Origin of the sequence: Chryseobacterium oranimense, assembly GCF_900129755.1 — a bacterium.
GTDB classification, from domain to species: Bacteria; Bacteroidota; Bacteroidia; order Flavobacteriales; family Weeksellaceae; genus Chryseobacterium; species Chryseobacterium oranimense.
Map to the genome: position 1 here is coordinate 346,029 of NZ_FQWT01000004.1, position 57,671 is coordinate 403,699.

Below are 57,671 nucleotides of genomic sequence, written 5' to 3' on the forward strand. Positions count from 1 at the left end.
AAAACCATTTAACGATTCCGATGTCAAAATTAATCCGCAGCTTTAATATTGCCAATTCCGTTGCTTTTGTAGTAGGCGAGGCAAAAAGACAGATTGGCTTAAAGGTTAAATAAGAGTAAAATTTTGCAGATCGTAAATTGGGCAGTGATTTAATCATTATGGTAGGGTTTGCCCTGTAAAATCTGGTCGGCACGGTATAGCTGCTCCACAATAAATAAACGGATCATCTGATGGGTAAATGTCATTTTTGAAAGGGACATTTTCTCATTGGCCCGACTGTAAATCTCTTCAGAAAAGCCATATGCTCCTCCGATAAGAATGTGAACTTTTTTTATTGAGGAATTCATCCAGTTGTCAATTTTCTGAGCAAATTCGCGGCTGGTAAACTGTTTTCCTTTTTCGTCCAGAATAACCACCAGGTCATTTTTATCGATATAATTGAGGAATAGCTTGGATTCTTCCTTTTTCAGAAGCTCCGGAGAAAGGTTTTTGGCATTTTTCACGTCAGGAATTTCGGTAATTTCAAAATTCCAGTGCTTGGGAAGCCGGGTAAGGTAATAGCTGATTAAAGAAGTAATCTCCTTATCATCTGTTTTACCGATACAAAGTAAGCTGATTCTCATGTATAGAGGATTTCAAAAGGCAAAGATACCATTTTATGCCGAAAAACTGCTGAAGGCTGAAAATGTTAAAAATAGAAAAACCAGTAATTTCTGGTATTTTCAATGTTTCCGGTATTTAATTTTAAAATCCTTTTCTTGTTCATCATTTCTGTTTCTCTGCATAAGCGAATCCGTTGAACTATTAAAAAATTGCTATTTATTCGGTCCCGTAGTATTGAAATAAGGAAAAGGAAAATGTTTATATTTGTATAAAGACTTATTAAAAACAGTCCGTATTGCTCTGCTTGAAGAGGCAAACAGGATCAATTATTAAGTAAAAATACACCAAATAGATGAATATAAAAGTTCCCAGATTTATCCTGAAGATTCAAGAATTTTTTGACAGCATACATATTCCTGTTTTAGGAATATCGCTCTGGCAGATGTTTCAGATCTATATTTCCGGGATTTTTAAAGGTAAAATAGGAAGAAAGGCTGCTGCCATTTCCTGGAGCTTTACCATAAGTTTGTTTCCTTTCCTTCTTTTCCTACTTTCCGTTTTGCCTTACATGCCTCATTATGATAAGCTGCAGTTTTATATTTTTGAAGTACTGATGCACAACGTATTCCCCTCCAATATGGAAGGCGATGTAAGAGGATATATTGAAACCAATATTATTCCCAACATGAAAGGAATCAGTAATCTGACTATCGTTCTGGCGCTTGTTTTTGCTACCAACGGAACCTTCTCGCTTATCAATGGATTCAATGAAAATTCAGATGAAAAATTGACTGATGTAAAAGAGTTCATTCTTTCTTTTTTTATAACAATAGGCTTTATTACCATCGTCTTTCTGGCACTTTTCGGAGTGTATTATGTGGAGGTTGTAATGAAACTCTTTACACCGGCGTATGATATCTCCTGGCTGGTGAATAACCTTTCCAAAATTATTGGGTTTGTATCCTTTCCACTTTTCTATTTCATTCTTTTAACGCTTTTTTACTGGCTGGGAACGGTAAAGATTGCCCGGTTCAGGCAGGCGGTTCCCGGAGCTATTTTAACGACGGTTCTGTTTGTCCTGACCACTTATATCTTTGCAATCTATGTAAAAGACATCGCAAGATATAACGTTCTGTATGGATCCATCGGAAGTATGATCCTATTAATGGTGTGGGTGAATGTGAATGTATACCTTCTGCTGTTCGGTAACGAGCTTAATATGGCTCTCAGAAAACTGAGGATCGAAAAACTGCTTTCTGATGAAATCAAGAAAGAAGCAGTTCATTATCATGCACCGGTCACAGAACCTAATCTGGAAAGTGATGAAGAACACAAAAGAAAGCTTGATGAGAAGAAATAATTAGTTTTCTACTTCGTTTACATCTTTTTTAGAGCTCATGCTTAAAATCACAAATCCTAAAACGGCAGCCAGGAAAGAAGCAATCAGAATGGCAAACTTAGCTTCATCCTGAATGGAAATACTCTCTTTAAAGGAAAGAAGGGCAATAAAAATAGACATTGTGAAGCCTATTCCTGCTAATAATCCAACACCCACCATTTGCAGCCATGTACTGTTTTGAGGAAGAGTGCTGAGTTTTAGCCGGATAGCAAGAAAAGAAAACAGATTGATCCCTATTAGTTTTCCTAAAACCAGTCCGCAGATAATTCCCAGACCTAATGTACTTGTTACACCTGCTACCATTTCACTGGTAAAAGCAATATTGGTATTCGTTAAAGCAAATATGGGCATAATCAGAAAGCTCACAGGAAAATGAAGCTTATGCTCCAGTTTTTCAAGAGGGGAGATCTCTACATCAGATACATTTGTTGGAATGGAAAATGCCAGCAGAACGCCTGCTATTGTAGCATGAATCCCCGAATGATGCAGAAAATACCATAAAAACAGACCAGGAATAATATAGAAAATAATACGGGTAACCTTCAGGAAGTTCAAAAGAAACAGCAGGGCAGCAGTTCCAAATGAGAGCAGGAGATACGTCCAGTGAATCTGTTCGGTATAAAAAACAGCAATTACCAGAATGGCTCCTAAATCATCCACGATTGCCAGTGCCGCCAGAAATATTTTGATGGAATTAGGGATCTTTTTTCCCAGCATTGAAATAATGGCGAGTGAGAAAGCAATATCTGTAGCCATAGGAATTCCCCAGCCGTTGCCATATTCCGTTCCGCTATTGAAAAGAGTATAAATTACCGCAGGAACCAACATTCCGCCCACGGCTGCAAATATGGGAAGAGAAGCGTTTTTGAAAGAGGACAGTTCGCCTTCTATCATTTCCCTTTTGATTTCCAGCCCGACCAAAAGAAAAAAAACGGCCATGAGACCGTCGTTGATCCAGATGCTGACAGGGTAGGTAAGGTGAAAGAGGTCAGTTCCCACTTCCTGGTCTAAAAGATGCTGAAAACTTTCGCCCGCAGATGAATTGGCAATTAGTAATGAAACCATCACACAGAGAATAAGAATAATCCCTGATGCCTGATTGCTGCTGAAAAATTTTTTAAAATAGAGAGATAAATTCATATTTAGGATTGCAGTCGTCTCACTCTTGAAACGCCGTCAATATCTTTAAGTTTTTTAAATGTTTCTTCCAGCTGGCCTTTGTTCTTAACTTCAAGGTTGATATTGCCCATAAAGACGCCGTCATTGGATTCTATAGACATACTTTTCATATCCATTCCCATGCTTCCGCTGATTACCGTGGTAATGTCGTTAATCATTCCCATTCTGTCAAGCCCTTCGATTTCGATCTTAACTCTGTTCTTAAAGCTTTCCGCATTCACCCACTTGGCCGGGATTACACGGTAATCGTACTGTGCTCTCAGGTTGATTGCGTTAGGACAATTGTCGCTGTGGACCTTGATACCGTCTGAAATAGTAATAAACCCGAAAATTTTATCACCGGGTATTACCGTACAACATTTGGCATAACTGTAGTTCAGCTTTTCCTCGTCTTTCCCGAAAACGATCATATCCAGATTCTGTTCTTTCGGTTCTTCAAAATGTACGTTTTTCGTCGGGGATTTTCTGAACCTTGAAAGTAAATTATTAAATACGTTTTTACTTTCAATATATTTTCTCAGGCTGCTGACATCCAGTTCGTTGCTCTGGAATTTAAGGAAAAGCTCCTGTGAAGATTTAAGGTTAAAGAATTTTTGAAGTTTGTTGATCTCCTCATCGTTAAAGCTGATCTTCGCATGGCGAAGTTTTCTCTGAAGAATCTCCTTTCCATCTTCTACCAGTTGGTTTTTCTGGGAATTCAGGTAGCTTTTGATCTTGGACTTGGCTTTGGACGTTACTACGAATTCCAGCCAGTCAGATTTAGGCTTCTGATTCTGGGAAGATAAAATGTCAACCTGGTCGCCATTCTGGAGAACATAAGAAATAGGAACCAGTTTCCCGTTGATTTTTGCTCCCAAACATTTCATTCCAAGATCGGAATGGACGGCAAAAGCAAAATCCAGAGCCGTAGCATTGGTTGGAAGAATCTTGATTTCTCCTTTGGGAGTAAAGACAAATACTTCCTTGGAATATAAATTCAGTTTAATATTATCTAAAAGCTCAGAAGTGGAAAGGTTCTGCTGCTGCTCAAGAATATCACGGATTTCAGTAACCCATCTTTCAAAATTCCGGTCATCCGAACTCTGTTTGTAGCCTTCTTTGTATTTATAGTGGGCTGCAACTCCTTTTTCTGCGATTTCGTCCATTCTTTCGGAACGGATCTGTACCTCAATCCATTTTTTGTCCGGTCCCAGTACAGTCAAATGGAGACTTTCGTACCCTGTAGAACGCGGCTGTGTGATCCAGTCCCTCATTCTTGAAGGATTACTGTGATAAACATCCGTCACAATGGAATAGATTTTCCAGGCCAGGAATTTTTCGTTCTTTGCATCGGATTTATAAATAATCCTGATGGCATAGTTGTCGAATACTTCTTCAAAAGAAACCCCTTGTTTCAGCATTTTCCTGTAAATGGAAGAAATTGCTTTCGCACGGCCCTTGATCGTGAAGTTCAAACCTTCCTCTTTTAATCTTTCCGAAACTTCTTTCTTAAACTCTTCGATATATCTTTCCCGGCTTTCTTTTGCCAGTTCCAATTTTTCCGTGATTTCATTATAGACTTCCGGGTTATTGTATTTCAGTGAAAGATCCTCAAGCTCGGACTTGATATTGTAAAGACCCAGACGGTGGGCCATAGGGGCATAGATATAGACGGTCTCGGAAGCAATCTTTTTCTGCTTGTCCGGGGCCATACTTTCCAGGGTCCGCATATTGTGAAGGCGGTCTGCGATTTTAATCAGGATCACCCTGAAATCTTCAGACAGTGTCAGTAACAGCTTCCTGTAATTTTCAGACTGTACGGAAATGTTCTGGTGATTCATGATGGAGATCTTGGTAAGCCCGTTTACAATATTGGCTATTTTTTCTCCAAAAATCTTTTTGATATCCTCATAAGTATAGTCCGAATCCTCTATAACATCGTGCAGCAGGGCACAGGCAATAGAAGTTGCCCCCAAACCGATTTCCGTTGCCACAATTTTTGCAACGGCAATAGGGTGATAGATATAGGGTTCACCGGATTTTCTCCTTTGATCCTTATGGGCATCCAATGCAATATCGAATGCTTTCCGGATGAGTTTGTTATTTTCCTCGTCCAGAGTTCTGTATGTATTCGAAATCAGATCCTTATATCGGGCAAGGATCTCTTTATTCTCCTGTTCTAAATCGTAACTCATTTGTGCTAATGCCTATATTTAAACGAAAATACGAAATTTTTTAAACTTTTCAACCAAAAAAAATCCGCAGAACGCTCTGCGGATTTCCGGTTATTAGATTTTATGTTTTCTGTCAGAATTTTACTTCTGAATCCATGCCACTGCTTGATGCCTTTATTTTCACATCGGGGCTGTTATGGATTTCGGCTCTGTTTCTGGCATCGATAAATCGTTTGATATTATCATAATTGGCATCCCCAATACCCATATTCTCCAATAAGTAGGTTTTCAGTACTGAATTCTGGCTGAAAATATTCCGGACGCCATCAGTTTGGTTATTATCTTTTACCGCAACGCTCGCAAGGTATTGAGAGGTGTCAGAGCCGTTATGAAGGTATACTATATAATCTGAACTTTCAAATCCTGAATTTTCCAGATCGGCTTCAAGCTTTTTGTAATCGCTGTGATGTGCAAATAATCCAGCTAATATATTTGACATAAGCAATAGTTTTAAAATTGTACTTAAAGGTAGTAAATATTTTTTAATATTGTTAATAAAAATATAATAAATTTAATATTTTAATATGTTATCTATAATATAATGTTAAAATGTTTGAAAACATCTATTGAACATGTGTTTAATTTTGTTAATAAATAAATGATGATTAAAATAAAAAAACGGGTTAAAGCCCGTTCTGTAGTATTATTGGATGAATATAAATTTATATCCTTTCATTCTTGATCTCTTCCACAATTTCAGGATTTAATAATGTAGAAATATCTCCGAAATTGCTGAAATCTCCTTCCGCGATTTTTCTCAGAATCCTACGCATAATTTTTCCTGACCGCGTTTTTGGAAGGCCGGAAACAAACTGTATTTTATCGAGTTTGGCAATCGGTCCTATCTGATCCGAAATAAGCTGATTGATCTCCTTTTTAAGGTTTTCCTTGTCACGGCCTTCTCCGGTTTCTTTTAAGATCACAAACCCGTAGAGAGCGTTTCCTTTGATATCATGAGGGTAACCCACAATTGCAGATTCTGCAACGGCTGGATGTTCGTTGATGCTGTCTTCAATAGGGGCTGTTCCAAGATTGTGACCGGAAACAATAATCACATCGTCCACACGTCCTGTAATCCTGTAATATCCCACTTCATCCCTTAATGCACCGTCACCTGTAAAATATTTTCCCGGAAAGGCACTGAAATATGTTTCTTTATACCGCTGATGGTCTCCCCAGATGGTTCTTGCGATTCCCGGCCACGGAAAACGGATACAAAGGTTTCCTGTTACCTGATTTCCTGTAATTTCATTACGTTTATCATCCATCAGTACCGGTTGAATGCCAGGAAGCGGAAGAGTGGCATAGGTAGGCTTGGTTGGAGTAACGAAGGGTAGTGGAGAGATCATGATCCCTCCTGTTTCCGTCTGCCACCATGTATCTACGATAGGGCACTTTTTATTTCCTACATGATCGTTGAACCAATGCCAGGCTTCATCATTGATAGGCTCACCTACGGAACCGATCACTTTCAATGAGCTTAAGTCGTGTTTATCTACCCACTCCGTGCTTTCTTTCGCTAATGAACGGATGGCAGTAGGAGCGGTGTAAAACTGGGTGATTTTATGTTTTTCAATCACTTCCCAGAAACGGTCCGGTTCAGGATAAGTAGGAACTCCTTCGAAAATGACTGTAGTAGCACCGTTAAGAAGCGGTCCGTACAAAATATATGAATGCCCAGTGATCCATCCGATATCTGCAGTACACCAGTAAATATCATTTTCTTTATAGTTGAATACATTTTTAAAAGTATAGGCTGTATACACCATGTATCCGGCAGAAGTATGAAGCATTCCTTTCGGTTTTCCGGTAGATCCTGAGGTATACAGGATGAAAAGAGGGTCTTCGGCATCCATGATTACCGTAACGAAATCTGCGGAAGCTTTTTCATACAGGTCAGCCATCCAGTGATCTCTTCCTTCCTTCATTTTAATTTCGTTGTTTGTTCTTTTCACAACAAGGACAGATTCTACGCTTGGTGTTTTTTCCAGAGCTTCGTCTACAATGCTTTTCAGGTCAAGGACTTTGTTCCCTCTGTAGCTTCCGTCTGAAGTGATGATCATTTTGGCGTTACAGTCATTAACCCTTGAAGCCACAGCAGATGCGGAAAACCCGGCAAATATTACAGAATGTATGGCTCCCAATTTGGCACAGGCCAGCATCGTAACAGCAAGTTCAGGGATCATCGGAAGGTAAATGCAGACCCTGTCACCTTTTTCGATGCCCATTTCGCGAAGAACATTGGCGGTCTTATTGACCCTCTGATACAGTTCATTGTAGGAAATATGCTGTGCTTGTTCTTTTGGGTCGTTCGGCTCCCAGATGATGGCGGTTTTTTCTCCTCTTACGGCAAGATGCCTGTCGATGCAGTTTTTGGTGATATTTAATTTGGCATTTTTAAACCATGTGATTTTGGCTTCATTCATATCATACTTAACCACCTTGCTCCATCTCTGGTACCATACAAAATTTTGGTCGGCTATCTTATCCCAGAATTTTTTAGGATTTTTGATAGATTTTTTATACTCTTCAAAATAATGTGGTAAATCTTCAATTAAGTAATTTCTCATATCCCTTCGTTTTTTTGAAATTTGAATTTTATTAATATTAAATATATGTTTAATTTATGGCTTAAGCCCTATAATCATTGATTTTTTCCTGAATTTCTTCAATGATTTTTTCATCATCTATGGTGGACGGAACCTGGAAATCTTTTCCGTCAAGCAGTGTTCTTATTAATTTTCTCAATGTTTTTCCTGAACGTGTTTTTGGTAACCGTTTGACGACCATAGCGTTCTTTAAAAAAGCTACAGCTCCGATCTTTTCACGGACCATTCTGATGATGTCTTTTTCAACTTCCTCTTCGGTAATTGCAGAACCGTTCTTTAAAACAACCGTAGCAAAGGGGATCTGACCTTTCAGTTCGTCGTCAATTCCCACAACAGCACATTCTGCAACATCAGGATGGGAAGAAACAATCTCTTCCATTTCTGATGTGGAAAGGCGGTGCCCGGCTACATTAATCACATCATCCACTCTTCCTGTAATGAAGATATAACCGTCCTCGTCCTGAATGGCTCCGTCTCCCGAAAAATAATATCCGCTGTATTGTGAAAGATAGCTGCTCTGGAAGCGTTCATAGTCGTTCCAGATTCCCAGGAGGGCTCCCGGCGGAAGCGGAAGCTTGATGATCAGATATCCTTCCTGGTGGGCATCAAGTTCATACCCGTTTTCATCAAAAATTTTAATATCGTATCCCGGAATCGGTTTTCCGGCAGAAGCCCTTTTGATTTTATACTGATCATCATATGTCATTAATCCCAACATAGGCCATCCGGATTCCGTCTGCCACCAATGATCGATAGCGGGAACCCCAATATGCTCTGCAAACCAATCCAAGGTGGCTACATCACATCGTTCGCCGGCCAGAAACTGTTTTTTGAAATGGGACAGATCGTATTTTTTAACCAATTCCCCGTCCGGATCTTCTTTTTTGATTGCTCTGATGGCGGTAGGGGCTGTAAACATCACGGAAACTTTATATTCTGAAATAATCCGCCAGAATGTACCTGCATCAGGGGTCATAATGGGTTTTCCTTCAAAAATAATGGTGGTATTACGGTTGATTAAGGGTCCGTATACACTGAAGCTGTGGCCTACTGCCCAGCCGAAATCGGAAGCGGCCCAATAGGTTTCTCCGGGTTCAACGCCGTAAATATATTTCATGGAGAATTTTAAAGCCGTTGCGTAGCCTCCGGTATCACGGGTAATTCCTTTGGGTTTTCCTGTAGTTCCTGAAGTGTAAAGCAGGTACAACGGATGGGTGGATTCCACTGAAATACAGTCTGCAGGTTCTGATTGCTGGACCAGCTCTTCATAATCAATAAGCCCTTCGAACATTTCATGTTGGTTGTCGGCCAGTTTCCTGTTGTAAACGATAATGTTTTCGACTTTATCCTGTGTCAGCTCAATAGCTTTTTCAACGAGCGGCAGATAAGGGATTCTCCTTGCTATTTCTATTCCCGCTGTGGCTGTAATTAAGGCTTTTGGCTTACAGTCGTCTATTCTTACCACCAGCTCATGAGGGGCAAAGCCTCCGAAAACCACATTGTGAATCACCCCAATCCTTGCGCAGGCCAGCATTGCAAAGAGCGTCTGTGGAATCATCGGCATATAAATAACAGCGGTATCGCCTTTTTTTAAGCCCAGGGAAGTAAGTCCTCCTGCAAATTTTGAAATTTCCTCTTTTGCCTGATTAAAAGTGTACGTTTTTTTCTGGCTGGTGACGGGGGAATCATAAATAACGGCAGTTTTCTCCCCAAAACCATCCTCAATATGTTTGTCGATGCACAGGTAGCACATGTTGAGCTTTCCGTCGGAATACCATTGCGGATAATCGTTTTGATCTGTAGAAAGGATCTTTTGGGGAAATTCAAACCATTGGATTTCTTTAGCTTGTTCTTTCCAGAAGTTTTCTTTGTCTTCTATGCTTTGTTTAAAAAGTATATCGGTGTCCATATCAATTTTTGTGTTTCATGTTTTGTCATTGTAGGTGAAATGGTATCTTAAAGCTGAGTAAGTTTAATGCTCTTAAAAACTTAATAAAACCTTAATGGTTTACAAATTGAAAGATTAAGGTAATTCAGCATTTAAGATGATTAAAAGATTGCTTCGCTTCGCTCGCAATGACAGTGTGTTTATTTTTTTATTTAATATCAATATCAAATTATCCATAGCCTATTATCTGATATTTGATGTCTGAAATCTCGCATCTTGCATCTTGATTCTTGGTTCTTGATTCTTGATTCTTGATTCTTTCTCCCATTTACTCAAACATCTCTTCAATCTGCTGTTGCAGTTTCTTTATGGAATAGGGTTTAGTTACATAGGCATCAGCTCCCATTTCCAGTCCTTTTTCAATGTCTTTCGGGTTGTTTTTTGCACTCAGGAAAATAACTTTTGTCTCTTTCAGTTTATCATCTTTTTTGATGGCTTCCAGGGTGCTGTATCCGTCCAGGTTAGGCATCATGATATCCAGAAGGATTACATCTGGGATCATGGTTTTCAGAAAATCCAGGACTTCCGTTCCGTCTCTTGCGATATAAACGTCGTAGCCGTTTTTTTTAAAGCTGTATTCCAGCGACATTAATATTTTGTGTTCGTCATCGGCAATAATAATCTTTCTCATAGATGGTTATTGGTTTTGTTCAACTTCATTTCTGATCTCTTTTGTTATGTTGTAAGGAATGCTTATCGTAAAGGTTACGCCCAGCCCGCTGTTTTCTGCTTTTATTCTTCCGCTGTGTGCCTGTACTATCTTTTTGGAAATAGCCAGTCCGAGTCCGCTTCCTGTAGGTTTTAAAATATTCTGGTTTTTCGACTGATAAAATTTATCAAAAATCATATCAAGGTCCTCTTCCGGGATGTGTCTTCCTGTATTGAAAACCGTAATCACGAGGTAATCTTCTTTTTCAGCCAGTTTGGTTTGTATGGTTCCCTGGTCGTCCGTAAACTTTAAGGCGTTGCCAAGGATATTCTGGAAAAGCTGTATCATTCTGGCTTCATCGTATTCCAGTAAGGGTTGGTTCAGGAGGTTGACTTCACTTAAATGAATGTTTTTCTGCTGTATCAGGTGAAGTAGCGGATTTACAGCTTTTTTATAGGTTTCAAGAATATTGTTTTCTTTGATGTGTAAAGTGATCTCACCATGTTCCAGCTTATCGAGATAAAGAATATCGTTGATAATTTCGCTCAGTCTGTCAGATTCCGTGATGATATTGTTCAGAAACTCCTGTTTGATATCAAACGGAATATCGTCGTCATCTGCCAGAATTTCTCCCGCAGAGCGAATTGCTGTAATGGGAGTTCTTAATTCATGAGCTACGGAATCCAGGAAGTCATCTTTCTGGCGGTCTTTAATGATCAGATTTTGATTGGCTGTTCTCAGGTCATCAGATAGCTTTTGCAGCTCTTCAGATTGTTCTGTCAGCTTTTTATTAAGGGTAATATTCTCTTTTGATTCTTCCAGGATATTTAATACCTCTTTTAAAGATATTTTATCTTCTTTCGTTACCCCTTCGATAAGGATTTTGGCCGATGCTGTTCCTATTCTTCCTGCCAGAAGGTTTTCTGAGAATTTAATGAACCTTGAATCTGCTGTTTCAGTTTGAGAATCAATGTTATACTTTAAATTGAAGATTCTTAAAGCCTGCTCCGTTTTATTTCTACCTAAAAATCTTTCTAAAATATTCCTGATATCCGAAACATAAGCCGTTCCACGCCAGATAAAAGCGTTTTCATGGTTTTGTATGTGTTTATCGATATCTACATACAATTCTGCAAAATTTCTTTCCCGGTAATTTCCCTTAACGCTTACGGAAATAATGGTAAAAAATGCGGTATTCACTAAAATAGACCAGAAAAATATTTGTGAAATCCTGCTTAAAAAAGGGATGTTGAAAAATGCGAAAACGTCATACATATCACGGATCACCCCTTTGAATTCCTGATTGTACGAGAAATAATACTGTGGAATAATCAGGCCGAAATAACAGATCGCCAACCCGGCAAGAAGCCCGGCTACAGCCCCTTTGTAACTTCCTCTTCGCCAGAAAATGGCTCCGAAAAAAGATGGGGCTAACTGTGCAATCACAACAAAAGAGATCAGACCTACGGAATCGAGGGATGTTTTCAGGATAAAATATTTGTAGAATACGAAAGCCATGATGATCAGGGCAAAAATGCTGAATTTCCTGATGTTTGTGATGTTTCTTGTATTCTGCACCTCATTATCGGATTTGAATTTTCCCAATAAACCGTAAGGAATGATGAGGTTGTTGGAAAGCATGATGGATAAGGTAATGGCCGAAATGATAATCATGGAAATACATGAGCTTAATCCACCAAGAAATACAAAAACCGTAATTAAAGTATTGTCAAAATGCTGCGGAATCAGAATAGAGTAGAACTCAGGATTTACCTTCTCGCCTTCAAAAATAAGCCTTCCTCCCCAGGCGATAGGGAATATAAATATAGTGAAAATCAATAAATAAAGCGGAAAAAACCAGATTGCCGTTTTAATGTGTTTTTCCTGTCTGTTTTCGATAATTGCCGTATGAAACTGTCTCGGAAGAATACAAATTGCAGTGGCAGAGATCATGCACAGAACCATCCAGTTCATAGCGCCCTCAATACTGTTGAAAGTGTTTTTTTCTTTAAAGTCTTCAAAATGGCTTGCTTTCTCATAAATATCTGAGAAACCATCAAATACAAAATAAATGACAAATATTCCCAGGATAATGATAAAGAAAAGCTTCAGAAAACTTTCGAGGGCGATGGCGGAAATAATTCCAAGGCGTTTTTCCGAAGCATCCACATACCTTGTTCCGTAATAAGAGGAGAATAAAGCAATTAAAACAACCACAAACGTTGCATTGTCCGTCAGTATATTATTGGACATAGAAGTTTCGGTAACCAGATGGAAGGTTTCAGAAATTGCTTTGATCTGAAGCCCGATATAAGGAATGATGGCCAGCAGGCATACAATAGTGATTATCGCACTAAAGCTTCTGCTGTTCCCGTATCTTAAAGAAATAAAGTCGGCAAGGCTGCTTATTTTATTGATTCTGGAAATTCTTACGATCCTGGTATTGATGTAGATCCAGGCAGGAATAATCATGATGGGGCCAATGTAGATGGGCAGATAATTCAGTCCGCTTGTAGCGGCAACACCGATACTTCCGTAATAAGTCCACGCTGTGCAGTATACTGCCAGGGATAATGCATAAATGTAGGGATTGTTGATCCACAGCTTGCTTTTCTTCTTTTCTGCCAAATGGGCAACTAAGAATAGAAGAGCAAGATAGATTAAAACAACTACAAATAACGCCAGGCTACTCATCATACTTTTTTACAATTACAAAAGAAATAATGATAGAGATCATCCAGACCACAAACAGATAAATGAGGATCATCGGATAGCCGAAAACCTCTTTCTCACTATTGAAAAGCAGTGAAATAGGGATACTGAAGGCCAGCATTAGTCCGATGCTCAGAATAATCAGTTTTTGTTCGTGCCTTTTTTTCATAAATGATGATTGATAAATGATAATTGATGAGCGAAAGGTTACTCATCAATTATCATTTATCGTATATAAATTAAATTTTGTCGTCCGAATATTCCCCCTTTAGCGAATAGTATCCGAAAATGGCCATTCCGCCTGAGATAATAGGCATCAGCACAAATAATATGATGATCCCGAATACCAGATCCTCCTGCTTTCCGGAAGTAATTTTCGGAATTCCTAAAACTGTGATTCCGAAATATCCCACCACCAGGGCAACAGCGATCCAGAGTATACCTAATATTTTTTTTAGTCCGTTCATTTTAGTAGTTTTAAAATTAATAAAAAATTAAGTGATTCCGTGCTTAATCGTGGATATTATTGTTCTTATTTTTAAGATAAAACAATCCGATGATTAAACAGACCGCTGCAACACCGATAGGATACCAGAGCCCCTCAAGGTACCATGTAGGGTGTCCTGCGTCTTTGCCTACTGTCACCAGATAAGTGGCAACTGCCGGAAGAAGCCCTCCGAAGACCCCGTTTCCGATATGATAAGGCAGTGACATTGAGGTGTAACGGATTCTTACAGGGAACATTTCCACAAGGAAAGCTGCGATCGGGCCGTAAACCATCGTCACAAATATTACCTGAATGAATACTAAGAAAACAAGATACCATTTCGTGTTATCAGCCAGCTTTACAGTTTGTGAAACTTTAGGTTCTTCTGCTTTTCCGTCCTTCATTACGGGCCCTGACGGCGACCAATGGGTAATGCTGTCTTTCTTAATCAGAGTGCCGTCCGTATAAAGCGTTTCTTTATGGAAAGTTACTAAGCTGTCTGTAGCAATGTCTGCATGGATTTTTGCTGTTCTTTTTTCTGTAATTCCGTTGGTGGCAATGGTTTTGTTTTCAAGGTTGACACTTTTGAACATACTGTCATAGATGGGTCTGTACGCTAAAATTGCCACCAGCATTCCAGTCATCATAACTGCTTTTCGACCGATTTTATCTGAAAGCCATCCGAAAAACACAAAGAAAGGCGTTCCTAAAAAGAGAGCAGTGGCCATCAGGGAGTCAACCTGTGCGGATTCCACGTTCATTACCTTTTGAAGGAAGCTCATGGCATAGAATTGTCCGGTGTACCAGATAACTCCCTGTCCCATCGCAGCTCCGAATAAAGCTAAAAGAACGAATTTGAAGTTGTATTTATTTCCAAAACTTTCTTTCAAAGGATTTTTTGAAGTTTTTCCTTCACTTTTAGCCTTAGCAAAAAGAGGAGATTCTTTCATGTTTTTTCTGATAATGTAAGAAACTCCTACCATCAGGATTGAAATCCAGAACGGAACCCTCCATCCCCAGTTATCAAATTCTTCTGCCGAAAGAGTAGATTTGGTCACCAGGATCACAATTAATGAAATGAAAAGGCCTGCCGTTGCGGTTGTCTGGATCCATGAGGTCCAGTATCCCCGTCTGTGCGGCTGCGCGTATTCCGCAACATAGGTTGCTGCGCCTCCGTATTCGCCTCCAAGTGCCAATCCCTGTAATAATCTCAGGATTAAAACTAAAACCGGTGCTAAAAAGCCAATAGTTTTATAACTGGGAATACAGCCGATCAGGAAAGTAGAGAATCCCATGATCAGTAGCGTAACAAGGAATGTGTATTTTCTTCCGATAATATCGCCGAGCCTTCCGAAGAATAATGCCCCGAACGGTCTTACCACAAATCCGGCAGCGAAAGTAGCCAGGGTAGATAAAAATGCTGCGGTAGGATTATCTGCAGGGAAAAATTTGGTAGCCAAAACGATGGCTAAGCTTCCGAAAATATAAAAGTCGTACCATTCTATCAGAGTACCGAGTGATGAGGCTGTGATCACGCTCCAGATGGTGCGGTTCTTCTGCCGGTCGGTCATATTCTCGTAGTTTTCGTGGTGATTTTCGCTCATGTTGTTTGGTTTTGATGTTAATGGATTAAGATATTATTTTCATCCTGGTCTTAAAGATAAATATGGAACTGTACAATGAATTCCCCTTTTGAAGAAGGGCTTTCTGTAGGGCTGGTGTATACAGGTCTTGTGGAATACTGTGTGGTGATCTTTGCATGATGCCCGTCTATAAACCAGTTGGCACCTACGTCGAACTGGGAAGAAGGCTTATTGAATGCTTCAAAGTCTTTATAGGTATAGGCGGCAAAAGGCTGTATCCTGATTTTTGGTTTTTCTGCCTCGTTGGGAAGAAGCAAACCTGCCTGTGCATAAACGATATTACCCGTTCCGATCACGGGTTGTAAATTTCCGGGACCTGCAATGGCTTTATTTCCTGTAAAATTGGGATCGGATGCTGCAATATTCATGGTTCCCAGATTTCTTACATAGTTAGGACCGAAATTGTAGTTATAATATCCGGCATAAGCAGAAACGGCCATCTTGTGTTTTGCATTTCCCAGAGGAATATCTGCAAAAGCATCTACTGCTACAAGGGTAATGTCGTGTTTTTCAATATTGGAATTTACGGAAGTTCTTGTTCCGTCTGCCTGGTGGTAAAAACCTGCTCCTACATTGAAGACTTTTTTTGTTCCCAGATAAGAACCCACCTTGAAAGGAAGCGTATTCGATTCCTCATCAAGAAATTGGTATTCAACATAACCGGCTTTTGAGAAGCTTGGGTTTCCGTTATTGTCTACAGCTACTGCTCGTGCAGGATCTGTCACATTAACAGGAACAAGGTCTGTTGCAAAAGGCTTGTTTAAGCTGAAACGGTATTCGAGTTTGCCATATTTTCCTTTGGCAAACATTCCGAGTTGTCTCGCAAACTGGTCAGAATTGTCAATCAGAGGCCATGTGAAAATAGGGGAGTCAACAGTAAGGAAATTCAGGGTTGAAGCCATCGTCATACGGGAGAGGCCCATATAATAATGAAGTCCCGCCCCTAAAGATAAACTGAATTTTCCCGCTTCTCCAGGTAAAATAACTGCATACTCATTCCATGCATCATGGAAAAACAATTGTGGTTTCTTACCGTTTCCGTAACCTCCTGTGCCTGTGGAGCCTGTAGCCCCGCCGTTAATGAATGTCTGATTATTAATCCCAAAATGAACAAGGATCATATATCTTTTAGAAATCTGCGCATAAGCCAAAGCACGTAATCTTCTGTTTCCCAGACTCCAGGAGTTGTCGGTAGGTTCGTTGGCTACCATACTTCCCGGGTTCATTTGGGTATTTCTGAGCCAGAACTGGTCCCATAAAATAAATCTGATGAATTTATCCCCATCAGGATTCAGGTTTAATTTCAATCCGCCTCCGTAATCAGGAGATCCCTGTGAATATAAAGAACCGCTTATTAAGGCTAATCCAATAAATGAAAGTAATTTCTTCATAAATTATCAATTTTTGGCGTTGTTTTTTGTGAAAGCCAAATTGTAATTAATAATTTATTTACGAAAATTTAATATATATTAGTGGTAATGGTATAGTTATTTTATATGATGCTGATTAAATATAGGTTACGAGATTCGAGATTCGAGTTCCGGATTGTAGGGTTGAGGGTTTAGAATGGATGGGTTGTAGATTATTAGTTGCTGTGCTTAAGAAGTTCACTATTCATTTATGAAGCAAATTTATATTAATTTTTTTCACTTATTTCTTGAATCTTTCCCATTTAATCAGCATATATTTATCCGCAAACTGGGTAATAATAAGGCCGGAATTCTTAATATTGTCTTCCTGAGACATATATTCGATCAGTTCATTCTGTTTTAAAATTTTATAAACAGGATGAAACTCCGAATGAGGTGGTCTTGTAATGTTATATTTCTTGATCCAGGAGCTTATGGTTACATGCGAAACCCCGATAATTCTTTCTATTTCACGAAAACTTAGCCCTTCCAGATAGAGCTGGAGCGCCTTGGTTACATAGTAATCGTCGATCTGTTTTCCTATTTTTTTTACGGTAAAATAATAATTGCAGTCCTTGCAGAGAAAGCGTTGTTTCTCATTAATGATACCGCTTTTTACAATCTTAATTCCACTGCATTTAGGACATTTGTTTTCCATAGCTATATGTTTTTAGCAAATATATAATAATTTAGCAAAATTATATTTACTTGTAAAGATAAAATTACCTGTGTATTTTATTTAAACAAAAAAAATATCTTTTTAATTTGGTTTTTAAAGTTATTATGTTTTAAATTTGCCAAAAAATTCAGATAAATAAATGGAAATAGAAATTTCCTCAGACAAACATTTGATGTATGTGAGTGAAATACAGCAGGAAATGTATGATTCTGCACAGCGTAGAGGAACGGGGATCGCCAAACGTTCCATCGAATATTTAACGAAAAAAATTTCGGAAGGCAATGCTGTGGTTGCTACTGAAAATGGGGAATGGGTAGGATTCTGTTATATAGAAACCTGGTCGCATGGTCAGTTTGTGGCCAACTCGGGACTTATTGTATCCCCGGATTACAGGAACAGAGGGGTAGCTACCTTAATTAAAAATAAAGTTTTCCAGCTATCCAGGGAAAAATATCCGAATGCAAAAGTATTTGGTTTAACAACAGGGCTTGCCGTAATGAAGATCAACAGTGATCTTGGTTACAAGCCAGTAATTTACTCTGAACTCACTCAGGATGAAGAGTTCTGGAATGGCTGTAAGAACTGTGTGAATTATGAAATTTTAATGAAAAAGGAGCGTAAAAACTGTCTGTGTACAGCTATGCTTTTCGTTCCTGAAAATAATGATAAAGTGAACGGGACTGAAATTCAGCAGTCCGAAATTGATTACAATGGAGAAAAAGAAAGTCGTCTTAGCGTTTAGCGGAGGTTTGGATACCTCTTACTGTGCCAAATATCTTAGTGAAACACTGGGGTATGAAGTGTATGCAGTTACTGTAAATACCGGAGGTTTTTCTAAAGAAGAAGAAAAAGAACTGGAGAAAAAAGCCTTCAATCTTGGAGTGAAAGAATACAGGTGCGTGGATGCTCAGGAAGATTATTATAACTCTTGCGTAAAATATCTGATCTTCGGCAATGTACTGAAAAACAATACCTACCCATTATCTGTAAGTGCGGAACGTACAGTTCAGGCACAGGAAATTGCAAAATATGCCATTGAAACCGGTGCTGATGCCATTGCCCATGGAAGTACCGGAGCGGGTAATGACCAGGTCCGTTTCGATTTGATTTTTCAGGTAATGTGCCCGGAAAAAGAGATCATCACGCCAATCCGGGATATGAGCCTTTCCCGTGAAGAAGAAATTGAATTTTTGAAAAGCCACGGCTACGAAATGGAATTCCATAAAGCTCAGTATTCAGTCAATAAAGGGCTTTGGGGAACATCGGTAGGAGGAAAAGAAACACTGACATCAAGAAACTATCTTCCTGAAGAAGCTTTTCCGTCGCAGATTAAAGAAACTCAACCCTCAGAACTGGAAATTGAATTTAAAAACGGTGAAGTTGTAGCAGTAAACGGAGAATATTTTAAACATCCGGTTTATGCTATCCAGAAGATTGAAGAGCTGGCTTCTGCTTATGGAATCGGCCGTGATATCCATGTAGGAGATACCATTGTTGGAATTAAAGGAAGAGTAGGTTTTGAAGCGGCAGCAGCATCAGTGATTATCAAAGCGCATCATTTACTGGAAAAACATACCCTTTCCAAATATCAGCAGATGATGAAATCCCAGCTGTCCGATTGGTACGGAAACTGGCTTCATGAAGCACTCTTCTTAGATCCGGTGATGAGAAATATTGAATCTTTTTTAAATGATTCTCAGCAGACAGTCAGCGGAAAAGTATTTGTAACCCTTCATCCATACAGGTTTGTTTTAAACGGGATTGAATCCGCTCACGATCTCATGTCTGATAAATTCGGGAGTTATGGTGAAGCCAACAGGGCGTGGACAGGGGAAGATGTGAAAGGATATACAAAAATTGTGAGCAATTCTTTAAACATCTACCACCAGATCAATTCAAAATAAAGAGTTCTAAAAGAACAATTTAACCTGAGATGGGAGTGAAATTCCATCACCCAAAAAATTAAAAATGAAAAAAGTAGGAATTGTAGGCGCTAACGGCTACACAGGAAGCGAACTGGTCCGTGTGCTGGCTTTTCATCCCAATGTGACATTGAGTTTTTTATATAGCCGTTCCAATTCGGGGACAAAAATTTCAGATTTGTACCCGGATTTAACGGCGGTTTGCGAGCAGGTTTTAACGGATAAAGCCGAAGAGGTGGATATCCTTTTCCTTTGCCTTCCTCATAAAGAAAGCCAAAACTGGCTTACTCAAAATCCTGTGAAGGATGAAACTTTAGTGATTGATCTTGGTAATGATTTCCGCCTGGATGGAAATTTTGGAAACAGAAATTTTATCTACGGACTTCCTGAAATCAATAAAAAAAATCTGGCGGGAGCAAAAAGCATTGCCAATCCCGGATGTTTTGCAACAGCAATTCAGCTGGCATTGCTTCCATTGGCCGGAAAAGGTTTACTGGATGAGGTTTATACGACGGGGATCACAGGTTCAACGGGGGCAGGGCAGTCTTTACAGCCAACGACCCATTTTACCTGGAGGAACGATAATATTTCGGCCTATAAGACTCTGACGCATCAGCATGTGGATGAAATTTTACAGCAGCTGGTTTCATTCAACCATAAAGATGTCAGTCTAAATTTTGTTCCATGGAGAGGAGATTTTACAAGAGGAATTTTTACAAGTTCAACCATAAAAACGGATTTAATTTTTTCAAATATCCATCAGTTGTATCAGGATTTTTATGAAAATGAGCCTTTTGTAAAGGTAAGCGAGAATGCAATTGATTTAAAACAGGTTGTCAATACCAATCGCTGTGTGATTCATATAGAAAAGAATGGAAATGTAGTAGTCATTCACTCAGCGATTGACAATTTGTTGAAAGGAGCCTCCGGGCAGGCAGTGCAGAACATGAATATTGCGATGGGCTGGGAAGAAAACCTGGGACTGAATCTGAAACCGGTAGCATTTTAAAAGTGAATGATTAAAAAGTGAATCGTCAATAAGGCAATAGTGAATTTTATAATCTGAATTATTTTGACATAGGAAAATGGAGCGTTAAGAAAATTAATTCTGTGAACGTTAAGAAAATTCTATTGTTTGAAGCGCGAGACAATTATTGAATCGAAGAAGTCATACTGAAATCGCGCAAGTTTTAGAATTTTTAGAGAACAGAAATAATTTTTAGCGAAAGTTTCCAGGTCTTGAACTTTTGTTTCTTTTGTTTCAAGACAAAAGAAAAATAAAAAAATAAAAAAATGAATTTATTCAACGTATATCCATTATTCAACATAAATCCTGTGAAAGCACAGGGATCTTTCCTTTGGGATGATAAAGGAGAAAAATATCTTGATTTTTATGGCGGTCACGCAGTGATTTCCATTGGACATAATCATCCGTACTATCAAAATAAATTGAAAGATCAGTTAGAAAAAATTTCTTTCTACTCCAATTCTGTGCAGAATGAATTGCAGACAGAACTGGCTGAAAAATTAGGAAAAATATCAGGATACGAAGATTATAACCTTTTCCTGTGTAATTCCGGCGCTGAAGCCAATGAAAATGCATTGAAGCTGGCATCTTTTCACAACGGAAAAAATAAAGTGCTGTATTTCTCAGGATCATTTCACGGGAGAACTTCTGCGGCTGTTTCTGTAACGGACAATCCAAAAATTGTAGCTCCGGTAAACTTTTCTGAAAGATTTATTAAATCTGAGTGGAATAATATCCAGCAACTTGAAGAAATATTTGAAACGCTGGGAAGTGAAATTTCATCCGTCATCATCGAAGGAATTCAGGGAGTAGGCGGAATTATGATTCCTACGGCAGAATTTTTATCTAAGATTAAAGAACTGTGTGAAAAATATGACACTGCTTTAATTCTTGATGAAGTGCAGTCAGGGTATGGAAGAAGCGGATATTTCTTTGCCCATCAGGAATTCGGTATCGAGCCGGATATGATTACGATTGCCAAAGGGATGGGAAATGGTTTCCCGATTGGCGGTGTGCTGATCCATCCGAAGTTCCAGGCAAGCAATGGTTTGCTGGGAACCACTTTCGGAGGAAATCATTTGGCCTGTGCTGCGGCAATTGCTGTTCTGGATGTGATGAAAGAAGAAAATCTTACCGAAAATGCTCAGAAAATGGGTGATTATATTGAAGATGAAATTAAAGATTTTCCTCATATCAAAACCATCCGAAGGAAAGGGTTGATGATCGGGATTGAACTTGATCAGGATTGTGCAGAAGTGAGGAAAAACCTGTTGTACAATCATCACATTTTTACAGGAAACTCCAATGATAAGAATGTTTTAAGGATTCTTCCTGCCCTTAATATCGGAAAAGAAGAAACAGATCTTTTTATAGGGGCTTTAAAAACGGTATTGGAAAGTATTTAACAGCAAAAGTCACAAGAAATCTGAACACCTTAATAATCTTACACGAATTTAAGGTTCTCAAAAAAATAAACTTTTAAAACTTAAGTGTTCTGAAGTGTTAAAAAATAAAAAGTTGTGCCTTTTGTGGTTGAAATTCATCACAATTAATTAGAAAAAAATCATTAAATGAAAAAATTCACCTCTGTAAGCGATGTAGAAAACTTACAGGAAATCATAAAAAAAGCTTTACAAATTAAAGAAAACCCTCATTCCGAAACAGAAAAAGGAAAGGGAAAAACAATAGGTCTTGTGTTTTTGAATTCAAGTTTAAGAACACGCTTAAGCAGCCAGATCGCAGCACAGAATCTAGGTTTAAATGTTCTGACATTAAATGCAGCACAGGAAGCCTGGAATCTGGAATTTGCAGACGGAGCTGTAATGAATGGCGATACCGTTGAACATATTAAAGATGCCATCGAAGTATTGAATCAATACTGTGATATCATCGCGGTACGTTGCTTCGCAGGAATGAAATCTAAAGAAGACGATGTGAACGAAAGTATCCTGAACCAGTTTGAACAGCATGCAAAAGTACCTGTAATTTCTCTGGAATCAGCTACGCGCCATCCGCTGCAAAGTCTGGCAGACTGTATTACCATCACAGAAAACTGGAAAGAAGAGCGCAAACCAAAAGTAGTTCTGACATGGGCGCCACATATCAAGCCAATTGCCCAGGCTGTTGGAAATTCTTTTGCAGAGTGGATGCAGGAAATGGATGTGGATTTTGTAATCGCCAATCCCGAAGGGTATGATCTGGACAAAAACTTTACAAAAGACGTAAAAGTAATTCATAATCAGGATGAAGCGTTGAAAGATGCAGATTTTATTTATGTGAAAAACTGGTCTTCTTTTGATGATTATGCAAAAATGCCGGAAGTAAAAGAAAACTGGATGCTGACAACCCAAAAACTGGAAAATACCAATGCTGCAAAAGTAATGCATTGCCTTCCGGTGCGCCGTAATGTAGAATTGAGTGATGAAGTGATGGATGGCGACCATTCTATTATCTATCAGCAGGCCAAAAACCGGATTTTCTCTGCTCAGGCTGTATTCAGCGAAATTCTGGACGAAATCAATTCAAAATAATAACCTATGGAGAAGCTTTTTGTTGTTAAAATAGGAGGAGCTTTAATCGATGATGAGGAATTATTGAACAAGTTTCTGGAACAGTTTTCTGAAATCAATGAAAAGAAAATTCTTGTTCATGGTGGCGGAAAACTGGCTACTACGTTGGCTGACAAGCTGGGAATTGAACAGAAATTAATTAACGGAAGAAGGATTACGGATAAAGATACTCTCGATATTGTATCCATGGTGTATGCAGGAAGCATCAATAAAAATATAGTAGCTAAACTGCAGGCAAAAAACTGTAATGCTATTGGATTTTCCGGTGCTGACGGAAATATGATCCAGGCTAAGAAAAGAGTACACCCGGAAATAGATTTCGGATTTGTAGGTGATATTGACAAGCAGAGCATTAATGAAAAATTGCTTTCACAACTGATTGATCTTGATCTTGTACCGGTTTTTTCAGCAATAACCCATGACAAAAAAGGCAATCTTTTAAACACCAATGCAGATACTATTGCTTCTGTAATTGCACAATCCCTGTCAGATGTTTATGATGTGGAGTTGTTGTTCTGTTTTGATAAGGAAGGCGTTCTCGAAAATATTGAAGACCCGGGATCCGTTATAAAAAAGGTGTCAGAAGAAGAATTTTCTCTTTTAAAAGAAGCGGGAAAACTCCACAAAGGTATTCTTCCCAAGCTTGAAAATGCTCTCGGAGCAGTAAAAAATAATGTAAGCAAGGTATTCTTAATCAAAGAAACCCAATTGAAAAACCATATAGAAAACCATCATGGAGGAACTGAAATCTGTTTATAGTAAAGACGAACTACTGAATAACGCGGTTGAATTGCTTAAAAAACTGATTGCAATTCCTTCATTCAGCAAAGATGAATACAATACGTCTGTGGAAATTGAGAATTTTTTCAAGAAACATCATATTCCTACGAAACGGTTTAAAAATAACATCTGGGCAGTTAATAAGAACTTTGATGTATTTAAGCCGTCGGTTTTGCTAAATACCCATCATGATACCGTAAAACCCAATAAAGCTTACACATTGGACCCTTTTCTTCCGGTTGAAAAAGATGGAAAACTATACGGTTTGGGAAGTAATGATGCGGGAGCTTCACTGGTGGCTATGGCGCAGGTTTTTTTGCATTTTTATGAAAAAGAAAATTTAAACTACAATCTGATCATTGCCCTGACAGCCGAAGAAGAAATCTCAGGACTTGACGGCATTGAAGCTTTATTTCCACAGCTTCCCAATATAGAGCTCGCCATAGTGGGAGAACCTACACAAATGAATCTGGCGATCGCAGAAAAAGGACTTTTGGTGATAGATGGGGAAATGAAAGGAACTCCTTCCCATGCTGCCCATCCGAACGATGATAATTCCATTGTAAAATGTATGGAAGACCTGCAGAATATCCTGGCTTTTAAATTCCCTAAAGTTTCAGATTATCTGGAAGAAGTGAAAATTACCCTGTCTGGAATTCATGCCGGAGTTCAGCATAATGTGGTTCCGGAATCCTGCACTTTTACTCTGGATGTAAGGGTTACGGATGAATATTCAAATAAAGAAGCATTCGAAATTATTCAGAAGCAGATGAAATCTACACTGACGGCGAGGTCTTTAAGGTTGAATTCATCAAAAATAGAAATGGATCATCCGTTTGTGCAGGCAGGTTTGGAAATCGGAAGGACAACGTACGGTTCGCCAACATCGTCCGATCAGGCCATTATTCCCTGCACATCAGTAAAGATCGGCCCCGGCGACAGCAGGCGCTCTCATACCGCAGATGAATACATCTATATAAAAGAGATTGAAGAAGGAATTGAGATTTATATAAAGATCTTAGAAAAAGTTTTATAAAGAACTCGGATCTCAGAATCCAGACACCAGACTTTCAAAATTCTGATATAGGACCTCTGAAACCGATTAATCTAAAATAATGTTTTGACCATGCTCAGCAGATAATGAAGTTTGAATATTTTTAATAAAGATTTATGCAAAAAATTAAATTAAAAATGAAAGACTTTAATGTGGAGATGTTTTTTTATAGTTAATAATAAGGACTGCTGGGCTGGTTGAAACGAATCAATATTTAAAGAAAAGAATATGAAAAAAATATGGCAGAAGGATGACCTGGCCACCAATATATTAGTCAACAAATTTACAGTCGGGAAAGACCTTGACTTCGATGAACGTTTGGCAAAATACGATGTTAAAGGCTCCATGGCCCATTGTAAAATGCTGGCAGAAACGGGGATTATCTCCGTTGGAGAATCAGAACAGATGCTTTCCGTTTTGGCAGACATTTTAAATGACATAGACAGCGGAAACTTTGTGATCGACAAAGAAGCAGAAGATATCCATTCCCAGGTGGAAGCTATTTTAATTGAAAAATTAGGAGATACCGGGAAGAAAATTCATACCGCAAGATCCCGTAATGATCAGGTTTTACTGGATATTAAGCTTTATTTATTAGATGAAATTCGAGAAATTACAGCTTTAACTGATGAATTTTTCCAAATCCTGATTAAACTGGCAGATCAGCATAAAAACAAATTGCTTCCGGGTTACACTCATTTTCAGATAGCCATGCCGTCTTCCTTTGGATTGTGGCTTGGAGCCTATGCTGAAGCATTGCTGGATGATGTGGAACTGCTGTTTTCGGTGAAGAATATCATCAATAAAAACCCGCTTGGTTCAGCAGCAGGATACGGTTCTTCCTTTCCGATAGACCGTGAAAGCACGACCTATAACCTGGGCTTTCAGTCGATGAACTATAACTCTGTGTATGCCCAGATGACCCGCGGAAAATCTGAAAAAATGCTGTCCATGGCTATGGCCACTTTAGCAGGAACCCTTGGGAAATTCTCGTATGATGTCTGTTTATATTTAAGTCAGAACTTCGATTTTATAAGCTTTCCAAAGGAATTTACCACGGGAAGCAGCATCATGCCGCACAAAAAGAACCCGGATATTTTCGAGCTGGTACGCGCACGATGTAACAGAATCCAGGCTCTGCCGAATGAATTGATCCTATTGACAAATAATTTGCCTTCGGGTTATCACAGAGATGTACAGCTTACGAAGGAAATTCTTTTTCCGGCAATTGATTCATTGAAAGAATGTCTGGAGATTTTAAATTACACTCTTCCGAATATCCAGGTAAAAGACGGAATTCTGGAAGACGAAAAATATAAATACCTGTTCAGCGTAGAGAAAATCAATGAAGAAGTGAAAAAAGGAAGCTCATTCCGTGATGCTTACGTAAAAGTAGGGCAGGAGATTGAAAACAATGAATTTGAATTTGAGACCGGTAATCTTAATCACACCCATCAGGGGAGCATAGGAAACCTTTGTCTTGATAAAATAGAATATCAGTTTAATAAACTGAAAAACAAACTATTGGGTTGATAATTTTTAATCACTGGATTGATTAAAAATTTATCAGATGCTTCGGCCTCACTCCGTATGACAATATTGCAATGATGTTTAGTATTAGAAATGTCGTGCTGAGCGAAGTCGAAGCATCTTTTAATAAGGCTATGATTGGGAAAGGTAGCTTATCAAAATTCGCTTGCGAATCCTTAACTATCCTTAATCACTTAAAGAAATCTTAATGGTTTAATTAAGCTAATTATTCCAGATCAATTTTAAACTTAGTAGATTTCTTCACCTCGTGAAGGACAATAGAACTGTGATACTGGCCAATATTAGGTATGTTTGAGATCACATTCACCGCAAAGTCATTATAAGAGTTAATATCCTTTGCAATGATCTTCAGCATATAGTCATATTCTCCCGAAAGACTGATGATTTCCTGCACTTCATCATATTTCATAATGTTTTTCTCAAAGGTTTCCAGTACTTTCTGGGATTGTTCCTTAAGACGGACGTTACAATAGACGACAATATTCAGACCCAGTTTTTCACGGTTTAAAAGGCCAACATATTTCTCAATAATGCCCTGTTTCTCCAGCTGTTTGATACGTTCATAAGTAGGAGTAAACGTAAGACCTATCTTTTCTGAAATTTCTTTCACCGATAAAGTAGAGTCTTCCTGAATAATACTGAGAATCATTTTGTCCTTTAAATCCATAGAATAGGTTTGAGTTTTAACAAAAATATCAATTATAAATGAAAATAAGGAAAGAATAAGAGGTTTTTAATTTATTTAAAACTTTGGTTTTGTAGGTTCACGAAATTTTTGTATCTTTGCACCTAATGAATAAAAGAGTGTTTATATCATTAGATTTACCGGGCGAAAGCGCCCTTTACGATATTTATTATTATTAAGCGAAGATGTTGTCTTCGCTTTTTTTATGCTCAAAAATTAAGAATTATGTTTACGATTACAGAACTTAGCACCGAGAGAATCAACAGTATACTGACCGAAGCAATGGCTTTTGCCAACGGTAAAACTGCAAAAATTGAAGGAGAAGTTTTCTGCTCAAATCTTTTCTTTGAAGACAGTACAAGAACAAAGACAAGTTTTGATATTGCAGAAAGAAAACTGGGGCTGCAGGTAGTGCCGTTTGATGCTTCACACAGCTCTGTAAACAAAGGAGAAAGTCTTTATGACACCGTGAAAACCATTGAAAGCCTTGGGGTAAATCTGGTGGTGATCAGAGATAAAAAAGACAGGTATTTCGAAGAACTGAATAATATCAGTATTCCGGTGATCAACGGAGGAGACGGAACCGGAAACCATCCTTCCCAGTGTATGCTGGATCTGTTGACAATCTATCAGGAATTCGGGAAATTTGAAGGACTGAAAATAGGAATCGTAGGCGACGTAAAGCACAGCCGTGTTGCCAATTCCAATGCAGAAGCATTAAGAAGATTAGGAGCTAAAGTATATTTCTCCGGACCGGAAGACTGGTTTGATGAAGGAGCCCTAATTAACGGAACTTACTTACCGGTTGATCAGTTAATAACCGAAGTAGATGTTTTAATGCTGCTGAGAATCCAGCACGAAAGACATGATTCAAAAATGAGCTACTCCGCTTCCGAATACCATAAAAAATACGGTCTAACGAAAGAAAGAGAAAAAGCAATGAAAAGCGGAGCCATTATCATGCATCCTGCTCCTATCAACAGGGGAGTGGAGATTGATACTGACCTTGTAGAATGTGAACGTTCAAGAGTATTCAAACAAATGCAGAATGGTGTTTTCGCGAGAATGGCAATTCTGAAAAAAACTTTGGAAAAAGAAGGCTATACCTTCAAATAATAATAAGGTTCGGGATTCCGGTTTTGAGTTCCGGATCTTGAGCTGACAAAAAATTCCCCTCCTCTGGAGGGGTGGCAAAAATTCAAAGAATTTTTGACGGGGTGGTTAAAAATAAAATAAAAAGTAAAAGAAAATCTAAATAAATAAAATGAAGAAAAAATTAATACTGGAGTCCGGTGAAGTGTTTCATGGAGAAGGTTTCGGAGCAGAATTGGAAACTGCCGGAGAAGTAGTTTTCAATACCGGAATGACAGGGTATCAGGAATTGATCTCTGACCCGTCATACTGCGGTCAGATTGTTTGCATGACCTATCCGCTTATCGGAAATTATGGTATTAACCGTGATGATTATGAAAGCATTGAGCCGGCTATTAAAGGACTTATCGTAAAAGAACTTTGCGATCTTCCATCTAATTTCCGTACCCAGATGACTTTAGATGAATTATTTAAAAAGAAAAACCTTTCAGGGATTTCAGGAATCGATACCAGAAGACTAACCAGAATTCTGCGTAATTACGGAGTGGTAAAAGGAAAGATCGTAAATGCGGATGCTGACGAAAATGCAGTAACAGCAGAACTGAAATCTACAAATTTCCCTACCAACCAGGTAGAAACAGTTTCTACAAAGACTCCTTACGCCAACCCGGGAAGAGGTTTTAAAGTAGTATTAGTGGATTTCGGATCCAAATTGGGAATTATCAGAGAATTATCTCAAAGAAACTGCGATATCACAGTAGTTTCCCAGGATGTAACCGCGGAAGAAATCTTACTGATGGATCCTGATGGAGTTATGTTGTCAAACGGTCCTGGTGACCCTGAAGACAATCAGCATGCTCTTGAAATGATCCGTGGAATCTTAGGCAAAGTTCCGATTTTCGGAATCTGCTTAGGACATCAATTGATCGGACTGGCTTGCGGAGCAAAAACATTCAAGTTAAAATTCGGTCACAGAGGTGGAAATCACCCGGTATTGGATCTGGAGAAAAACAAAGTGGCCATCACTTCCCAAAATCACGGTTACGCAGTAGATCAGGAAAGTTTGAAAGGAACAGATTTAATTGAAACACACATCGCATTGAATGACAGAACAAACGAAGGTCTGAAACACAAAATTCATCCTTGTTTCTCCGTTCAATATCACCCGGAAGCAAGCCCGGGCCCTGAAGATGCGAATTACTTATTTGATGAGTTCATTGATTTGATGGAAGGATTTAAGAAATAGAACCAGGTATCAAGATACAAGAACCAGGACGCGAAGATTAAGATTAAAAGATTACAGATGCACAATTTTGAGAAATTACTTTTCTGGAAGAAATCTATTATACTGGCAAAAAATGTTTACATTATTTGTCAGGAGATTAGTGACGATGAAAAGTATGGCTTAATCTCTCAAATTAAAAGATCTGCAGTTTCTATTCCCTCGAATATTGCAGAAGGTTCTGGTAGAAATGGAAATAAAGAATTCAATCATTTTCTGGCAGTTTCCCTGGGATCAGCATTTGAATTGCAGACACAGCTGATTCTCGTTAGAGAACTAAATCTTTTACCTGAAGAAAAAATAATGACTTTACTAAATGAGGTTTCTGAAATTCAGAGAATGATTTATTCATTTAAAAATAATTTAAAATAAAAAGTCCGGAATCTTGGCTCTTGGCTCTAGAATCTTGACTCTACAATAAAAAGAAAAATGGCAAAACGTACAGATATAAAAACAATTTTAGTAATCGGTTCAGGACCCATCATCATCGGTCAGGCAGCTGAATTCGATTACGCAGGAACACAGGCTTGCCTGTCTTTGAGAGAAGAAGGTTACAAAGTGATTTTGATCAACTCAAACCCGGCAACCATTATGACGGATGTGGAAATCGCAGATAAATTATACATCGAGCCGATTTCACTTCAGTTTGTAAGCCACATCATCAGAAAAGAACGTCCGGATGCGCTTTTACCGACCCTTGGAGGTCAGACAGGTCTGAATATGGCGGTAGAACTGGAAAAATCGGGTATCCTTGAAGAATGCAAAGTAGAAGTATTGGGAACCAAGCTTTCTGCGATCAACAGAGCGGAAGACAGAGACCTTTTCCGTGAGCTGATGAGAGAGCTGAACGAGCCCGTTCCGGAATCCGATATTGTGAATACGGTAGAAGGAGCACTTCGTTTCGCGGATGAGATTGGTTATCCGGTAATTGTTCGTCCTGCCTTTACGATGGGAGGAACAGGGGGAGGTATTGCCTCTACCGAAGCGGAACTGAAGGAAATTGCAGAGTTAGGATTGAAATATAGCCCTGTTACACAGTGTCTTATCGAGAAATCCATTGCAGGATTCAAAGAAATTGAATATGAAGTAATGCGTGATGCAAACGACAACGCGATTGTGGTTTGTAACATGGAAAATATAGACCCGGTGGGAGTTCACACAGGGGATTCAATTGTAGTGGCGCCTTCTCAGACACTTTCAGATAGAGAGTATCAGTTGCTGAGAAATGCTTCGCTAAAAATCATCAGAGCTTTGGGAATTGAAGGAGGTTGTAACGTGCAGTTAGCACTGGACCCACATTCTTTCAACTACTACATCATCGAGGTGAACCCTAGAGTTTCCCGCTCATCAGCTTTAGCATCAAAAGCAACAGGTTACCCGATTGCAAAAATCGCGGCAAAAATTGCTGTAGGCTTAACACTTGATGAAATCATGAATCCGGTGACAGGGAAGACATATGCGTGTTTTGAACCTGCCCTTGACTATGTGGTAACAAAATTCCCGAGATTCCCATTCGATAAATTCGAAACGGCAGACAGAAGATTATCTACCCAGATGAAAGCGACAGGAGAAGTAATGGCCATCGGAAGAAACTTTGAAGAATCTTTACAGAAAGCTATCCGTTCTCTTGAAACGGGAATCAGGCATTTAGGGTTAAAAACAAAACAGGCTGAAGCCCTTACTGCCGAAGAAATCGAAAGAAGAATCAGAGTTTGTGATGATGAAAGACTCTTTATCATTGGAGATGCTTTAAGAAGAGGTTACGACTGGGAGCAGATCGTAGAATGGAGCAAAATTGATAAATTCTTCATCTGGAAACTGAAAAAGCTGGTAGATTTCGAAAAAGTAATCGCTGCCCATAAATTTGATAAAGAAACTTTAATACAGGCTAAAAAATTAGGCTTCGCAGATATGAATATCGCTCACCTTTGGGAAGTTTCTCAGCGTGAAGTGTTCAATTTCAGAAAAGAAAACGGAGTAATGCCGGTGTATAAAATGGTAGACACCTGTGCCGCTGAATTTGAAAGTGAAACCCCATATTTCTACGGAACTTACGAAGAAGAAAACGAAAGCGTTGTTTCCAATAAAGAAAAAATCATCGTTTTAGGTTCAGGGCCTATCAGAATCGGGCAGGGAGTGGAATTTGACTATGCCACGGTTCACTCAGTTTGGGCGATCAAAGAGATGGGATACGAGGCGATCATCATCAACAACAACCCGGAAACAGTTTCTACAGACTTCTCAATCTCAGATAAATTATACTTCGAACCACTTACGGAAGAAGATGTAATGAACATTATCGAGCTTGAAAAACCAAAAGGAGTAGTTGTTCAGTTCGGAGGGCAAACGGCAATCAATCTTGCGGATAAGTTGGCTTCTCACGGTGTACAGATCCTTGGAACTTCACTGGAAGATCTTGACAGAGCTGAAAACAGAGATAAATTCGAAAAAGCACTTCAGGAAATGGGAATTCCTCAGCCTTTAGGAAAAACTTCCACTTCAAAAGAAGAAGCAATAAAAATTGCCAACGAGATCGGTTATCCTGTTCTGGTACGTCCAAGCTACGTACTGGGAGGACGCGCGATGGAAATCGTATACGGTGAAGCTGAACTTGCTTACTATATGGAAAATGCAGTAGAGGCAAGCCCTAAACACCCTGTTCTGGTCGACAAATACATGGTCGGAAAAGAAATAGAGATCGATGCAATCTGCGATGGTGAAACCGTAGTGATTCCGGGAATCATGGAGCATATCGAAAGAGCAGGAGTACACTCAGGAGATTCTATCGCGGTATATCCTACACAGAATGTTTCACAGAAAGAGATCGACACTCTTGTAGACTATACACAAAGACTTGCCAAAGGACTGAATGTAATAGGATTAATGAATATCCAGTACGTTCTTTTCGAAGGAAATGTCTATGTGATTGAAGTAAACCCACGTTCATCGAGAACAGTTCCTTTCCTGTCTAAAATTACTGAAGTTCCAATGGCTAACCTGGCAACGAAGGCAATTTTAGGTCAGAAACTGAAAGATTTAGGCTACAAAAACGGCTTGGTTCCGAATAAAGAAGGAGTTTTTGTAAAAGTTCCTGTATTCTCTTTCTCAAAACTGACAAAAGTAGATATCTCCTTAGGCCCTGAAATGAAATCTACAGGAGAAGTAATGGGGAAAGATACAACATTGGAAAAAGCCCTTTACAAAGGACTGATCGCAGCCGGAAGAAAAGTTCCTATGCACGGTTCTATTTTGTTCACAGTTGCAGATAAGCACAAGCAGGAAGCAGCAGACCTGGCAGCAAGATTCCACGAAGTTGGTTTCAGAATCTGGGCTACAGAAGGAACAGCCAAATTCTTTGAAGAAAAAGGAATTCCTTGTAAAATAGGGTACAAAATCGGGGAAGATGATGTGAATCTTATCGATCTGATCCAGAAAGGTAAAGTACAGTATGTGGTGAATACCATGACAAAAGGAAAACAGGTGGAAAGAGACGGATTCCAGATCAGAAGAATGAGTGTGGAGAACGGTGTTCCTTGTTTAACGTCTATGGACACGGTGGAAGCCATCCTGAAAGTAATTGAAAGCATGAGCTTCAAAATGGAGACCATGTAATTCCGTAACCGGATAATATATTAAAACCCTGCAAGTTTTCTTGCAGGGTTTTTTATTCATGAACTTTTAATTTTGTTTTCTATTTCTTTCTTCTGCTGAATATGGTGCCTGATATGCATTTCTGCAAACTGATACCATTCCATAGGGGACAGGTAACTGAATCCGGGATGCTCTGCTTTTCCGGAAATATTTTCGTTATTGATCCTTTTCCACAGCACACGGCTTCTTTCTAAAAGCAATATCAGATCTTTTTTAGTAGCATTGATGAAAATAGAATCATTCACAGGAATGTAAGAATTACCCTTTATTTTTATATCAGGAAAACTATTTTGAAGCAGCATTTTTTTCGCCTTATCTTCCATGCTCTTATCAAGGTTCAAAACATTCCCAAAACATGACTCCAACTGATCAAAATACCAGTTGGTATCAATGATAATGTGGGCATATAACTGGGCCAGAGACCAGCTGTTAGGGTTGTCTTGCCTTCTGAATCCATTTTCATCATAATTCTCAAGGCCTTCAATGAAGACATTCAAAGTATTTTCAAATGTGGTATCCGTTACCATTCAGATCCATTTGAGATAAGGTTGTATTCCATATAATCTGCTGTTTCTTTTACGGTATGGCTGCCATAAAGAAGTGATACTATATGAAAAGACAGGTCTATTCCTGCACTAATACCTCCGGAAGTAAAAATTTTGCCTTCCTGAACAAATCTTTTTTCTTTTTGTGGTAAGCCCGAGGGTACAATTTCTGCCATATGTTCATAGACACCCTGATGGGTGCAGTACTTTTTGTTGTCCAGCAGGCCCAAAGCCCCAAGGATCCGGGACCCGGAGCAAATGCTAACTGTATACAGTGTGTTTTGGTGAATTTGCTCAACCCAGTTTAACGTCTCTTTATCCACCATTGCCTGCCTGGTCCCTACACCACCCGAAATAATAAGGATATCAACAGGCGGGCAATCCTGAAAATTATATTTCGGATTAACGGAAAGCCCATTAACAGCAGAAATTGCTTTACTATCCCTTGCAACAGTAAACACGTTAAAAAGTTCAAAATTCTTTAATTCTGAAGCTACAGAAAACACTTCGAACGGGCCTGCAAAATCAAGTACTTCAGCATTATCGAAAAGGAGAATGGCGACATTTTTTTTCATAATTAATTAATCTTATAATAAGGTTCAGAAAAATATTTACTCGGTTTGATGTAAGCTGTTTTTCTATCCGCATCAAAGATCCAGTTGAACCTTCTCAGCATATCCGCTCCGAAATAATTGACCGTCTGGGTTTTCAGGTCACCGGCAAAAAATCCTGCCGAAACATCTTTCAAAACGGCATTGCCTAATTTGAAGTTAGGAAGGACTCCCTGTTTGGTTACTACACTTTTTCCGCTTGAATTTTTCAGAGTTTTTTCACCAGTGATCTTTAGCTTTTTGTCCAGACCTTTTGCATCAGCAAATTCATTGCTGTACAGAAGTCCGCCAGCGTATCCGGATTGGAGCAGAAAATAAGCTTCTTCCTGTTGATCACCGATCACATTATCTCCGGCAATGAAAAACTGTTCATGATCATAAAGCAGCGTAATAGGCTGGTAGCCTTCCAGATCAGGTTGTTTATCATAAATTACAAACCGGTTGTTGTCATAATCGATCTTAAAAGCTTTCCCTGAGAACATGGCCGTTCCTATTTTTCCATCCGCTTCATGTCCTGTCAGTTCATGATCAAAAAACTGTACATTATTCAGGGTGAATTTTCCAATCTGTACTGTATTATTTTCACTGATCCCGTCTTTATTGAAAACAATATGATCTGTTTTGCGCTGTCTGTCAGGAGAAATAGAGGCATCTTTCATGGCAATCTGAAACATCAGATCAAGAGAATCTTTCTTATTGACCAATGTTTTTACAATGATATTGTTATATTTTGTAATTCGGAAAGGAATATTCTGCTGTGCATAGACGCTGGAAAAACCAACAGTGATGATAAAAAAAAGACTTATTTTTTTAAACATTATAAAGTGATTAGTGATTAAAATAAGAGATTTAAAATTACCCTTTATTTTTGTGTTGCAAAAGGTATAAAAAAAATACTTGTCCATTTTTCGGTTGCAGGGTAAGCAGTACGTTATTAATTTTATCAAAAAGAAAGAAATGACGGATATTCAGATTTTTAAACAATTGCATCATCAGGATGAGCCTTTATTATTGGGAAATGTATGGAATGTACAAAGCGCTAAGATATATCAGAAATTAGGATATAAAGCATTAGCTACTTCCAGTTCAGCATTAGCACATAGTTTGGGGTATGAAGACGGAGAAGAGATGAGTTTCGGAGAATATTTCTATATGGTGGAAAGAATATTGAAATCTGTAGATATTCCTTTGTCTGTAGACCTGGAAGGAGGATATGGGAAAACAGCTGATGAAATAGTTTCGAATATTTTAAAACTGGCAGCAATTGGGGTTGCCGGGATTAATATTGAAGACAGCGTTGTTATTAATGGAACCAGAAAGCTGTTATCCCAGGAAGAACTTCACAAAAAATTAAAGCCAATTTTTTCAGAGCTCAAAAAGAATGCTGTGGAAATTTTCATCAATTTAAGAACAGACCCGTTTTTATTAGGAATTGAAAACCCTGTTGATGAAACAGTACAGAGGATTAAGATTTTTGAAGAATTAGGGGTAGACGGTATTTTTGTTCCCTGCATTATCTCAGAAGATGATATTAAAGCCATTGTGAATGCTTCTGAGATTCCTGTAAATGTAATGTGTATGCCCGGGCTTCCTGATTTTGAAGCTTTAAAAAAGTTAGGGGTCAAAAGAATTTCTTCAGGTAATTTTTTAAATGAGTATATTTATAATCAATTGGAAGATACGGGTCGCAGGATCCTTTCAGAACAAAGTTTTTTATCCATTTTTGTTTAGTGATGATACTTACAGAAGAAAGAATGTACCAGGCCTCTTTGGATAAGGATTCTACCTTTGAAGGAACATATTGGATGGCTGTAAAAACGACAGGGATATTTTGCCGGCCAACCTGTACTGCCCGCAAGCCTAAAAGAGAAAATGTAGAATTTTTCCTCGATACCAATGAAGCCATAAAAAATGGGTACAGGCCTTGTAAAGTATGCAAGCCTCTTGAGAAACTCAATGAAACCCCATCGTATATCAGGGAACTGCTCAATGAACTGATGAACGATGAATCTTTGAAGATCAGAGATGCAGACCTGCTTCAAAGGAATATTGAACCGGTAACAGTTCGGCGGTGGTTCCTGAAAAATCACGGAATTACTTTTCACGCATTCCAGAGAAAACTAAGGATGAATAAAGCTTTTAAAAAAATAAAAAACGGAGAAAGTATCATGGGAGCCGCAATAGAATCCGGATACGAAAGCCTGAGCGGCTTTACTGAACGTTTCAAAAACATTGTAGGAGTTTCACCCGGAAATACAAAAGTACAGAGGATCATTGATCTTAAAAGGATCGAAACCCCACTGGGAACTATGTTCGCCTGTGCGGTAGATGAAGGAATCTGCCTCCTTGAATTTACAGACCGGAAAAATATGGATAAGCAATTCTCTTCATTATCCAAAGCTTTACAGGCAGAGATTGTTCAGGGAGAGAATAAACATTTTCCGCAACTGGAAACAGAACTGCAGGAATATTTCGAAGGCAAAAGACAAACCTTTGAAGTTCCCCTTTACATCACCGGAACCCAATTTCAGGAAAAGGTCTGGCAGCTTCTTCGTGAAATTCCGATAGGAGAGACCAGAACGTACAAACAGCAGTCCGAATTTCTGGGAAATCCCAAAGCAATACGTGCGGTAGGAACTGCAAACGGGATCAATAAAATTGCCATTCTGATCCCCTGTCACCGCGTTATCGGATCAAACGGAGAGCTGGTGGGGTATGCGGGGGGAATCTGGAGAAAGCAAAAATTATTGGAATTAGAGAAGGCTATTTTATTTTGATTTTTGTAATTTTAGGCAAAAATTTACACGTGAAAAAGTTACTATTTGCACTTTGCCTATCAGCTTCGGCTTTAAGTTTTGCCCAGGATTACTCAGTACCTGCAGTAAGTCCACGCCAGAAGGTGGAACAACAGTTTTCTATGTCTAAAATTACCATCGATTATGGAAGACCGGGAGTAAAGGGGCGTAAGATTTTCGGGGAATTAGTACCTTACGGACAGGTTTGGAGAGCAGGAGCCAATTCATCTACCAAAATCACATTCGGGCAGTCCGTTAATTTCGGAGGGAAAATTGTTCAGGCAGGAACATACGGGCTTTTCATCGTTCCTACAGAAAAAGAATGGAAAGTAATATTAAATAAAGATTTCCAGCAGTGGGGCGCTTATACCTATGATCCTAAACAGGATGTGGTAGATGTAACTGTACCGGTAAACAAGCTGGCTGACAAACAGGAATGGTTTGAAATTACCCTGAACCCAACTGATGAAAATTCAGGAAACCTGGTGATCAAGTGGGATATGGCTCAGGCGGAAGTTGCTTTGAAACCTGCTGCTCCGGATGCTGTCATCAAAATTTCAGATAAACTGAAAGAAATTAAGAAAATAGAGTCTGACGCTGCAAAAACCAAAAGCTAAGCAATGAAATTTTCAATTCAAACTGTTCTAGAAAATCAGGACTACAAATTAATCCCCTTACAGCAAGGGGATTTTGAATCTTTATATGAAGTGGCATCTGATCCCAGAGTTTGGGAGCAGCACCCGAATCCGGACCGTTATAAAAAAGAAGTTTTTGAATCTTTTTTCAGAGGCGCTATGGAAAGTGAAGGAGCCTTTAAAATTATTGAAAAATCATCCGGTGACGTTTTGGGAAGCACTCGTTTTTACAATTATGATGAAGCCGACAACCATATTTTCATAGGATATACTTTCTACGGAACAAAATCATGGGGAAAAGGTATTAACCCTCAGGTAAAAAAAATAATGCTTGATTATATCTTTCAGTTTGTAGATAAGGTACATTTTCATGTAGGAAAAGAAAATCTCCGTTCCCAGATTGCCATGGAAAGAATCGGCGGCAAAAAGATCGCGGAAGAAGAAGTATCATATTATGCAGAACCTTCAAGAACCAATTTCGTCTATGAAATTAAAAAGGAAGATCGATCATGAAAAAATATAAAATCCAGAAATCACCGTTTGTAGTGCCTACTACAGACGGTAAACTTATAGAAGAGCATTGGGGAAATTCTACCGGAAATTCAAATGTTTCCATTGCCCACATGGTAGCACCGCCGGATTGGAGTGAACCGCATCAGACTCCGGATTTTGATGAGTTTACCCTGATCATTTCTGGAAAAAAGCAATTTGAAATAGACGGAGAAGTCATTATCCTCGAAAAAGGGCAGAGTATTTTAATAGAAAAGGGAGCCAGAGTACGCTACAGTAATCCGTTTTCAGAATCGTGCGAGTACATCGCTATTTGTCTTCCGGCATTTTCTATGGATTTAGTCAATAGGGAAGAAGCTTAATAATGTAACAATACAACAGTGTAACAATTTATTAATTTCCGGTTAAAGTACTGTTACACTGTTATATTGCTACAATAAAAAATTATTTCAAAATTTCTTTCAGAAACATCAGTGTATGATTCCATGCCCTCTTCGCCATTACTTCATTATAATCAGGCGATTTCGGATCTGTGAAAGTGTGCTTTGAATGGGCATAGGTAATGATCTGCCAATCCGCATTCCCCTCGTTCATTTCTTTGATGAGGTTATTGTAATCTTCCGGAGTGACACCCTGGTCATCCGCCGGATTTTCAACTAATATTTTAGTAGAAATAGGTCCGTTTTTTCTCGTCTGATCTTTTCCGATGCTTCCATGAATGGAAACCACTCCCACAACAGGAAGACTTCCTCTTGCAGATTCCAAAGCTCCTGTTCCCCCGAAACAATATCCGATCACGGCAATTTTATCAGAAACCGCTCCGTTTTTCTTCAACTGTTCTAAGGCCAGGGAAATACGTTTCTGGTACGCATCATAATTCTGTTTGTAATATCCTGCAGTTTTGCCCGCAGAAGCATTGTCGGCAGGGATATTTCCTTCACCGTAAATATCGGCAATAAAGGCAATATATCCTTGCTTTTCAAGTTCAGCTGCGGCAGTTTTAGCTTCGTCATCTATCCCTTTCCATGCCGGAAGGATCAGAACTCCCGGAAGCTTTTTTCCTGCGTTGGAGGTTACCAGGCCATTCAGTTTTTGTGAACCGTCCTGATAGGAAACGCTCTTAAGTTTCTGGCTGAAAACAGTTCCCGTGCTCATCAGGAATGCTGCTAGTAAAAAGGTACGTATCATATTTTGTAATTTTTTGGATTTAAATAAAATTTCCAACTAAATTACTGAAAAATAACTTGTATTGACGCATAAAAGTATGCTTTGGGGCAGAAGTTATTCAGACTTTAATTCCCATGCCGGCCAGTTCCTGTTCCAGATCTGTATCAGGGTTAATTTTAATGGTCTTGAAACCCAAAGACGCTGCCATTTCAATATTTTTAGGATTATCATCAATAAAAAGAGATTCCGATGCCTGAATGTTGTATCTTTCCAACAGTACATGCCAGATCTTTGGGTCCGGCTTTATAAGTTTCTCCGTTCCTGAAACCACAATTTTGCCATCGAAAATCTGGAAGAAATCATAATTTTCCAGCGCATATGGAAAAGTCTCCTCAGACCAGTTTGTAAGTCCGAATAAATGATAATCGGTAGTTGCCAGACGTCTTAGGATATCTACATTCTGCGGGATATCACTTTTCAGCATAACTGTCCAGTTATCGTAATAGGCTCTGAGCTCCTTTTCCCATTCCGGAAATTTTTTAACCTGAAGCTCGGTGCCCTCTGCCAGGCTTCTTCCTCGGTCCTGTTCTTCATTCCATTCGGATTGGGCGATATGCTGTAGAAAATATTCCATTTTTTCATCATCATTGAAATAGTCTTTGAAAAAATATCTCGGATTCCAATCCACTAATACCCCGCCAAAATCGAAGATGATATTTTTAATTTCCATATGTATTTGTAATTTTTTTTAAATGTATTATTTTCTTTCTTATTGACCCAAAAAAGGAATAAAAGTTTTCAATTTCTTAAAGCATGATAACAAAGAAGTTTTCAGTTCAAAAAAATCTGCGTAATCTGCTAAATCTGCGAGAGATAAAAAAGCCTCTCGCAGATTTAGCAGATTACGCAGATCTCTTATAATGATTTTTTATAGTAATGAAAGTTACTCAGGTTTATAAAACTGATATTGCCCGTTTTCGTAGTAGGCATTGATATGCTGCAGCCCATTGGTAAGGATAATTTCTTTGGCTCCGATGATGGAGTTGTACCTGGCAGTCTGTTCAAAGGTTTTTTCAGTCAGTTTGATCTGTGGGGCTTTACACTCTATCAGGATAATGGGTTCCGTTTTCTCGGTTACCAGCAGATCAATTCTTTTGGTAAGCCCGTTCAGAAGGATCTTTTTTTCGGTAATGAGCGCAGAAGGGGAATAGGCTTTTACGGTAAGATAATAGTGTACCCAGTGCTGCCTCACCCATTCTTCAGGAGTAAGGAGAAGGTAAGTTTTGCGGACCAAGTCATAAATAAAAAACTTATCTTTGTCTTTCTTGAATTTAAAATCAAAAGTTTCCTGAAAGTTCAGTTTTGGAAGTTCCATTTATAAGATGAAAGAATTAGATTTAATCCTCAAAAATATTAAAAATAAAGAAGTTTTACCTATTTATTTTTTTCACGGAGAAGAACCTTACTTTATTGATGCTGCTGTAAAAGCACTTGAGCACGATTTTCTGGAAGAAGATGAAAAAGCTTTCAACCAGACGGTAGTGTATGGTAAAGATACTTCCTATCAGGAGATTCTTTCCCTGGCAAGGCAGTTCCCGATGATGGGCGATAAGCAGGTGATTATTGTAAAGGAAGCCCAGGATCTGAAATTTAATGAAGAGGAAAACCGTATTCTGGAAACCTATGTAGATAATCCTGTTCCTTCTACGGTGCTGGTTTTTGCCCACAAACATAAAAAACTGGACAGCCGTAAAAAAGCTACCAAGGCACTGGATAAGGCAAAGGCCCTTTTCTTAAGCGAATCTGTAAGGGACAGCAACCTTCCCAAGTGGATCGCGGATGAGTGTGCACAGCTGAAGATCAAAACAGCCCCTAATATTTCCCATCTGCTTGCAGAATACCTTGGGAACGATCTTTCAAGAATTGCCAACGAGCTGAATAAATTAAAGATCATCCTTAAAGAAGGCGAAATTCTGGATGGAACAATTGTAGAAAATCACATCGGCATCAGTAAGGAATATAATGTTTTTGAACTTCAGAAGGCTTTGGGAACCAAAAATGCGGATGCAGCATTCAGGATTGCGCATTTCATGGGTAAAAATCCTAAGAATAATCCTTTTGTGATGATGCTTGCCAATTTGTACAGCTATTTTTCCAATGTGATCATCTACCAAACGATGGCCGGACAGCCACCACAGGTGATTGCATCACAGATGGGAGTGAATCCTTATTTCATTAAAGATTATGCAGAAAGTGCAAGGCTGTATCCACTGAAACACGCCACCAGAGTCATTTCTATTTTAAGGGAATTTGATATGAAAGGGAAGGGGCTTGGTGCTGTAAATATGGGAGAAGCTGAACTGATCAAAGAGCTGGTTTATAAAATCATCAACGTAGATAAGATTAAGATGAAGGTATAATGAGTTTGAGAGTGGGAGAGTTTAAGTGTAGGAGGGTTTGAGAATGTAGAATGAAAAATAAAAAATGAAAAAATTCTATTGCAGCCACGTACCCATCATTTAGCCCGTAACAAATACCCCGTATCCCGTACCCAGAAACACCCATCAGGAACTCATAACCTACAATTGACAATTCGCATATCTGATATTGACAAGTATCATCAAAAATACTTTAATAAAACAGTAAAAATTACGAAATTAGCGGACTGAATTAAAATTCTTTGAACAAGTAAATTTATGGAGCAAAATATTTTAGATTGTGTGATCGTCGGATCCGGGCCTTCTGGCTTTACAGCAGCAATTTATGCGGCAAGAGCAGATTTAAAACCCGAACTGTATACAGGTTTGGAACCGGGAGGACAATTGACAACAACTACGGAGGTAGATAACTTTCCAGGGTATCCGGCAGGAATTACAGGGCCTGAAATGATGATGGATCTGCAGAAGCAGGCAGAAAGGTTCGATACCAAAGTTCATTACGAAATGATCACCAAAGCAGAATTCTCCAAAGAAAACGGCGGTGTTCACAAACTATACGCAGGAAACAAAGAGATCCTTGCCAAAACAGTAATTATCTCTACAGGTGCTACAGCAAAATACCTTGGCCTTGAAGATGAAAAGAAATATGCAGGAGGCGGTGTTTCGGCTTGTGCTACGTGTGACGGATTTTTCTACAGAGGAAAAGACGTTGTGGTAGTAGGAGCAGGGGATACGGCAGCTGAAGAGGCTACTTATCTTGCAAAACTGACCAGAAAGGTAACGATGCTGGTAAGAAAAGATGTGTTCAGAGCTTCCAAAGCAATGATCCACAGGGTAGAAAATACCCCGAACATTGAAGTGAAATTCAACCATGAACTGATCGGTATTGAAGGAGAAAACAGTCTTGTAGAAAGAGCTGTGATCATCAACAACCAGACTCAGGAAACATCTACAGTTGATGTTGAAGGGATTTTCATTGCTATCGGACACAAACCGAACACAGATATTTTCGTAGGCCAGATCGATCTTGATGAGAACGGATACATTCTTACGGAAAAAGGTTCTACAAGAACCAATCTTCCGGGGGTATTCGCCGCAGGAGACGTTCAGGACCATATCTACAGACAGGCTATTACAGCAGCAGGAAGCGGTTGTATGGCGGCTATGGATGCAGAGAAATACCTTGCTGAGTTACATTAATATCAGTTTAATTTATAATACAGAGCGTACCCATGGGTACGCTTTTTTTATCTAGGAACCAGTGATTTATGTTTTTTTACATTCTTTTGTCCTGAAACAAAAAGAATCATAAGTTCAAGACCTGGAAAATTCCGCTAAAAATAAATCCTGTCTCTAAAAATTCTAAACTTGCGCGGATCCATTCTTTCTTCTTCGTTTCAATTTTTGCTCCCGCACTTCGGGCAATAGAATTTTCTTAACGTTCACAGGATTCATTTTCTTAATGCCCATTTTCCTTGGTTATCGGAAAAAAAGCTTAAAATATAGACTAAAAAACCACGAATAATAACCTCATGTGAGTATGTAAAATGTATTTTACAGTATTTTTAATCCAGCTAAAAGCAAAATTCCTAAATTTACGCTCAATCAAAAATAACATGGAAACAAAAGTTATAAAAATCACACACATTACCGGAACCTATACTATAGAAGTTGCGGAAGGAAAGCTCAACGAAATGAAAACCCAGCTGGACAAATGCCTTAACGATGAACAGGGGGCTATTGTGGTAAAGTGTGAAGGCGGAGACCAGTTCGTATATCCGGCAGATCTTTTAAAAAACAGTTTCATTGCCATAGTAGATCGGGAATAGGCATGGAGTCAGGAAAAAATAATTCCCCTGATTTTAAGTCTATTATTAAGCTTTGTTAAAATTTATCCCGTAAAAGTTTTGCAGAAAAATAAAATCCTTCTATATTTGCACCACTGAAAACGACGGTACAGCCGTTATTCAGGAGAGTTGGCAGAGTGGTCGATTGCGGCAGTCTTGAAAACTGTTGACTGTAACAGGTCCGGGGGTTCGAATCCCTCACTCTCCGCAAAAAAATGACACTATTGATAAACAATAGTGTCATTTTTTATAAGGCATCTTTTATGAAAGCCAGATCCTGGTCAGGAATTGGATAAGATCACAAAGTAAATAATCAATTTTAGTGTCTTTTCTTGAAAGCGATTACAAAATATAATTATTTTTGTAATGATAAGAGCATTTCATATACCTGAAAATTGCTGATAATTTTAGGATGAAGATACAAGATATTAGATCGTTCAATCAATATGTTAAGGCTGATCCGCCAAAGCATGAATGGATAGACATTGGTTCTTATCCGGAGACCTTCATATTGGCTACACCACCTGTTTATCCTAACTTTTACCGCATCTCAATTAAATTTGGCCTGGAAGGAGAAGGAAATAAAAGTCTTATGTTTTTTTCGAGTCCCAATCAGCCCATTGAATGGAAAACCGGTACACCATTTGAAGGATATTATATTCAAATTACGGAGGATATTATTTCTAATCATCAGCATTTAGAGTATTCTTTTCTCGCATATGGGCTTCATGAGCCGCTTTACCTGGAAAAAGAAGAGGAGGTCGTTATAATCCGGCTGTTTAAAGATGCATTAATGGAATATAAAAGAGAGAATTTTTCAATGAATTTGCTGCTGGCCTACTGCAATCTCATGTTTGCCCATATTTCAAAATTTTATGAAAGGCAATTTGGGGAAAGAAAAGAGAAGTATAACAGATTGGTTAATGATTTCTTCGAACTTTTAAATACATATTACAACAGCAATAATGAAAATATTGCTCAACCTACTGTAAGCTATTTTGCCAAAAGACTAAACATAACTCCAAATTATTTGAGTGACCTGATAAGATTTCATACAGGTAAGCCTGTTTTAGAGCATATCCATCTAAAAATAATTGAGGTATCTAAAAATCTTTTGAAAAATAATCAATATACTGTTTCCGAGGTTGCCTATAAATTGGGTTTTGAGTATCCAAACTATTTCTCACGCCTGTTTAAGAAGGTAACCGGAAACTCACCTTCCTATTTCCGAAATAAGTGATTTGTATCTGAGTAACCCTTATTTGTCTTCACAGCTGTCATAATTTTTAAGTGAAATTTGTAATGTTAATTCATTATAAAATCTTTATGCATAAAAATGTTTTTACAGCTGAATTAACTTTATTTATAAAGAAAGTAAAGGAATGATACAAAAAATAGGAAGAGAATATTTTGCAGGAAACGGGGTAATCCAAACCTTGTATCCGGGTTTAGCATTGAGCAATGGAGATACCGGAATAGGGAGTATTGGCAGAATAGACCATGCAATGTCCAATCGCAATGGAACTATACCCATGCATCCGCATATTAATGATGAAATATTGTCTTATTTCAGAAGCGGTAAGATACTGCACAAAGACAGCGAGGGAAATGAGGTAATGATTGGTAAAGATAGAATGATGCTAATGCAGGCAGGCAAACTATTTTATCATGAAGAAACAGGCAAAAGTGAGGATGAAATTTTTGAAGGGCTTCAGATTTTCATCAGACCTGCAGTAAAAGATTTAACACCAAAAGTAACATTTTGGGATTTGGACCAACTGCACAGTGAAAACAAATGGCGTTTGGTTGCATCCCACAATGATAATAATCAATTCCAATTCAGCAGCGAGACCTGGATTTATGATATAAAACTAACCAAAGGCTCAAGTATTGGACTGCCTTCGCTTCCAAAGATGGGACTAACTTGTTTGCTCTATGTATTCAAAGGAGAAATTGAAATAAATGATATGAACTTACAGAAAAAAGAAGCTGTCATTATAAAAGATGAAGACATAGAAATCAGTACCAATGAAGGTGCTGAATTAGTATTATTTGTGACTAATGAAGAGGCAACCATTTATAAAGATGGAATGTTCAGTGGCAATAAATATTAAACTTAAAAATCAAGCAAGTAGAAAATAATCCGTAATCATTTTAAAAATTCTGAAATAAGTAATTTGTATCCGAACTTCCCTTTTTTGTTTTCTTGACAATTCGTGTATTTCAATGAAATTTGAAGTATTAATTCAATTAAAATAATAGTACAATGGCATTTGAAAAAAAATTAGACTACCAAATAGACAGTACTCTAGGAGGAAGATTGGGCAAAGAAGTTTATGATAAAGCAATCGAACAACAAAAAACTATTTCCGAGCAGGATTATGCTACCCTTAAATTTTTGGCGGAAAGGGCTATCCGGCCACCATTTAGAACGCCGGTTCATAAAACCCCTGCCGATCATGGGATGGAGAATTGGGAAGATGTTTATTTTCCTGCAAGCGATGGAGTTCCGCTTGAAGGCTGGTATATTCCTTCTATAAAAGGAGAATCCGACAAACTTATTATTATCAATCACCCATTGCCGATGAGCCGTTCCGGATTTACAGGACATTTTGGGGAGCCGTTTGCAAGTGTAGATACTTTGGAAATTGACTTTGTTATTCACATGAAGTACTTGTCAGACGCCGGATATAACGTATTGGCCTATGATTTAAGAAATCATGGAAACAGCGGAACTGCAAATAATAACATTTGTGGAATTGGGCGCTATGAATGGCGGGATGTAGTAGGGGCACAAAATTATGTAAACAATCATCCCAAGTTAAGTAAGATGAAGTGTGCATTATACAATCGTTGTACAGGCGGAAATGCTGCCTACGAAGCCATGTACAGGCATCCTGAATTATTCGAGAATATTCTTTGTTTCTTTGGGCCAATGACATTGTGTATGACCGCTATGATGAAAAAATTTGCGGGCTATGCGGGAGTAGATAAATATATGGAACTAATGGCATTTGAACAGTTGAAATTAGGAGGATTTACCCATTACGAAATGGATCCTAAACCATTTGCTCATGCTGTTAAAGTACCTTATTTCATGGCAGAAGTATTGGATGATGCATGGACAGACAATCCTCGTGATGCTCAGGAAATTTTTGATAAAATAGGTTCAAAGGAAAAAGAATTGTTTTGGATAGAGGGCACTACCAGAAGGTTTGATGCATATAATTATTTTGGGATACACCCTGAAAAGATGATTGCCTTTTTTGATAAGTATATGAAATAGAAATTTCAAAAATATCAGCTTAATTGGACTGAAAAGCTAAAAGAAGTATCAAGTGTTCAATCGGGATCTCTTAAAACCCGCCAGGTTAGAAACCAAAAGCCTTTAAATCTTAGTATTTAAAGGTTTTTTTGTTGAAAGATCAGCAATAACAGGACGATTATCCGTTCTGGGATAAAAATGGACTGGATAAAATACATGTTCATTTTTTACCGGCAATCCTGTCGATAGGTATAACATCTTAAGATAAATTTATACATAATAAGGAAGAAGGATAACTATACTTTATAAAGTATTGTTTTAGCCACTATATTTAATGTTTTATTAATTCATCATTTTCAGTATTCTTGCTTAAAAATATTACTTTTCCGGAAATTTTTTACTGATTCATTATGGAAATTTCCGGGGCTTTTTTGGCTGTAATTTTAGAAGCCGTTCTGTCATTTTTTTTGATTAAAAAAGAAAATTCAAAGAAAAATATTTTCTTAATACTTTATATAGTTACGGTAATTTTAGACCTCCTCTGTGAATATTTCATCTTCAACTTAGGGAACAGAAGCACTTTTCTGATCGATCAGTATCCGTCGAGTTTTCGGCTCGTAAAAGGGCCGTTGTTGTTTCTCGTTGGCAGGCATTTGCTGAAGTATAATTTTAACTGGAAAAATTACTTTCACTTCCTTCCTTTTTTTGTTGTATTCATCTGTAACATTATTGTTGTGTTCATCGGTTCCGAATCCCAGAGCTTTCACCGGTTTTACTTGTGGATTTTTAAGATTTATCCTTTTTATTGGTTAGGTTATCTGGCTGTGACGCTTACCGAGCAGATCAGGCACAGAAATAAAGAAAATGCATTTCAGAAGCTGTTTATTCAGTTTTTATGTTTTGTAATGACTTTGTTAGTTGCCTATTTGATATGCGGATACGGGAGATTGGTGGACAGGGAGCTTTTGAGAATTATTTATACCTTTTCCTTCTTTGTACAATTTATTTTTCTTATTCGTCTGACTCAAATAGACAAGCCGCTTCCTGTGGTGAATTTGATAAATAACGACATAAATGCAAATAAAGTCACTGAAACTTTACAAGAACATAAAAAAAACAGAAAATACAAAAGTTCTGTCCTGAGTAAAGACTATATAGCCAATACCAACAACAGATTGATTGAGCTTTTAAAAAACAAAAAAATATACACCAAAGAAGACCTGAGTATGGATGATATTTCCAGTATGATCCATATTTCCAAAAATCATTTATCCCAATGTATTTCCGAAGGTCTTGAGACCACTTTCTACGATCTCATCAACAAGTACAGGATTGAGGAATTTATAGCGCAGATCAATCAGAATCCGGATCAGCAGATAAGTGAACTTTATTACCAGTGCGGGTTCAGGTCCAAAGCCACTTTTTATAAATATTTCAAACAGGAAACCGGGATAAATCCCAACGATTACCGCAGGAAAATTCTCAGGGAAAAAGAATTCCATCACGATTATTAACTTTTGGTTTTTATTCGTTAATAAATAATTAAAACAATATAAGGTATTGATATTTAATTATTTAAAAGTCTGTTTTGTAAAAATAAGTTCATCTTAATCCAGATGAACTTTTCAAAATGAAAGTCAGAATAGTTTTGCAGCAGATAAAAGAATCTGTAAAAATGAAAAAACTAACATCGACTTTAGCCGTTGCCCTCTTCTTCGTTTCAATACAATCTTATGCACAGATCCAGGTAAGCGGGAAGATCGAAGATTCACAAGGGAAACTTCCACAGGCAAAAGTTCTGACTCACGACAAGAAAACCTTTGTTCTGACAGATAATCAGGGGAATTTCAGTATTACCATTCCTGAAGGTTCTGCTTCTATTATTGTATCCTACGAAGGATATACCGATAAAACGATTGACATTGATGCCTCCGCGAATTCAAAGGTTGCAGATTTAGGAGTCATTGTCCTGGAAAATAGAGAACAAACAAAAAGCATTGAAGGCGTTGTTATTACATCTGCTTACAAACCTTCCCAGGCCAGGGCTTTGAATATTAAAAAGAATTCCGAAACAATCTCTGATGTTCTGGCTTCCGATGCCATTGGAAAACTTCCGGACAGAAATGCAGCAGAAGCCATTCAGAGATTACCTGCCGTTACCATTGAAAGAGACATGGGAGAAGGCCGTTTTGCAGCCGTAAGAGGAACACCCATTCAGTGGAGCTCATCCACCCTTAACGGCAACAGGATGCCAAGTGCCAGCGGAGATTATGCCAATCGAGGACTGCAGATGGATATTTTTCCTTCGGAACTGATCCAGTTTGTAAAGTTATCAAAAACACTTACCCCAGATATGGACGGGGACGCCATTGGAGGAACCATAGATTTTATTACAAAAACAGCTGTAAATAAAGAAACACTGTCTGTAAATGTGGCAGGAGGTTTTGTTAATCAATCCAAATCTCCCAGCTACAATGCTTCCGTAGTATATGGAAACAAAATCACAGATAAGCTGAGGTTCATTACTTCTGCTGTGATATGGAACAGAGACACCGGAATAGATAACTTCCAGATGGTGTATGATTTTAATAATAAAGACAGGATTAAATCTTTTGCGATCAATCAGTTACAGATTAGGGATTATATTGCGCAGAGAAGAACGTTAGGCTTCAATGGGGCTTTGGATTATCAGGTCAATAAAAATAATAAGCTTTATTTCAAAGGGTTGTACAGCCAGTATATTGACGGACAGAACGTTCGAGAAACCTATTTTAACTTCAATACCAAGAATGTTCAGCTGCAGGCCAGGCATTCGGATTACGTTACAGATCTGTATTCCTTTGATCTTGGAGGTGAGCACAAATTATCAGATAAGTTAAAACTCGACTGGTCTTTGGTAAAAGCAAGATCAAGCTTTGAATTCAATTCCCCAAAAAATCTGAGTAAAGAAGAAAGGGGATACCCGATTGTTCTGTTCAGGCAGAATATGACTTATGGAAACCTTTCAGGCAACGGATTAAAATACCTGGCAATGGATTCTCCCGACGGTATCGGGGACGCTTCCGATCTTGTCCTGCCGCATAACCTGAGTGCATTGGATCCGGCGCAGATCTACCTTTATCAGACCATTATCAGCAGGAATAAAAACAGTGAAAGAGATTACAGGGGACAGTTTAATTTCAGCTACAGGCTTAATGACAAAATCAATTTAAAAGCCGGAGGAAAATTAGTTGATAAAGATAAAAATTTTGTTTCTAGCGTGTACGTTTGGATGCCTTCAAAGCTCATGGGAATACCGGGATCAGCACCCCTTGTCTATCTGAATCAGCTTCAGACAGAAGATTTCGCTTATCATGGTGGCTTTCTAAATCCTTTAGGCCAGCCTTACAACAATGTAATTATCAACCAGATTAACAACGGGCAGATCGATCAGATGTACACCCCGGAATTTATGGCAGCCAATACCATGTTCAATGTGCAGGGAGCGAATACTGCAAGTAATCTTGCCGCTTCATATTCGGGAAAGGAAAATGTATACTCGGCCTATGTGATGGGAAATTTCAGGCTGACTGAGAAATTAACCATGATCGGTGGGTTCAGGAATGAGTATAATGTGACCAATTTCAAAGGTAACAGTGTTGTGATAAAAGGAAATACGACAGTCGCAGAACCGGTTGAAAAAGAGAATACATACAATGCCTTCCTGCCGATGGTGAATATGAAGTATAACCTGGATGAAAATACTATCCTCAGGGCTTCGTACACCAGATCATTTGCAAGGCCGGACTTCAGTGACCTTAACCCCGGATTACAAATCAACGATGCCCTCCAGACCATTACAGAAGGTAATGCAGGGCTGAAACCTACGTATGCCAACAGTTTTGACCTGATGTTTGAAAAATATTTTTCCAACTTGGGAATCATTTCCGTGGGAAGCTTCTATAAAAGTTTAAACAGTATTATCTACCAGGACCAGACGACGGAACAGAGAAACGGGCTGGTGTATCTTAAAAGCTCACCCCGGAATCTGGAGAAAGGCTGGCTGTTCGGTCTGGAAGCCAATTTCAGCAAACGTTTTACAGAATTGCCGGGCTTCTTGCAGCATTTCGGATTCGAAGGAAATTACACTTTTGTGGATTCAAAAACCGAAATACCGGTATATAGCGGAACGTCAGTGGAAAAAATCGAGACTACTTTACCTAAACAGGCAAAACACATCTTCAATGCAAGTATTTTCTATGAAACGGATAAGCTGATGTTAAGGCTGGCCGGAAATTACAAAGGAAAATACCTCAATGCCATCCGTTCTCTGGCCGGCCCGGATCATTATCAATGGTTTGATAAAAACTTTACCCTCGATGCTACAGCTTCTTATGCTCTTTCAAAGAAAATAAGGCTTTTTGCTGAGCTTAATAATCTTTTCAACGAACCCAACAGATTTTATCACGGGAAACAGGACAGGACAGAAAGTGTTTCCTATACAGGCTTCCGTGGACAAATGGGAGTTTCACTCAACTTTTAATTAAATATTTTCAACATGAAAAAAATAATACTATCCACATTCGGATTGTTATCGGCATTCTCTGTGGCGCAGAATAAAAAAGAATTCAGCGGATATCCTAAAGATTTGAAAATTAATCAGATCCAGGTACTGGGAACCCACAACAGCTATGCGAAACCGGTAGATCCTAAGGTTTTAAAAATGGCAGGCAGCATTATGGAGAAATTCAAAGGTTCTTTTTTGAATAATATGTCGCCGGAAGAGAAAGCCAAGTTTCAGGAATATCATCCCAACGGACTCGATTTTGCTGAAGCCTTAAATTACAATCATCCCGATTTTAATGAACAGCTCAATGCCGGTATGAGGAATATTGAAATTGATGTTTATTATGATCCTACAGGAAACAGATTTAATAAACCTGCTTCTTACGAAATGCTTAAAAAGCAGGGAATAACGGATCTTGCCCCTTTTTCTACCGAAGATCTGGATAAGCCGGGTTTCAAAGTAATGCATATTGCAGATCTGGATTTCAGGACACATTACACCACATTTAGAAAAGCGCTTCAGGCGTTGAAAGACTGGTCCGACAAAAATCCTGGTCATATTCCCATTTTCATCCAGGTTGAAGCCAAAGATTCCGGGCTTCCTATTTTTCCTAACGCTGCAGAAGTACTTAAATTTGATCAGAAAGCGTTTGATGATCTGGATCAGGAAGTACTTTCCGTGTTGGGAAGAGATAAAATTATTGCTCCGGATGATGTTAAAGGAAAGTATAAAACACTCAATGAAGCGGTACTTCATCATAACTGGCCGACGGTAAATGATTCAAAAGGAAAATTTGTTTTTATACTGTTACCTTCAAGTGCAGGAATCAGCAATAATGAATCTGCTTACTTGGCGGGGCATCCGAATCTTAAAGGAAGAATGATGTTTGTAGAATCTGCTCCCGGAAAGGATTATTCAGCTTTCGTACTTTATGACAATGCCATCGTAAGACAAAACGAAATCCAGAAGCTGGTAAAAGAAGGCTACCTTGTGAGAACCCGTTCAGACATAGAAACGTATGAAGCAAAGGTAAACGACAGGACAAGAGAAAAAGCAGCGTTCAGCAGCGGAGCACAGGTTGTTTCCACAGATTTTTTCAGGAAGGGGAATGCCTATGGAACAGATTATTATGTAACGGTGCCCAATGGTGAAACCGCAAGATGCAATCCTGTGAATTCCCCTGCAAACTGCCCTAAATAAATACTGAACTTTAAAGCCATAAGCAAAACATTTTCTGCATCAGAAAAAGGCTGCTGGAATAATAAAACGGTTTATCAGTTATTGCTGATAAACCGTTTTGCTTGCCTTAGAACAGAATTATAATATTCAGATTTCAGGTCCCACCTGATTAAAAAACGAGATCATTTGCTCCAATCCGCTTTTCGAGAACATTCTTTCCATATTTTCCAGAGTATCTTGTGTTGCCGCTGCTCCTCTTTCAACCATATCTTTTTCAAAATGGGCGATGGCGGTTTTAATATCAGGGAAGGTATTGCTGGTTAAGCATTCGGCTAATTCAAATGCATCCTGCATTGCTACGTTGGCACCTTCACCTGCAAATGGCGGCATTCTGTGGGCTGCATCGCCGATCATCGTTAAATTTTCCTGAGTTTCCCAGGTTTGATCGAACGGGTAATAATATTGCGGACGTGGAGTAAAATGTACACTTTCATTAGTAAATAATTCCTGCCAGTTTTCGCTCCAGTCTGAAAATTCCTGCTTAAACCAGGCGGTCACCTGTTCTTTATTACTGAAATCAATTTTACTTTCGGAAAGCCAGTTTTCAGAAGTTTTGAAGGCCACTATAAACATAATTGATCCATCACCTTTTGTCCCATAACCTAGCATTTTCTCGTCATCAAAAGCCATTATTTTTCCAAAAGAAAAAAGTCTGGATTCGTTTTTTTCCACTTCGTAAATATCACCCTGAATTAAGGTAATGCCTGAAAAAATTGGTTTAAGACTGCTGAGATAAGGACGGACTTTTGAATTGACTCCGTCGGCAGCGATGACCAAATCTGCATAAGCACTTGTTCCGTTGCGGAAATGCAGAAGCCATCCGTCGTTTTGCTTTTCCATAGAAATAAAACGGCTGTCCCAGACCACGGTGTCGGGCTGTAAAGAATTTAATAGAATATCACGCAATGGCGCACGGTCGATTTCAGGGCGGGTTTCAGAAATGATTTCTGCAAAATTGCGATCGTCAAAATGGATGTTGAGCGACTTGTCCACCAACACCATTTTGCTTGCTTCAGGACGGTGATGCTTGTAAAATTCATCGAGCAGACCTGCACGTTTTAAAGCTTCCAAACCGGTTGTTTCATGAAGATCCAGAGTGGATCCCTGTACGCGGACATTTCGGTTGAAATCTCTTTCGTACACTTTAACATCGGCATTTTGCATTTGTAATAATCGGGCTAGGGTTAATCCAGCCGGTCCGCCGCCAACAATGGCGATTTTTTTATTTTGTATGAGCATAATTTTAAAATTGATGCTGTAAAATTATTTCTTGTCATTCATTAAAAATTGTAAAAATCGGCGGTCTTTGTTCTTGAACAATTCTTTGGGTGAGGCGCCCGAAAGCTTTTTGATTTCTTTGATGAAATGCGACTGGTCGTAATAATTTAGCTGCGGGAAAAGCTTGCCCTCCTTGATATGCGAAAGCGAAGCCTGGAAACGCAGGATACTGCAATATGCCTTTAACGAAAGCCCGAATTGCTGGTTGAAATACTGATTGATCTGTCTTGCGCTCCAGGAAACTTTTTCTGAAAGTTCCTTTACTGAAATTTCGCCATTGGTTGCCATAATCAATTCAAACAGTTTGTGTTTCCGGTCATCCATTTCTATTGGTAAAAGCGATTGTATTTTTCGGGTGGCTTTTTCACAGAACGAATCAAAATCATTCAGATCATTGATGCTGAAATCCCAGAAATTATAAGGCAAAGCTTTTCCTGTATTCAGAATGTCTGCAATAGAGTGGTGTAAAATATATTCTACGGCAAGAGGATTAAAATTAATGGCAAAAAAAGTTGAAATATTTTGTTCAGGTGTGATTTTAGGCTTTGTTTCCAGTCCCAAAAGAGAAATATGAAACTGACCGTCTGGGGTTTTGTAAAAGGACAGATCAATTTTTCCGTTCGGAATAATCACACCTTCGGTAATAGAAGACAGGTTTTGTATCGATGAAAAGCAATAGACGAAATCGGCAATCGACGGATCGGGTTTTACGAGCTTATGTTGAGGAATATCATTCATTTTGTTTTGCTGGCTTGTCTTTTATATGGCTTAAGCGTACCTACATTCTCACATTTAATGTATTGTGAATACCGTGGGTTCCTTTTAACAGTCATATCTATTGTTAAAGATAATTAAAATTCTGTACCCATATTAATTAACAAGCCTTCTCTGATCTGCGAAGTGTTTTTCATAAATTACAGTAAGGCTGATTTTTTAAAATTTTGTGATCACTGAAAATCATTCTATATTTGCACCACTGAAAAACAACATTATTTAGGGGAGTTGCAGAGTGGTCGATTGTGGCAGTCTACAGGTCCGGGAATCCCTCACTCTCTGCAGAAAACAGGTAGTTCCATTAGAGTGCTAATGAAACTATTTTTTTTTGTATTGTTCCATCGGATTAGGGAGCTGAAGTAAAGCAAACGCAAATAAAATATAACATACACTTCATCAGATCAATTGAAAATTGATTTTTCTTTGCAGCCTCAAATATGAGTCTCAATAATAAAGCTTTGCGTCAAAAAAAGGAGGCATCACACCTGGCACATACAAGCAATTAAAATGAAAAAGAATACCAATTAAGTTTAAAAAGTGATCATCGCATTGGATAACAGTGAAAAATGATCCGTAGAAAAAATGAATATCAACTTTAAACATATTCTATCCCGGAAATCTATTTATATAGCCATTGCGTCCGTATGCTTCATTGCGGTGGTGGCGTTTGCAGTGCTCAGTATTCTCATTACCCGTGACAGCCGGAAAAACAATGAAGAATTTGCCCGGAAAACCTTTTTCAGAAAATATGAAACCATAGAAAAAGAGCTCAGAAATATTGAAGATTACCAATATCTGCTCCGTGCCCTTATCAGGAAAGACGGACTGGAAAACTATAAAGAATATTCTTCCGTCCTTAATGAACTGAATAAAAAGCGAAACCTTCTGCCATATAGCTGGTATTCCTATTATCGCGGTAGTTCCGGGAAATCTGAAAACAGCAGTGCTTTATCTGAAATGTTCATCGAGAAAGATAAAGAGGGAAAATATATCAGAATACAAAACAACGGCTCCGGGCATTTCAGTGATTTTTTGATTACCACGCCTAAAGACAGTACCTATTGGGTAAGTTACGATTCGCTCAAACTGCCTCAGAAGGATATCCTGTATTATGGTTCGGCGGTAAGCCTGGATGATCTCCATCAATACTTTATCAATTTAGACAAAACGCCCAACAATTATGCCTATGTTTTCACCAAAGAAGGCATCTGCATTACCCATCCCGACCAGAAATACCTCGGGAAGAATATTTTTGATTTTACAAACATTAAACCGCAGGATACCTTAACTGCCAAAACAAAATCCGGTTATACAGAAGGAAGCACTATTTCCGAATATCTGAACGTAGAAGTCACCCGCTTTATAAAACCTTTAAAAACAGATAACTTTGAGGGATATGCAGTCGTGAACCATGTGAATTTCCTCATCGACGAAAGTGTGAACAAAACAAAAACCTATGCCGTTTACATATTTCTGGCCGCTCTGTTTCTTATTGTAACTGTTTTCATCCTTTTCCAGAGATCTACTGCACTGGCCTACCGGGAAAAAGAAAAAATACAGTCCGAAAAGAATCTGCTCCTTATTGAAAATGAGAAAATGCACCGAGTGGAAGCGCTTAACCAGCTTCAGCAGCTCAAAAACAATATCAATCCGCATTTTCTTTTTAATTCATTGAATTCCCTGTATATGCTGATCGGGATCAATAAGGAAAATGCACAGCGTTTTACCATGAATCTTTCTAAAATCTATCGGTATCTTATCGTTCCTCCCAGGGAAAACATTGTTCCCGTATCACAGGAGATCAGGTTTATTGAGCAGTATATGGAACTCCTGAAAAGCAGGTTTGATGAAGAGCTCACCTTTGATATTATCATTGCTCAGCCTTTAAGTTTAGAAAAGAGAATTCCGTATCTGTCCCTTCAAATGGTAACGGAGAATGCGATAAAGCATAATATAGCCACCATAGATCATCCCCTGGAAATTACCATTACCGTCGAAGATAAAGGAATTGTCATCAGGAATACATGGCAGCCCAAAACCGGTGAAAATGTTCAGGGGGAGAAGTTTGGAATTGACTATTTGAATCAGGTTTATAATTATTTTAATAAAGATTCTGTTAATATATCTATAAATAGTGAATATTTTATATGCTTTTTGCCTCTAATTGAATAAAAATATAATCCATTCACTCCCGAAAATACACCTCTCACTCCTTATTAATATATATATTATCCCTTTACCTCTAGTTTTGTAGCTGAAACTGAGATATGTAATAATTTGGAATGAATAGGAATATTTTAATGAAGAACTACAGACTGGCATTGTATTTAGGACTCGCCTTAGCCTCTCCGGCAGCATTTGCACAGAAAAAAGATACTTTAAAAACCGATAAAGAAAAACCGGAAAAAACAGAATCTTCCTCAAAAAAAGCAAAAAAGATTGAAGACCTGGTGAAAAAAGGAACCTACAAAAAAGGGCTTTTTAATACCATCCAGGTGAAGACTGATGTTTATTTTGAGATCCCGGACAGCCTTATGGGGCGCCAGTTTCTGGTGGTGAATAAACTGTCGCAGGTACCGATGCAGGTAAATGAAGCCGGACTGAATAAAGGAATGAACTATGAAAACAAAGTCATTTCTTTTTACCGCGATACCGTTGCCAAAAAAGTGTGGGTGAAAACCGTAGTTCCCCGCGTATCATCCCCTGAAAACGATGCCATCACAAGATCCGTAAAAGACAACTTTTCAGAATCTGTGATTGAGGTTTTTGATATTGAGGCCCAGAATAACGATTCCACCTCTGTAGCCATTAAAGTAAACAAGATCTTTGACGGAAACCAGAAAAGCTTTAATGATGTTCTGGCCAATGTTGGGCTTG

General features: G+C 38.5%; 52 protein-coding genes and 1 tRNA gene (2 of these 53 cut by a window edge). 31 read left to right on the plus strand and 22 right to left on the minus strand.

Features of this window, described 5'->3' with window-relative positions; all coding sequences use genetic code 11:
- Positions 1 to 113, plus strand: the end of a protein-coding gene (locus BUB03_RS14555) for a tRNA (cytidine(34)-2'-O)-methyltransferase (RefSeq protein ID WP_073064435.1). The gene continues 346 nt to the left of window position 1, outside the view; only the last 113 of its 459 coding nucleotides appear in the window; its start codon lies beyond the left edge, outside the window; the stop codon is at positions 111 to 113.
- A 36-nt stretch (positions 114 to 149) separates the two neighbouring features.
- Here BUB03_RS14555 and BUB03_RS14560 read toward each other — a convergent pair whose 3' ends face one another.
- Positions 150 to 623 carry a 23S rRNA (pseudouridine(1915)-N(3))-methyltransferase RlmH gene (locus BUB03_RS14560; RefSeq protein ID WP_040996196.1) on the minus strand — a complete coding sequence of 158 codons (474 nt, stop codon included), beginning with the start codon at positions 621 to 623 and terminating at the stop codon, positions 150 to 152.
- 332 nt (positions 624 to 955) lie between these two features.
- Between BUB03_RS14560 and BUB03_RS14565 the strand changes: the two genes are divergently transcribed.
- Complete coding sequence (locus tag BUB03_RS14565; RefSeq protein ID WP_040996200.1) at positions 956 to 1,963, plus strand: YihY/virulence factor BrkB family protein; 1,008 nt, start codon at positions 956 to 958, stop codon at positions 1,961 to 1,963.
- On the opposite strand, the gene nhaA is transcribed toward BUB03_RS14565, so the two are convergent.
- The 12 genes from nhaA to BUB03_RS14625 all read right to left on the minus strand — a co-directional run bounded on the left by nhaA (position 1,964) and on the right by BUB03_RS14625 (position 17,509).
- Positions 1,964 to 3,142: a Na+/H+ antiporter NhaA gene (gene nhaA, locus BUB03_RS14570; RefSeq protein WP_040996202.1), complete on the minus strand. Its 1,179-nt coding sequence runs from the start codon at positions 3,140 to 3,142 to the stop codon at positions 1,964 to 1,966. It abuts the gene before it with no gap.
- Positions 3,143 to 3,144: 2 nt separating this feature from the next.
- Positions 3,145 to 5,355, minus strand: coding sequence for a RelA/SpoT family protein (locus tag BUB03_RS14575; RefSeq protein WP_040996204.1), 2,211 nt, complete (start codon positions 5,353 to 5,355; stop codon positions 3,145 to 3,147).
- 112 nt (positions 5,356 to 5,467) lie between these two features.
- Positions 5,468 to 5,833, minus strand: coding sequence for a hypothetical protein (locus BUB03_RS14580; RefSeq protein WP_040996206.1), 366 nt, complete (start codon positions 5,831 to 5,833; stop codon positions 5,468 to 5,470).
- A 223-nt stretch (positions 5,834 to 6,056) separates the two neighbouring features.
- Positions 6,057 to 7,985: an acetate--CoA ligase gene (acs, locus tag BUB03_RS14585; protein WP_262484338.1), complete on the minus strand. Its 1,929-nt coding sequence runs from the start codon at positions 7,983 to 7,985 to the stop codon at positions 6,057 to 6,059.
- A gap of 40 nt (positions 7,986 to 8,025) precedes the next feature.
- Positions 8,026 to 9,912 (minus strand): AMP-binding protein, encoded by a 1,887-nt coding sequence (locus tag BUB03_RS14590; protein ID WP_073064440.1) that lies wholly within the window; start codon positions 9,910 to 9,912, stop codon positions 8,026 to 8,028.
- A 307-nt stretch (positions 9,913 to 10,219) separates the two neighbouring features.
- Positions 10,220 to 10,582, minus strand: coding sequence for a response regulator transcription factor (locus BUB03_RS14595; protein WP_040996210.1), 363 nt, complete (start codon positions 10,580 to 10,582; stop codon positions 10,220 to 10,222).
- A gap of 6 nt (positions 10,583 to 10,588) precedes the next feature.
- The gene (locus BUB03_RS14600; RefSeq protein ID WP_073064441.1) at positions 10,589 to 13,294 is read right to left on the minus strand and encodes an ATP-binding protein; all 2,706 of its coding nucleotides are present in this window, start codon (positions 13,292 to 13,294) and stop codon (positions 10,589 to 10,591) included.
- Positions 13,287 to 13,481, minus strand: a complete 195-nt coding sequence (locus BUB03_RS14605; protein ID WP_073064443.1) for a hypothetical protein — start codon at positions 13,479 to 13,481, stop codon at positions 13,287 to 13,289. The genes BUB03_RS14600 and BUB03_RS14605 overlap by 8 nt, the downstream gene beginning before the upstream one ends.
- Positions 13,482 to 13,551: 70 nt before the next feature.
- Positions 13,552 to 13,779 carry a DUF6814 family protein gene (locus BUB03_RS14610; RefSeq protein ID WP_040996216.1) on the minus strand — a complete coding sequence of 76 codons (228 nt, stop codon included), beginning with the start codon at positions 13,777 to 13,779 and terminating at the stop codon, positions 13,552 to 13,554.
- Between the two features lie 43 nt (positions 13,780 to 13,822).
- On the minus strand, positions 13,823 to 15,403 hold the full coding sequence (locus tag BUB03_RS14615; protein ID WP_042279307.1) for an MFS transporter: 1,581 nt from the start codon (positions 15,401 to 15,403) through the stop codon (positions 13,823 to 13,825).
- Between the two features lie 50 nt (positions 15,404 to 15,453).
- Positions 15,454 to 16,833, minus strand: coding sequence for a porin (locus BUB03_RS14620; RefSeq protein WP_073064445.1), 1,380 nt, complete (start codon positions 16,831 to 16,833; stop codon positions 15,454 to 15,456).
- 259 nt (positions 16,834 to 17,092) lie between these two features.
- Positions 17,093 to 17,509 (minus strand): IS1/IS1595 family N-terminal zinc-binding domain-containing protein, encoded by a 417-nt coding sequence (locus BUB03_RS14625; protein ID WP_073064447.1) that lies wholly within the window; start codon positions 17,507 to 17,509, stop codon positions 17,093 to 17,095.
- A 160-nt stretch (positions 17,510 to 17,669) separates the two neighbouring features.
- On the opposite strand from BUB03_RS14625, the gene BUB03_RS14630 reads away from it, so the two are divergent.
- From BUB03_RS14630 to argH, 8 genes are all read left to right on the plus strand, one after another.
- Positions 17,670 to 18,272, plus strand: coding sequence for a GNAT family N-acetyltransferase (locus BUB03_RS14630; protein WP_081780190.1), 603 nt, complete (start codon positions 17,670 to 17,672; stop codon positions 18,270 to 18,272).
- Positions 18,241 to 19,434, plus strand: a complete 1,194-nt coding sequence (gene argG, locus BUB03_RS14635) for an argininosuccinate synthase (protein ID WP_073064449.1) — start codon at positions 18,241 to 18,243, stop codon at positions 19,432 to 19,434. Before BUB03_RS14630 ends, argG begins: the two co-directional genes overlap by 32 nt.
- 64 nt (positions 19,435 to 19,498) lie before the next feature.
- Entirely contained in the window at positions 19,499 to 20,461 is a 963-nt protein-coding gene (gene argC, locus BUB03_RS14640) for an N-acetyl-gamma-glutamyl-phosphate reductase (protein ID WP_073064450.1), read from the plus strand.
- 284 nt (positions 20,462 to 20,745) lie between these two features.
- Positions 20,746 to 21,885 carry an aspartate aminotransferase family protein gene (locus BUB03_RS14645; RefSeq protein ID WP_073064452.1) on the plus strand — a complete coding sequence of 380 codons (1,140 nt, stop codon included), beginning with the start codon at positions 20,746 to 20,748 and terminating at the stop codon, positions 21,883 to 21,885.
- 165 nt (positions 21,886 to 22,050) lie between these two features.
- Entirely contained in the window at positions 22,051 to 23,010 is a 960-nt protein-coding gene (locus BUB03_RS14650; RefSeq protein WP_073064455.1) for an N-acetylornithine carbamoyltransferase, read from the plus strand.
- Between the two features lie 6 nt (positions 23,011 to 23,016).
- A complete protein-coding gene (gene argB / locus BUB03_RS14655) occupies positions 23,017 to 23,808 on the plus strand; it encodes an acetylglutamate kinase (RefSeq protein ID WP_040996229.1) in 792 nt (263 codons plus the stop codon).
- Positions 23,783 to 24,865, plus strand: a complete 1,083-nt coding sequence (locus tag BUB03_RS14660) for a M20 family metallo-hydrolase (protein WP_073064456.1) — start codon at positions 23,783 to 23,785, stop codon at positions 24,863 to 24,865. Before argB ends, BUB03_RS14660 begins: the two co-directional genes overlap by 26 nt.
- Positions 24,866 to 25,111: 246 nt before the next feature.
- Complete coding sequence (gene argH, locus BUB03_RS14665; RefSeq protein WP_073064458.1) at positions 25,112 to 26,416, plus strand: argininosuccinate lyase; 1,305 nt, start codon at positions 25,112 to 25,114, stop codon at positions 26,414 to 26,416.
- A gap of 223 nt (positions 26,417 to 26,639) precedes the next feature.
- Here argH and BUB03_RS14670 read toward each other — a convergent pair whose 3' ends face one another.
- Positions 26,640 to 27,101: an Lrp/AsnC family transcriptional regulator gene (locus BUB03_RS14670; RefSeq protein ID WP_040996232.1), complete on the minus strand. Its 462-nt coding sequence runs from the start codon at positions 27,099 to 27,101 to the stop codon at positions 26,640 to 26,642.
- A gap of 243 nt (positions 27,102 to 27,344) precedes the next feature.
- Between BUB03_RS14670 and BUB03_RS14675 the strand changes: the two genes are divergently transcribed.
- From BUB03_RS14675 to carB, 4 genes are all read left to right on the plus strand, one after another.
- Positions 27,345 to 28,235, plus strand: a complete 891-nt coding sequence (locus tag BUB03_RS14675; protein WP_073064460.1) for an aspartate carbamoyltransferase catalytic subunit — start codon at positions 27,345 to 27,347, stop codon at positions 28,233 to 28,235.
- A gap of 148 nt (positions 28,236 to 28,383) precedes the next feature.
- Positions 28,384 to 29,457, plus strand: coding sequence for a carbamoyl phosphate synthase small subunit (locus tag BUB03_RS14680; protein ID WP_073064463.1), 1,074 nt, complete (start codon positions 28,384 to 28,386; stop codon positions 29,455 to 29,457).
- A gap of 57 nt (positions 29,458 to 29,514) precedes the next feature.
- Entirely contained in the window at positions 29,515 to 29,865 is a 351-nt protein-coding gene (locus BUB03_RS14685; RefSeq protein ID WP_073064466.1) for a four helix bundle protein, read from the plus strand.
- Positions 29,866 to 29,922: 57 nt separating this feature from the next.
- Positions 29,923 to 33,105, plus strand: coding sequence for a carbamoyl-phosphate synthase large subunit (gene carB, locus BUB03_RS14690; RefSeq protein WP_073064469.1), 3,183 nt, complete (start codon positions 29,923 to 29,925; stop codon positions 33,103 to 33,105).
- Positions 33,106 to 33,161: 56 nt separating this feature from the next.
- Here carB and BUB03_RS14695 read toward each other — a convergent pair whose 3' ends face one another.
- Genes BUB03_RS14695 through BUB03_RS14705 form a run of 3 tightly spaced genes read right to left on the minus strand, consistent with a single transcriptional unit; the run spans position 33,162 to position 35,118 of the window.
- A complete protein-coding gene (locus BUB03_RS14695; protein WP_073064472.1) occupies positions 33,162 to 33,671 on the minus strand; it encodes a DinB family protein in 510 nt (169 codons plus the stop codon).
- Positions 33,665 to 34,264, minus strand: coding sequence for a DJ-1/PfpI family protein (locus BUB03_RS14700; RefSeq protein ID WP_073064474.1), 600 nt, complete (start codon positions 34,262 to 34,264; stop codon positions 33,665 to 33,667). Before BUB03_RS14700 ends, BUB03_RS14695 begins: the two co-directional genes overlap by 7 nt.
- Before the next feature lie 2 nt (positions 34,265 to 34,266).
- Positions 34,267 to 35,118 carry a hypothetical protein gene (locus tag BUB03_RS14705; protein WP_073064477.1) on the minus strand — a complete coding sequence of 284 codons (852 nt, stop codon included), beginning with the start codon at positions 35,116 to 35,118 and terminating at the stop codon, positions 34,267 to 34,269.
- Positions 35,119 to 35,257: 139 nt separating this feature from the next.
- Between BUB03_RS14705 and BUB03_RS14710 the strand changes: the two genes are divergently transcribed.
- From BUB03_RS14710 to BUB03_RS14730, 5 genes are read left to right on the plus strand one after another with little or no spacing between them, the layout of a single operon-like run.
- Positions 35,258 to 36,031, plus strand: coding sequence for an isocitrate lyase/PEP mutase family protein (locus tag BUB03_RS14710; protein WP_073064605.1), 774 nt, complete (start codon positions 35,258 to 35,260; stop codon positions 36,029 to 36,031).
- Positions 36,032 to 36,033: 2 nt separating this feature from the next.
- Positions 36,034 to 37,077 carry a bifunctional transcriptional activator/DNA repair enzyme AdaA gene (locus BUB03_RS22235; RefSeq protein ID WP_073064480.1) on the plus strand — a complete coding sequence of 348 codons (1,044 nt, stop codon included), beginning with the start codon at positions 36,034 to 36,036 and terminating at the stop codon, positions 37,075 to 37,077.
- A gap of 29 nt (positions 37,078 to 37,106) precedes the next feature.
- On the plus strand, positions 37,107 to 37,712 hold the full coding sequence (locus tag BUB03_RS14720) for a DUF2911 domain-containing protein (RefSeq protein ID WP_040996449.1): 606 nt from the start codon (positions 37,107 to 37,109) through the stop codon (positions 37,710 to 37,712).
- Between the two features lie 3 nt (positions 37,713 to 37,715).
- The gene (locus BUB03_RS14725) at positions 37,716 to 38,243 is read left to right on the plus strand and encodes a GNAT family N-acetyltransferase (protein WP_073064483.1); all 528 of its coding nucleotides are present in this window, start codon (positions 37,716 to 37,718) and stop codon (positions 38,241 to 38,243) included.
- A complete protein-coding gene (locus tag BUB03_RS14730; protein ID WP_073064501.1) occupies positions 38,240 to 38,602 on the plus strand; it encodes a cupin domain-containing protein in 363 nt (120 codons plus the stop codon). Before BUB03_RS14725 ends, BUB03_RS14730 begins: the two co-directional genes overlap by 4 nt.
- Positions 38,603 to 38,684: 82 nt before the next feature.
- On the opposite strand, the gene BUB03_RS14735 is transcribed toward BUB03_RS14730, so the two are convergent.
- The 3 genes from BUB03_RS14735 to BUB03_RS14745 form a co-directional block, all read right to left on the minus strand.
- Positions 38,685 to 39,428 carry a dienelactone hydrolase family protein gene (locus BUB03_RS14735; protein ID WP_073064504.1) on the minus strand — a complete coding sequence of 248 codons (744 nt, stop codon included), beginning with the start codon at positions 39,426 to 39,428 and terminating at the stop codon, positions 38,685 to 38,687.
- Positions 39,429 to 39,525: 97 nt separating this feature from the next.
- On the minus strand, positions 39,526 to 40,137 hold the full coding sequence (locus tag BUB03_RS14740) for an HAD family hydrolase (RefSeq protein WP_073064507.1): 612 nt from the start codon (positions 40,135 to 40,137) through the stop codon (positions 39,526 to 39,528).
- Between the two features lie 213 nt (positions 40,138 to 40,350).
- A complete protein-coding gene (locus BUB03_RS14745; RefSeq protein ID WP_040996253.1) occupies positions 40,351 to 40,782 on the minus strand; it encodes a type I restriction enzyme HsdR N-terminal domain-containing protein in 432 nt (143 codons plus the stop codon).
- A 7-nt stretch (positions 40,783 to 40,789) separates the two neighbouring features.
- Here BUB03_RS14745 and holA point away from each other — a divergent pair, with 7 nt between their 5' ends.
- The 10 genes from holA (at position 40,790) to BUB03_RS14795 (ending at position 52,703) form a co-directional block, all read left to right on the plus strand.
- Positions 40,790 to 41,827 carry a DNA polymerase III subunit delta gene (gene holA / locus BUB03_RS14750; RefSeq protein WP_040996256.1) on the plus strand — a complete coding sequence of 346 codons (1,038 nt, stop codon included), beginning with the start codon at positions 40,790 to 40,792 and terminating at the stop codon, positions 41,825 to 41,827.
- Positions 41,828 to 42,103: 276 nt separating this feature from the next.
- Complete coding sequence (trxB, locus tag BUB03_RS14755; protein ID WP_040996257.1) at positions 42,104 to 43,045, plus strand: thioredoxin-disulfide reductase; 942 nt, start codon at positions 42,104 to 42,106, stop codon at positions 43,043 to 43,045.
- 416 nt (positions 43,046 to 43,461) lie between these two features.
- The gene (locus tag BUB03_RS14760; RefSeq protein WP_073064509.1) at positions 43,462 to 43,674 is read left to right on the plus strand and encodes a glyceraldehyde-3-phosphate dehydrogenase; all 213 of its coding nucleotides are present in this window, start codon (positions 43,462 to 43,464) and stop codon (positions 43,672 to 43,674) included.
- 141 nt (positions 43,675 to 43,815) lie between these two features.
- Positions 43,816 to 43,900 (plus strand) — tRNA-Ser (locus tag BUB03_RS14765).
- A 204-nt stretch (positions 43,901 to 44,104) separates the two neighbouring features.
- Positions 44,105 to 44,932: a helix-turn-helix domain-containing protein gene (locus BUB03_RS14770; protein WP_083538939.1), complete on the plus strand. Its 828-nt coding sequence runs from the start codon at positions 44,105 to 44,107 to the stop codon at positions 44,930 to 44,932.
- A 142-nt stretch (positions 44,933 to 45,074) separates the two neighbouring features.
- On the plus strand, positions 45,075 to 45,806 hold the full coding sequence (locus BUB03_RS14775; protein ID WP_073064512.1) for a pirin family protein: 732 nt from the start codon (positions 45,075 to 45,077) through the stop codon (positions 45,804 to 45,806).
- 152 nt (positions 45,807 to 45,958) lie between these two features.
- Entirely contained in the window at positions 45,959 to 46,978 is a 1,020-nt protein-coding gene (locus tag BUB03_RS14780) for an alpha/beta hydrolase family protein (RefSeq protein WP_083538941.1), read from the plus strand.
- A 389-nt stretch (positions 46,979 to 47,367) separates the two neighbouring features.
- Positions 47,368 to 48,471 (plus strand): AraC family transcriptional regulator, encoded by a 1,104-nt coding sequence (locus tag BUB03_RS14785; protein ID WP_073064515.1) that lies wholly within the window; start codon positions 47,368 to 47,370, stop codon positions 48,469 to 48,471.
- Between the two features lie 161 nt (positions 48,472 to 48,632).
- A complete protein-coding gene (locus BUB03_RS14790; RefSeq protein WP_073064613.1) occupies positions 48,633 to 51,479 on the plus strand; it encodes a TonB-dependent receptor in 2,847 nt (948 codons plus the stop codon).
- A 15-nt stretch (positions 51,480 to 51,494) separates the two neighbouring features.
- Positions 51,495 to 52,703, plus strand: coding sequence for a Ca2+-dependent phosphoinositide-specific phospholipase C (locus BUB03_RS14795; RefSeq protein ID WP_073064517.1), 1,209 nt, complete (start codon positions 51,495 to 51,497; stop codon positions 52,701 to 52,703).
- A 126-nt stretch (positions 52,704 to 52,829) separates the two neighbouring features.
- Here BUB03_RS14795 and BUB03_RS14800 read toward each other — a convergent pair whose 3' ends face one another.
- Positions 52,830 to 53,981, minus strand: a complete 1,152-nt coding sequence (locus tag BUB03_RS14800; RefSeq protein WP_073064519.1) for an FAD-dependent oxidoreductase — start codon at positions 53,979 to 53,981, stop codon at positions 52,830 to 52,832.
- Between the two features lie 24 nt (positions 53,982 to 54,005).
- On the minus strand, positions 54,006 to 54,758 hold the full coding sequence (locus tag BUB03_RS14805; protein ID WP_073064522.1) for a helix-turn-helix domain-containing protein: 753 nt from the start codon (positions 54,756 to 54,758) through the stop codon (positions 54,006 to 54,008).
- Positions 54,759 to 55,376: 618 nt separating this feature from the next.
- Between BUB03_RS14805 and BUB03_RS14810 the strand changes: the two genes are divergently transcribed.
- Together BUB03_RS14810 and BUB03_RS14815 are read left to right on the plus strand one after the other, a co-directional pair.
- Complete coding sequence (locus tag BUB03_RS14810) at positions 55,377 to 56,966, plus strand: histidine kinase (RefSeq protein ID WP_073064525.1); 1,590 nt, start codon at positions 55,377 to 55,379, stop codon at positions 56,964 to 56,966.
- A gap of 110 nt (positions 56,967 to 57,076) precedes the next feature.
- Positions 57,077 to 57,671, plus strand: the beginning of a protein-coding gene (locus BUB03_RS14815) for a zinc-dependent metalloprotease (RefSeq protein ID WP_073064527.1). The gene runs 1,988 nt beyond the window's last position; 595 of the gene's 2,583 nt are visible here — the first part of the coding sequence; its start codon is at positions 57,077 to 57,079; the stop codon falls past the right edge of the window.

Excerpts from the sequence above, each read along its gene's own strand:
- BUB03_RS14560 (WP_040996196.1), bottom strand. The coding sequence starts at position 623 with ATGAGAATCAGCTTACTTTGTATCGGTAAAACAGATGATAAGGAGATT.
- BUB03_RS14565 (WP_040996200.1), top strand. The coding sequence starts at position 956 with ATGAATATAAAAGTTCCCAGATTTATCCTGAAGATTCAAGAATTTTTT.
- nhaA (WP_040996202.1), bottom strand. The coding sequence starts at position 3,142 with ATGAATTTATCTCTCTATTTTAAAAAATTTTTCAGCAGCAATCAGGCA.
- BUB03_RS14575 (WP_040996204.1), bottom strand. The coding sequence starts at position 5,355 with ATGAGTTACGATTTAGAACAGGAGAATAAAGAGATCCTTGCCCGATAT.
- BUB03_RS14580 (WP_040996206.1), bottom strand. The coding sequence starts at position 5,833 with ATGTCAAATATATTAGCTGGATTATTTGCACATCACAGCGATTACAAA.
- BUB03_RS14590 (WP_073064440.1), bottom strand. The coding sequence starts at position 9,912 with ATGGACACCGATATACTTTTTAAACAAAGCATAGAAGACAAAGAAAAC.
- BUB03_RS14595 (WP_040996210.1), bottom strand. The coding sequence starts at position 10,582 with ATGAGAAAGATTATTATTGCCGATGACGAACACAAAATATTAATGTCG.
- BUB03_RS14600 (WP_073064441.1), bottom strand. The coding sequence starts at position 13,294 with ATGAGTAGCCTGGCGTTATTTGTAGTTGTTTTAATCTATCTTGCTCTT.
- BUB03_RS14605 (WP_073064443.1), bottom strand. The coding sequence starts at position 13,481 with ATGAAAAAAAGGCACGAACAAAAACTGATTATTCTGAGCATCGGACTA.
- BUB03_RS14610 (WP_040996216.1), bottom strand. The coding sequence starts at position 13,779 with ATGAACGGACTAAAAAAAATATTAGGTATACTCTGGATCGCTGTTGCC.
- BUB03_RS14615 (WP_042279307.1), bottom strand. The coding sequence starts at position 15,403 with ATGAGCGAAAATCACCACGAAAACTACGAGAATATGACCGACCGGCAG.
- BUB03_RS14620 (WP_073064445.1), bottom strand. The coding sequence starts at position 16,833 with ATGAAGAAATTACTTTCATTTATTGGATTAGCCTTAATAAGCGGTTCT.
- BUB03_RS14625 (WP_073064447.1), bottom strand. The coding sequence starts at position 17,509 with ATGGAAAACAAATGTCCTAAATGCAGTGGAATTAAGATTGTAAAAAGC.
- BUB03_RS14630 (WP_081780190.1), top strand. The coding sequence starts at position 17,670 with ATGGAAATAGAAATTTCCTCAGACAAACATTTGATGTATGTGAGTGAA.
- argG (WP_073064449.1), top strand. The coding sequence starts at position 18,241 with ATGGAGAAAAAGAAAGTCGTCTTAGCGTTTAGCGGAGGTTTGGATACC.
- argC (WP_073064450.1), top strand. The coding sequence starts at position 19,499 with ATGAAAAAAGTAGGAATTGTAGGCGCTAACGGCTACACAGGAAGCGAA.
- BUB03_RS14645 (WP_073064452.1), top strand. The coding sequence starts at position 20,746 with ATGAATTTATTCAACGTATATCCATTATTCAACATAAATCCTGTGAAA.
- BUB03_RS14650 (WP_073064455.1), top strand. The coding sequence starts at position 22,051 with ATGAAAAAATTCACCTCTGTAAGCGATGTAGAAAACTTACAGGAAATC.
- argB (WP_040996229.1), top strand. The coding sequence starts at position 23,017 with ATGGAGAAGCTTTTTGTTGTTAAAATAGGAGGAGCTTTAATCGATGAT.
- BUB03_RS14660 (WP_073064456.1), top strand. The coding sequence starts at position 23,783 with ATGGAGGAACTGAAATCTGTTTATAGTAAAGACGAACTACTGAATAAC.
- argH (WP_073064458.1), top strand. The coding sequence starts at position 25,112 with ATGAAAAAAATATGGCAGAAGGATGACCTGGCCACCAATATATTAGTC.
- BUB03_RS14670 (WP_040996232.1), bottom strand. The coding sequence starts at position 27,101 with ATGGATTTAAAGGACAAAATGATTCTCAGTATTATTCAGGAAGACTCT.
- BUB03_RS14675 (WP_073064460.1), top strand. The coding sequence starts at position 27,345 with ATGTTTACGATTACAGAACTTAGCACCGAGAGAATCAACAGTATACTG.
- BUB03_RS14680 (WP_073064463.1), top strand. The coding sequence starts at position 28,384 with ATGAAGAAAAAATTAATACTGGAGTCCGGTGAAGTGTTTCATGGAGAA.
- BUB03_RS14685 (WP_073064466.1), top strand. The coding sequence starts at position 29,515 with ATGCACAATTTTGAGAAATTACTTTTCTGGAAGAAATCTATTATACTG.
- carB (WP_073064469.1), top strand. The coding sequence starts at position 29,923 with ATGGCAAAACGTACAGATATAAAAACAATTTTAGTAATCGGTTCAGGA.
- BUB03_RS14695 (WP_073064472.1), bottom strand. The coding sequence starts at position 33,671 with ATGGTAACGGATACCACATTTGAAAATACTTTGAATGTCTTCATTGAA.
- BUB03_RS14700 (WP_073064474.1), bottom strand. The coding sequence starts at position 34,264 with ATGAAAAAAAATGTCGCCATTCTCCTTTTCGATAATGCTGAAGTACTT.
- BUB03_RS14705 (WP_073064477.1), bottom strand. The coding sequence starts at position 35,118 with ATGTTTAAAAAAATAAGTCTTTTTTTTATCATCACTGTTGGTTTTTCC.
- BUB03_RS14710 (WP_073064605.1), top strand. The coding sequence starts at position 35,258 with ATGACGGATATTCAGATTTTTAAACAATTGCATCATCAGGATGAGCCT.
- BUB03_RS22235 (WP_073064480.1), top strand. The coding sequence starts at position 36,034 with ATGATACTTACAGAAGAAAGAATGTACCAGGCCTCTTTGGATAAGGAT.
- BUB03_RS14725 (WP_073064483.1), top strand. The coding sequence starts at position 37,716 with ATGAAATTTTCAATTCAAACTGTTCTAGAAAATCAGGACTACAAATTA.
- BUB03_RS14730 (WP_073064501.1), top strand. The coding sequence starts at position 38,240 with ATGAAAAAATATAAAATCCAGAAATCACCGTTTGTAGTGCCTACTACA.
- BUB03_RS14735 (WP_073064504.1), bottom strand. The coding sequence starts at position 39,428 with ATGATACGTACCTTTTTACTAGCAGCATTCCTGATGAGCACGGGAACT.
- BUB03_RS14740 (WP_073064507.1), bottom strand. The coding sequence starts at position 40,137 with ATGGAAATTAAAAATATCATCTTCGATTTTGGCGGGGTATTAGTGGAT.
- BUB03_RS14745 (WP_040996253.1), bottom strand. The coding sequence starts at position 40,782 with ATGGAACTTCCAAAACTGAACTTTCAGGAAACTTTTGATTTTAAATTC.
- holA (WP_040996256.1), top strand. The coding sequence starts at position 40,790 with ATGAAAGAATTAGATTTAATCCTCAAAAATATTAAAAATAAAGAAGTT.
- trxB (WP_040996257.1), top strand. The coding sequence starts at position 42,104 with ATGGAGCAAAATATTTTAGATTGTGTGATCGTCGGATCCGGGCCTTCT.
- BUB03_RS14760 (WP_073064509.1), top strand. The coding sequence starts at position 43,462 with ATGGAAACAAAAGTTATAAAAATCACACACATTACCGGAACCTATACT.
- BUB03_RS14770 (WP_083538939.1), top strand. The coding sequence starts at position 44,105 with ATGAAGATACAAGATATTAGATCGTTCAATCAATATGTTAAGGCTGAT.
- BUB03_RS14775 (WP_073064512.1), top strand. The coding sequence starts at position 45,075 with ATGATACAAAAAATAGGAAGAGAATATTTTGCAGGAAACGGGGTAATC.
- BUB03_RS14780 (WP_083538941.1), top strand. The coding sequence starts at position 45,959 with ATGGCATTTGAAAAAAAATTAGACTACCAAATAGACAGTACTCTAGGA.
- BUB03_RS14785 (WP_073064515.1), top strand. The coding sequence starts at position 47,368 with ATGGAAATTTCCGGGGCTTTTTTGGCTGTAATTTTAGAAGCCGTTCTG.
- BUB03_RS14790 (WP_073064613.1), top strand. The coding sequence starts at position 48,633 with ATGAAAAAACTAACATCGACTTTAGCCGTTGCCCTCTTCTTCGTTTCA.
- BUB03_RS14795 (WP_073064517.1), top strand. The coding sequence starts at position 51,495 with ATGAAAAAAATAATACTATCCACATTCGGATTGTTATCGGCATTCTCT.
- BUB03_RS14800 (WP_073064519.1), bottom strand. The coding sequence starts at position 53,981 with ATGCTCATACAAAATAAAAAAATCGCCATTGTTGGCGGCGGACCGGCT.
- BUB03_RS14805 (WP_073064522.1), bottom strand. The coding sequence starts at position 54,758 with ATGAATGATATTCCTCAACATAAGCTCGTAAAACCCGATCCGTCGATT.
- BUB03_RS14810 (WP_073064525.1), top strand. The coding sequence starts at position 55,377 with ATGAATATCAACTTTAAACATATTCTATCCCGGAAATCTATTTATATA.